53 protein-coding genes, 2 tRNA genes and 2 pseudogenes (1 of these 57 running past the window's edge) are annotated in these 57,110 nt (G+C 59.8%); 41 read left to right on the forward strand and 16 right to left on the reverse strand.

Annotated features, from left to right (window positions below; translation table 11 throughout):
* Positions 1–323, reverse strand: a 323-nt coding sequence (locus AC0L4F_RS22600; RefSeq protein WP_280520741.1) for a Glu/Leu/Phe/Val dehydrogenase dimerization domain-containing protein, incomplete at its 3' end; no start/stop codon positions are given.
* Positions 324–977: 654 nt separating this feature from the next.
* Here AC0L4F_RS22600 and AC0L4F_RS22605 point away from each other — a divergent pair.
* The 4 genes from AC0L4F_RS22605 to AC0L4F_RS22620 are packed head-to-tail and all read left to right on the forward strand — an operon-like array spanning position 978 to position 3,638.
* Positions 978–1,457, forward strand: a complete 480-nt coding sequence (locus AC0L4F_RS22605) for a Tad domain-containing protein (protein WP_348524160.1) — start codon at positions 978–980, stop codon at positions 1,455–1,457.
* 5 nt (positions 1,458–1,462) lie between these two features.
* Entirely contained in the window at positions 1,463–2,527 is a 1,065-nt protein-coding gene (locus tag AC0L4F_RS22610) for a hypothetical protein (protein ID WP_244691650.1), read from the forward strand.
* Positions 2,524–3,063 carry a TadE/TadG family type IV pilus assembly protein gene (locus AC0L4F_RS22615; protein ID WP_244691652.1) on the forward strand — a complete coding sequence of 180 codons (540 nt, stop codon included), beginning with the start codon at positions 2,524–2,526 and terminating at the stop codon, positions 3,061–3,063. The genes AC0L4F_RS22610 and AC0L4F_RS22615 overlap by 4 nt, the downstream gene beginning before the upstream one ends.
* 5 nt (positions 3,064–3,068) lie before the next feature.
* Positions 3,069–3,638 carry a TadE/TadG family type IV pilus assembly protein gene (locus AC0L4F_RS22620; protein WP_244691655.1) on the forward strand — a complete coding sequence of 190 codons (570 nt, stop codon included), beginning with the start codon at positions 3,069–3,071 and terminating at the stop codon, positions 3,636–3,638.
* Between the two features lie 76 nt (positions 3,639–3,714).
* Here the strand turns inward: AC0L4F_RS22620 and AC0L4F_RS22625 are convergent, their stop codons facing one another.
* A complete protein-coding gene (locus tag AC0L4F_RS22625; RefSeq protein ID WP_244691657.1) occupies positions 3,715–4,194 on the reverse strand; it encodes a hypothetical protein in 480 nt (159 codons plus the stop codon).
* Positions 4,195–4,373: 179 nt separating this feature from the next.
* Between AC0L4F_RS22625 and AC0L4F_RS22630 the strand changes: the two genes are divergently transcribed.
* Complete coding sequence (locus tag AC0L4F_RS22630; RefSeq protein WP_244691659.1) at positions 4,374–5,285, forward strand: pirin family protein; 912 nt, start codon at positions 4,374–4,376, stop codon at positions 5,283–5,285.
* A gap of 131 nt (positions 5,286–5,416) precedes the next feature.
* Here the strand turns inward: AC0L4F_RS22630 and gndA are convergent, their stop codons facing one another.
* Positions 5,417–6,814: an NADP-dependent phosphogluconate dehydrogenase gene (gene gndA / locus AC0L4F_RS22635; protein WP_244691661.1), complete on the reverse strand. Its 1,398-nt coding sequence runs from the start codon at positions 6,812–6,814 to the stop codon at positions 5,417–5,419.
* A 146-nt stretch (positions 6,815–6,960) separates the two neighbouring features.
* Here gndA and AC0L4F_RS22640 point away from each other — a divergent pair, with 146 nt between their 5' ends.
* Positions 6,961–7,419, forward strand: a complete 459-nt coding sequence (locus tag AC0L4F_RS22640) for an NUDIX hydrolase (protein WP_473447067.1) — start codon at positions 6,961–6,963, stop codon at positions 7,417–7,419.
* 57 nt (positions 7,420–7,476) lie between these two features.
* On the opposite strand, the pseudogene argF reads toward AC0L4F_RS22640, so the two are convergent.
* The 3 genes and pseudogenes from argF to truA form a co-directional block, all read right to left on the reverse strand.
* A pseudogene (gene argF, locus AC0L4F_RS22645) lies at positions 7,477–8,402 on the reverse strand (ornithine carbamoyltransferase).
* A 76-nt stretch (positions 8,403–8,478) separates the two neighbouring features.
* Positions 8,479–9,654 carry an aspartate aminotransferase family protein gene (locus AC0L4F_RS22650; protein ID WP_244691665.1) on the reverse strand — a complete coding sequence of 392 codons (1,176 nt, stop codon included), beginning with the start codon at positions 9,652–9,654 and terminating at the stop codon, positions 8,479–8,481.
* Between the two features lie 197 nt (positions 9,655–9,851).
* Positions 9,852–10,619, reverse strand: a complete 768-nt coding sequence (truA, locus tag AC0L4F_RS22655) for a tRNA pseudouridine(38-40) synthase TruA (protein ID WP_244691667.1) — start codon at positions 10,617–10,619, stop codon at positions 9,852–9,854.
* A gap of 109 nt (positions 10,620–10,728) precedes the next feature.
* Here truA and AC0L4F_RS22660 point away from each other — a divergent pair, with 109 nt between their 5' ends.
* The 5 genes from AC0L4F_RS22660 to AC0L4F_RS22680 all read left to right on the forward strand — a co-directional run bounded on the left by AC0L4F_RS22660 (position 10,729) and on the right by AC0L4F_RS22680 (position 14,781).
* Positions 10,729–12,144, forward strand: a complete 1,416-nt coding sequence (locus AC0L4F_RS22660) for a YcjX family GTP-binding protein (protein ID WP_244691669.1) — start codon at positions 10,729–10,731, stop codon at positions 12,142–12,144.
* Entirely contained in the window at positions 12,141–12,587 is a 447-nt protein-coding gene (locus tag AC0L4F_RS22665; RefSeq protein ID WP_244691671.1) for a GNAT family N-acetyltransferase, read from the forward strand. The genes AC0L4F_RS22660 and AC0L4F_RS22665 overlap by 4 nt, the downstream gene beginning before the upstream one ends.
* Positions 12,584–13,576 carry a YcjF family protein gene (locus AC0L4F_RS22670; protein WP_244691673.1) on the forward strand — a complete coding sequence of 331 codons (993 nt, stop codon included), beginning with the start codon at positions 12,584–12,586 and terminating at the stop codon, positions 13,574–13,576. The genes AC0L4F_RS22665 and AC0L4F_RS22670 overlap by 4 nt, the downstream gene beginning before the upstream one ends.
* A gap of 66 nt (positions 13,577–13,642) precedes the next feature.
* Positions 13,643–14,047: an HAD family hydrolase gene (locus tag AC0L4F_RS22675; protein WP_348524149.1), complete on the forward strand. Its 405-nt coding sequence runs from the start codon at positions 13,643–13,645 to the stop codon at positions 14,045–14,047.
* A complete protein-coding gene (locus AC0L4F_RS22680) occupies positions 14,044–14,781 on the forward strand; it encodes a glycosyltransferase (RefSeq protein WP_348524150.1) in 738 nt (245 codons plus the stop codon). The genes AC0L4F_RS22675 and AC0L4F_RS22680 overlap by 4 nt, the downstream gene beginning before the upstream one ends.
* An 80-nt stretch (positions 14,782–14,861) precedes the next feature.
* Here the strand turns inward: AC0L4F_RS22680 and AC0L4F_RS22685 are convergent, their stop codons facing one another.
* From AC0L4F_RS22685 to AC0L4F_RS22695, 3 genes are read right to left on the reverse strand one after another with little or no spacing between them, the layout of a single operon-like run.
* Positions 14,862–16,220 (reverse strand): MATE family efflux transporter, encoded by a 1,359-nt coding sequence (locus AC0L4F_RS22685; protein ID WP_244691675.1) that lies wholly within the window; start codon positions 16,218–16,220, stop codon positions 14,862–14,864.
* A 42-nt stretch (positions 16,221–16,262) separates the two neighbouring features.
* Entirely contained in the window at positions 16,263–16,769 is a 507-nt protein-coding gene (locus tag AC0L4F_RS22690; protein ID WP_244691677.1) for a PaaI family thioesterase, read from the reverse strand.
* Positions 16,770–16,794: 25 nt separating this feature from the next.
* Entirely contained in the window at positions 16,795–17,214 is a 420-nt protein-coding gene (locus tag AC0L4F_RS22695) for a PaaI family thioesterase (protein WP_244691679.1), read from the reverse strand.
* A gap of 228 nt (positions 17,215–17,442) precedes the next feature.
* Here AC0L4F_RS22695 and AC0L4F_RS22700 point away from each other — a divergent pair, with 228 nt between their 5' ends.
* The 7 genes from AC0L4F_RS22700 (at position 17,443) to AC0L4F_RS22730 (ending at position 24,901) form a co-directional block, all read left to right on the forward strand.
* The gene (locus AC0L4F_RS22700; RefSeq protein WP_244691681.1) at positions 17,443–17,820 is read left to right on the forward strand and encodes a MerR family transcriptional regulator; all 378 of its coding nucleotides are present in this window, start codon (positions 17,443–17,445) and stop codon (positions 17,818–17,820) included.
* Between the two features lie 186 nt (positions 17,821–18,006).
* Entirely contained in the window at positions 18,007–18,408 is a 402-nt protein-coding gene (locus tag AC0L4F_RS22705) for a MerR family transcriptional regulator (RefSeq protein ID WP_244691683.1), read from the forward strand.
* Positions 18,409–18,438: 30 nt separating this feature from the next.
* Positions 18,439–20,214 carry an acyl-CoA dehydrogenase C-terminal domain-containing protein gene (locus AC0L4F_RS22710; protein ID WP_244691685.1) on the forward strand — a complete coding sequence of 592 codons (1,776 nt, stop codon included), beginning with the start codon at positions 18,439–18,441 and terminating at the stop codon, positions 20,212–20,214.
* A 43-nt stretch (positions 20,215–20,257) separates the two neighbouring features.
* Positions 20,258–20,470, forward strand: coding sequence for a hypothetical protein (locus tag AC0L4F_RS22715; protein WP_244691688.1), 213 nt, complete (start codon positions 20,258–20,260; stop codon positions 20,468–20,470).
* 301 nt (positions 20,471–20,771) lie between these two features.
* A complete protein-coding gene (locus AC0L4F_RS22720; RefSeq protein ID WP_244691690.1) occupies positions 20,772–21,413 on the forward strand; it encodes a glutathione S-transferase family protein in 642 nt (213 codons plus the stop codon).
* Positions 21,414–21,424: 11 nt separating this feature from the next.
* Positions 21,425–22,636 carry an acetyl-CoA C-acetyltransferase gene (locus AC0L4F_RS22725; RefSeq protein ID WP_244691692.1) on the forward strand — a complete coding sequence of 404 codons (1,212 nt, stop codon included), beginning with the start codon at positions 21,425–21,427 and terminating at the stop codon, positions 22,634–22,636.
* A gap of 75 nt (positions 22,637–22,711) precedes the next feature.
* The gene (locus AC0L4F_RS22730) at positions 22,712–24,901 is read left to right on the forward strand and encodes a 3-hydroxyacyl-CoA dehydrogenase NAD-binding domain-containing protein (protein WP_244691694.1); all 2,190 of its coding nucleotides are present in this window, start codon (positions 22,712–22,714) and stop codon (positions 24,899–24,901) included.
* Positions 24,902–24,961: 60 nt separating this feature from the next.
* On the opposite strand, the gene AC0L4F_RS22735 is transcribed toward AC0L4F_RS22730, so the two are convergent.
* Together AC0L4F_RS22735 and acs are read right to left on the reverse strand one after the other, a co-directional pair.
* Positions 24,962–25,627: an adenylate kinase gene (locus AC0L4F_RS22735; protein ID WP_244691696.1), complete on the reverse strand. Its 666-nt coding sequence runs from the start codon at positions 25,625–25,627 to the stop codon at positions 24,962–24,964.
* A 23-nt stretch (positions 25,628–25,650) separates the two neighbouring features.
* Complete coding sequence (acs, locus tag AC0L4F_RS22740) at positions 25,651–27,582, reverse strand: acetate--CoA ligase (protein WP_244691698.1); 1,932 nt, start codon at positions 27,580–27,582, stop codon at positions 25,651–25,653.
* 658 nt (positions 27,583–28,240) lie between these two features.
* Here acs and ileS point away from each other — a divergent pair.
* The 3 genes from ileS to AC0L4F_RS22755 all read left to right on the forward strand — a co-directional run bounded on the left by ileS (position 28,241) and on the right by AC0L4F_RS22755 (position 32,828).
* On the forward strand, positions 28,241–31,162 hold the full coding sequence (ileS, locus tag AC0L4F_RS22745) for an isoleucine--tRNA ligase (RefSeq protein WP_244691700.1): 2,922 nt from the start codon (positions 28,241–28,243) through the stop codon (positions 31,160–31,162).
* Between the two features lie 291 nt (positions 31,163–31,453).
* Entirely contained in the window at positions 31,454–32,320 is an 867-nt protein-coding gene (yghU, locus tag AC0L4F_RS22750) for a glutathione-dependent disulfide-bond oxidoreductase (protein WP_244691702.1), read from the forward strand.
* Positions 32,321–32,375: 55 nt separating this feature from the next.
* Positions 32,376–32,828: a methylated-DNA--[protein]-cysteine S-methyltransferase gene (locus AC0L4F_RS22755; protein WP_244691704.1), complete on the forward strand. Its 453-nt coding sequence runs from the start codon at positions 32,376–32,378 to the stop codon at positions 32,826–32,828.
* A gap of 20 nt (positions 32,829–32,848) precedes the next feature.
* Here the strand turns inward: AC0L4F_RS22755 and AC0L4F_RS22760 are convergent, their stop codons facing one another.
* Positions 32,849–33,682 (reverse strand): prephenate dehydratase, encoded by an 834-nt coding sequence (locus tag AC0L4F_RS22760; protein ID WP_244691706.1) that lies wholly within the window; start codon positions 33,680–33,682, stop codon positions 32,849–32,851.
* Positions 33,683–33,812: 130 nt separating this feature from the next.
* Between AC0L4F_RS22760 and AC0L4F_RS22765 the strand changes: the two genes are divergently transcribed.
* The 11 genes and pseudogenes from AC0L4F_RS22765 (at position 33,813) to AC0L4F_RS22815 (ending at position 43,804) form a co-directional block, all read left to right on the forward strand.
* Entirely contained in the window at positions 33,813–34,328 is a 516-nt protein-coding gene (locus AC0L4F_RS22765; RefSeq protein ID WP_244691708.1) for a c-type cytochrome, read from the forward strand.
* Positions 34,329–34,511: 183 nt separating this feature from the next.
* A pseudogene (locus AC0L4F_RS22770) lies at positions 34,512–36,478 on the forward strand (extracellular solute-binding protein).
* Entirely contained in the window at positions 36,479–37,627 is a 1,149-nt protein-coding gene (locus AC0L4F_RS22775; RefSeq protein WP_244691710.1) for a microcin C ABC transporter permease YejB, read from the forward strand.
* A gap of 3 nt (positions 37,628–37,630) precedes the next feature.
* On the forward strand, positions 37,631–38,737 hold the full coding sequence (locus tag AC0L4F_RS22780; protein ID WP_244691712.1) for an ABC transporter permease: 1,107 nt from the start codon (positions 37,631–37,633) through the stop codon (positions 38,735–38,737).
* On the forward strand, positions 38,734–40,317 hold the full coding sequence (locus AC0L4F_RS22785) for an ABC transporter ATP-binding protein (protein WP_244691714.1): 1,584 nt from the start codon (positions 38,734–38,736) through the stop codon (positions 40,315–40,317). Before AC0L4F_RS22780 ends, AC0L4F_RS22785 begins: the two co-directional genes overlap by 4 nt.
* A 395-nt stretch (positions 40,318–40,712) precedes the next feature.
* Positions 40,713–40,856, forward strand: coding sequence for a hypothetical protein (locus AC0L4F_RS22790; protein WP_244691716.1), 144 nt, complete (start codon positions 40,713–40,715; stop codon positions 40,854–40,856).
* Positions 40,853–41,026: a hemin uptake protein HemP gene (gene hemP, locus AC0L4F_RS22795; protein ID WP_244691718.1), complete on the forward strand. Its 174-nt coding sequence runs from the start codon at positions 40,853–40,855 to the stop codon at positions 41,024–41,026. The genes AC0L4F_RS22790 and hemP overlap by 4 nt, the downstream gene beginning before the upstream one ends.
* Positions 41,027–41,161: 135 nt before the next feature.
* Positions 41,162–41,611 carry a hypothetical protein gene (locus AC0L4F_RS22800; RefSeq protein WP_244691720.1) on the forward strand — a complete coding sequence of 150 codons (450 nt, stop codon included), beginning with the start codon at positions 41,162–41,164 and terminating at the stop codon, positions 41,609–41,611.
* 148 nt (positions 41,612–41,759) lie between these two features.
* The gene (locus tag AC0L4F_RS22805; protein WP_244691721.1) at positions 41,760–42,953 is read left to right on the forward strand and encodes an energy transducer TonB; all 1,194 of its coding nucleotides are present in this window, start codon (positions 41,760–41,762) and stop codon (positions 42,951–42,953) included.
* 69 nt (positions 42,954–43,022) lie between these two features.
* Positions 43,023–43,472 carry a WD40/YVTN/BNR-like repeat-containing protein gene (locus tag AC0L4F_RS22810; RefSeq protein WP_348524153.1) on the forward strand — a complete coding sequence of 150 codons (450 nt, stop codon included), beginning with the start codon at positions 43,023–43,025 and terminating at the stop codon, positions 43,470–43,472.
* Positions 43,469–43,804, forward strand: a complete 336-nt coding sequence (locus AC0L4F_RS22815; protein WP_348524154.1) for a WD40/YVTN/BNR-like repeat-containing protein — start codon at positions 43,469–43,471, stop codon at positions 43,802–43,804. The genes AC0L4F_RS22810 and AC0L4F_RS22815 overlap by 4 nt, the downstream gene beginning before the upstream one ends.
* 146 nt (positions 43,805–43,950) lie before the next feature.
* On the opposite strand, the gene AC0L4F_RS22820 is transcribed toward AC0L4F_RS22815, so the two are convergent.
* A tRNA-Met gene (locus AC0L4F_RS22820) sits at positions 43,951–44,027 on the reverse strand.
* Between the two features lie 258 nt (positions 44,028–44,285).
* Here AC0L4F_RS22820 and AC0L4F_RS22825 point away from each other — a divergent pair.
* Positions 44,286–44,360, forward strand: a tRNA-Gln gene (locus AC0L4F_RS22825).
* Between the two features lie 325 nt (positions 44,361–44,685).
* Here the strand turns inward: AC0L4F_RS22825 and AC0L4F_RS22830 are convergent.
* From AC0L4F_RS22830 to AC0L4F_RS22840, 3 genes are all read right to left on the reverse strand, one after another.
* Positions 44,686–46,341, reverse strand: a complete 1,656-nt coding sequence (locus AC0L4F_RS22830; RefSeq protein ID WP_244691722.1) for a BCCT family transporter — start codon at positions 46,339–46,341, stop codon at positions 44,686–44,688.
* A gap of 176 nt (positions 46,342–46,517) precedes the next feature.
* Positions 46,518–49,025, reverse strand: a complete 2,508-nt coding sequence (locus tag AC0L4F_RS22835; protein WP_244691723.1) for a CoA transferase — start codon at positions 49,023–49,025, stop codon at positions 46,518–46,520.
* A 41-nt stretch (positions 49,026–49,066) separates the two neighbouring features.
* Complete coding sequence (locus AC0L4F_RS22840; protein WP_244691724.1) at positions 49,067–50,734, reverse strand: GMC family oxidoreductase; 1,668 nt, start codon at positions 50,732–50,734, stop codon at positions 49,067–49,069.
* Between the two features lie 204 nt (positions 50,735–50,938).
* Here AC0L4F_RS22840 and AC0L4F_RS22845 point away from each other — a divergent pair, with 204 nt between their 5' ends.
* The 8 genes from AC0L4F_RS22845 to lhpI form a co-directional block, all read left to right on the forward strand.
* Entirely contained in the window at positions 50,939–51,850 is a 912-nt protein-coding gene (locus AC0L4F_RS22845) for a LysR family transcriptional regulator (protein ID WP_244691725.1), read from the forward strand.
* 332 nt (positions 51,851–52,182) lie between these two features.
* Positions 52,183–52,470 carry a TRAP transporter substrate-binding protein DctP gene (gene dctP, locus AC0L4F_RS22850; RefSeq protein WP_348524155.1) on the forward strand — a complete coding sequence of 96 codons (288 nt, stop codon included), beginning with the start codon at positions 52,183–52,185 and terminating at the stop codon, positions 52,468–52,470.
* Positions 52,409–53,086 (forward strand): DctP family TRAP transporter solute-binding subunit, encoded by a 678-nt coding sequence (locus tag AC0L4F_RS22855; RefSeq protein ID WP_280520742.1) that lies wholly within the window; start codon positions 52,409–52,411, stop codon positions 53,084–53,086. The genes dctP and AC0L4F_RS22855 overlap by 62 nt, the downstream gene beginning before the upstream one ends.
* 41 nt (positions 53,087–53,127) lie before the next feature.
* The gene (locus AC0L4F_RS22860) at positions 53,128–53,457 is read left to right on the forward strand and encodes a cupin domain-containing protein (protein WP_244691726.1); all 330 of its coding nucleotides are present in this window, start codon (positions 53,128–53,130) and stop codon (positions 53,455–53,457) included.
* Positions 53,454–53,927 carry a TRAP transporter small permease gene (locus AC0L4F_RS22865; protein ID WP_244691727.1) on the forward strand — a complete coding sequence of 158 codons (474 nt, stop codon included), beginning with the start codon at positions 53,454–53,456 and terminating at the stop codon, positions 53,925–53,927. Before AC0L4F_RS22860 ends, AC0L4F_RS22865 begins: the two co-directional genes overlap by 4 nt.
* Positions 53,924–55,207, forward strand: coding sequence for a TRAP transporter large permease (locus tag AC0L4F_RS22870; protein WP_244691728.1), 1,284 nt, complete (start codon positions 53,924–53,926; stop codon positions 55,205–55,207). Before AC0L4F_RS22865 ends, AC0L4F_RS22870 begins: the two co-directional genes overlap by 4 nt.
* A gap of 31 nt (positions 55,208–55,238) precedes the next feature.
* Positions 55,239–56,483: a Zn-dependent hydrolase gene (locus tag AC0L4F_RS22875; RefSeq protein ID WP_244691729.1), complete on the forward strand. Its 1,245-nt coding sequence runs from the start codon at positions 55,239–55,241 to the stop codon at positions 56,481–56,483.
* Positions 56,480–57,110 carry the 5' portion of a bifunctional Delta(1)-pyrroline-2-carboxylate/Delta(1)-piperideine-2-carboxylate reductase gene (gene lhpI / locus AC0L4F_RS22880; protein ID WP_244691730.1) on the forward strand. The gene runs 317 nt beyond the window's last position, so only the first 631 of its 948 coding nucleotides appear in the window; the start codon lies at positions 56,480–56,482; its stop codon lies off the right edge, out of view. Before AC0L4F_RS22875 ends, lhpI begins: the two co-directional genes overlap by 4 nt.

Consider the following 57,110-nt stretch of genomic DNA (forward strand, 5'->3'; position numbering starts at 1 on the left):
CCCTTGGAGCCGCCAAACGGCGCTTCGACCAGAGAGCATTTATAGGTCATCAAAGCGGCAAGCGCCTCGACCTCGTCCTGATTGACCGCGTTGGAATAGCGAATACCGCCTTTGACCGGTTCCATATGTTCGGAATGCACGGACCGATAGCCGGTAAAGGTCTGGATACGCCCCCGCAGGCGCACGCCAAAACGCACGGTATAAGTGGCGTTGCAGACCCGGATTTTCTCTTCCAGCCCCGGTGGAAGGTCCATCAGCGCCACGGCGCGATTGAACATCAGATCCACGCTTTCGCGAAATGTCGGCTCATTGGCAGGCTGCATAGGGTGTCCTCCGTTAAGTGATGTGTGACTCGCCATCTATTTTGTTTTTGAACCAAGCCTATGACGTCATAGTTAAGAGTTGCGAGTGAATTCTTTTCTGATTGCTTCACACGGTGAAAAAACTTTGTGAAACAGAACTTGCCTGCTCGGGTGCGGCGAGCCAGACCCGCCGGACCGGCACCGCCAGACCAGACCCGCCGGGCCAGTTTCAGCAGACCAGTGCCAGCAAACCAATATCAGCAGACCAGTATCAACAAATCGGGGTCAGCACATCAGGATCAGAAACCGGAATGTGGCACCCCGCCCGGTGGCCGCCACAACAGGGCACAATTTCCGCCAAAAAAGGTTCAATTTGTTTCTATTGCCCGGACAATACCGGAAACCCCCGCCCACTAATGCGCAACAAGAGACAAAAACCCCTTATTTGACAAAGGCTTGCCATATTTCCGCCGCCTTCTTCCCGCACAACAGACTGCAGCGCGAAGTCTGCCCAGCGCCGCAATCTGCACCCGCCCTTTTGGCGACACACTGGTGAAGGCCGGGCAATTGTAATGAGGAATTTCGAATGCAATTGGACACCTGCGGTCCGCTGTCTTCCTGGGGGGAAGGGTCACAGCACGAACAAAAAGCTTTCGTTCCGACGAAACCGGCACCATCACGGTTCTGGCGATGATCATCTTTGTCGGCATCATTGCCATCTGTGGCTTCGGCGTCGATCTGATGATGAACGAAATGAAACGCACAAAGCTTCAGGGCACGCTCGACCGGGCGGTTCTGGCGGCTGCCGACCTGGAACAGGAACTTGATCCGGCTTCGGTGGTGCAAGACTATTTCACCAAATCCGGTGTGGCCGATACATTGACCTCAACCACGGTGGATGATGGCGTCAGCTACCGGACCGTGACCGCCACTGCGTCGCAAACTTCGGATTCCCTGTTTCTGGGGATCATTGGCATCGACGAAATGGTTGCCCCCGCTGCCGGTCAGGCCACAGAGATCATGGCCAATGTGGAAATCTCGCTTGTGTTGGACCGGTCGGGGTCGATGGGATCGAACAACAAGATCCAGAACCTGCGCGCCGCAGCACGTGAATTTGTCGACGCAGTGATCCAGCCCGCAATTCGCCCAGCCTGACCACCGTGAACCTGGTCAGCTATAACGCCACCGTAAATCTGGGCTCCATCGTCTCCCAGTATTTCAACCTCTCGGCGGAACATAACTATTCCAGCTGCGCGGTGTTTCCCGACAGTGCCTTCAACACCCTGGGCATTTCCCGCACGGCGGAACTGGATCGGTTGAGCCACTTCGACATGAACAGTTCCAATGAAAATTCGACCGCGATTACCAATTCCTGGTGCCCGGATGACGATTACGGATCTATGCTGGTGCACAGCAATGATGCGGATGCCCTGAACGCGCATATCGACGCCTTGGGCGCTGGCGGCAACACCGCCATCGACCTGGGGATGAAATGGGGCACGGCGCTGCTGGACCCCAGTGCCCAGGACCTTGTGACCGACATGATCAGCGATGGTCATATCGACCAGGTTGTCTCTGGACGCCCTGTGGCCTTCACAGACATGGATACGCTCAAGATCATCGTGCTGATGACCGACGGGGCCAATACCACCGAATACGACCTGAAGCCCGCCTATCAGACCGGCATGTCGCAAATCTTTATTGATGATCGCGGTGACAACGATGCGTCAAACGATCGGTTTTCCTCGCGGATCATTGACCTGCCGGGCACCGACGCAGACGTCTATTACTGGGACCGCTACGAAAACTCCTACTACAGCTACAAATATCGCACGACCCCCGATGGCGGCAACTCGGCCCGGCAAATGTCGAACGCAGAGGTATTCGCCCGCTGGGGCACCCGTGCGCGCGCCTATAAATTCTTCCGCACGCCCTATCAGAACGGCCAGATCCCTTATGGCGACTATCGTGACGAATATTACGCCTATGAAAGCATTGTCGGCGCGGACCATGCCGACGCTCGCCTGGAGACCATCTGCCAAGGTGCCAGAGATGCAGGGATTGTGGTCTTTGCCATCGGATTTGAAGCGCCACAGCGTGGGTTGGACGCCATGCAGGACTGTGCCTCCTCTCCTTCGCATTACTTTGACGTGCAGGGCGTGGAAATCTCGGATGCCTTTGCATCCATTGCCCGCACCATCTCTCAATTGAGGTTGACCCAATGACCCATCGGATAAACCAATATCTGCGCCGTTTCCGCCGGGACGAGGCCGGTTCGGTCGAAACAGTGGCCTTTGCCATCTGGTTGCCGCTGATCATTTTCACCCTGCTGGCCGCATTGGAGGTCGGGGCCTACACCGCACGGGCCACCATGCTTGAACGTGCATTGGATCAGGTGGTGCGCACCATTCGTCTCAGCACCGGCAGCGCCCCGCAGCATTCCCAGATCAAGGATATGATCTGTGACCGTGCGGTGATCCTGCCAAACTGTGAAGAAAACCTGCGTCTGGAAATGGTGCAACGTGATCTGCGCAATTGGGCCGCCCTTCCCGCCACTGCGGATTGCACCGACAACTCGCTAGAGGTCGCCCCGGTCCGCGCCTTTGAAAACGGTCTGGAAAACCAGCTGATGGTGATGCGGGCCTGCGCCAAGATCTCGCCCATCTTTCCGCTGACCTGGTGGGCAGAGGCCGTGCACAAGGATCAAGCAGGTGACTATGCGCTGCTTGCCGCCACCTCCTTTGTTCAAGAACCGAGGTAACAGGTATGATCGTTAAAATTCTTAACAAACTCTCGCTTCATTTGCGCAAATTTGGCACGGATGCGCGCGGCGGCGTCAATGTCGAGGCCATGATCTTCCTGCCGTTCCTGCTGGCGACCATCGTGGCCACAATGGCCTTCTACGATGCATTCCGCAAAGACAGCCTGGGCGACAAGGCGACCTTTACTATCAGCGACATGCTTTCGCGGGAAACCAACTATATCACCCCGGTTTATGTCGACAGCGCCAAGTCGCTGTTCACCTTTCTGACCGGGTCAAGTGACGCCGAAAGCACGCTGCGGGTTTCCGTGGTGTCCTACAATGGCCGCGACGATCGCTATGAAATCGAATGGAGCCAGGTGCGCGGCGCGCATGCCCAACCGTTGACCGACAGCGATCTGATCAACGCGCAAGCGATGCTGCCCGTGATGGTGAACGCCGAGCAGCTGATCGTTGTGGACAGCTTTCTGAACTACGAATGGCCGATTGACCTGGGGTTTGAAGACCATGTGATGAATTCACGTGTCTTCACACGCCCACGTTTTGCGCCTCAACTTGTCTGGTTGGGGAACTAACCCCCAATCTGCTCTCTTTCCAGACAGGAAGTGGCCAGCGGCAGGCCGGGCAGAAATGCCCGGCCTGTTAAAGTGATTACAACCGCCCTGCGCGTTCGGACAGTTTCATGTTCATCATGTCGGCCATGAATTTCGAATGCGATGCCGCCGTCACGCCGCCGATTCCGATACGCCGCCCCATGATCCAATAGAGCCCCGGACGCCAGCGCCGCGCCTGTGGCGTCTTGGTGCGGATCATGAAACCGTTGGACGGTTTGAATGCCAGCATGCCGCGTTCGACCGCTTCGATATTGTCATATTCGGCAATCAACAGACCGTCGGAATCATACAGCCCCGTGTCGGTCAAACTCAACACCAGCGATGTGGCGCGCTGCATCCGCATGGCGGCAAACATCGCGCCCGCAGCCAAGGCAATCAACAAAACCTGCCACAGCAGATTGGAAAAGGAATTGGCAAGCGCGAGGTAAAGCAACAGCGCCCCAAGCGCGAACATCATCACCACGCCAATCACCCGACGCACTGCGGACGCCCGCAGTTCCGCAACAACCTCTGACATCATTCTCTCCCGACCGCTCTTTCGCTTCGCCCTATAGCCCGGATATCTTCCAGACGCGAGGGGGGCCGATAACAGGCTAACCTGTGAACTGACGCACAGTGACAGTTCAGCGGAAGGATTTGCCGAAATGAATGCGCAGGTCTATCTTTATGCCAACCGCATGAGCAAAGGAGACAGACATGTCCCTCAGACCCACTCTGGAGACCCGCAAAGCCATTCCCACAACCGAAGGGGCAGGCGTGAAGCTGCACCGCGCTTTCGGATTTCAGGATCCATCCGAGCTGGATCCGTTCCTGTTGTTTGATGATTTTCGCGGCGATCGGCCAGAAGATTACACCGCCGGATTTCCCTGGCACCCCCATCGCGGGATTGAAACCATCACCTATGTGCTGAATGGCACGGTGGACCATGGCGACAGTCTTGGCAATTCCGGCACGCTTGGCGCCGGGTCGGTGCAATGGATGACCGCCGGGTCGGGCATCCTGCATCAGGAAATGCCAAAAGGGAACGCCAAAGGCCAGATGCATGGCTTTCAGCTTTGGGCCAACCTGCCCTCTTCGCTGAAGATGACCGCGCCGCGCTATCAGGACATCCAAGGCTCCGACATCCCCGAAGTGGTGGATGACGATGGCACACGCGTCAAGGTGATCACCGGTGCCTTCTGGGGCCAGCGTGGCCCGGTGGATGGCATTGCCGCCGATCCTCAGTACCTTGACATAACGGTGCAGGCCGGGGTGAAAAAAACGTTCAGGATCGACACCTATCGCCGGGCATTTGCCTATGTGTTTGACGGGGCTGGCGCGTTTGCCGATGCCTCTGGTCCCACGGGCGTATTGCTGGAAAAGGAAGTCGCAGGTCAGGAAGTGAACATTCGCGACCTGTCCGGCAACCGCACGCTGATCCGGTTTGGCACCGGGGATAAGGTCACGGTGCAGGCCGGCCCCGAAGGCATCCGGTTTCTGCTGATTTCAGGCGCGCCGATCCAGGAACCTGTGGCCTGGCACGGGCCCATCGTCATGAACACGCGCGAAGAGCTGATGCAGGCGTTTGCAGAATTGCGCAACGACACCTTTATCAAACCGGCCCATTAAACGTTTGCGGGGCGCCTTTGTATCGGACGCCCCGCAACACTTTCTGTCTCTGCCAGAAGTCACAGGCAGAAGTCATGGGCAGAGGTGACGGGCCGCGCACAATGCTCCGCCCCTTCCCCTGTCGAAACGCCTTAGCGCGTCCAACTGCCATGATGCGCACCGTCGGAATCAAACCGCGCAAAACCATGATGGCCAAAGAAATCGCGCTGGGCCTGAATCATCGCCGCAGAGCCGCGCGCCTGACGCATAGCATCATACCAGGTCAAGGCCGCTGACATCACCGGCAACGGGTATCCCGCCGCAACGGCGGCCCCGACCACCCGCCGCAGCGCCGGAAGTGTCTCTGCCAGACGGTCGCGCATCGCCGGGGCCAACATCAATGTTTGCTCCGGCACCGCATCCGCATAGGCCTCGGAAATCACATCCAGAAGCGCCGACCGAATGATACAGCCCGCCCGCCAGATCCGGGCAATTTGCCCCATGTCCAGATCCCAGCCATATTCATCCGACCCGGCCTGCATGACATCAAACCCCTGGGAATGGCCCAGAATACGGGTGGCAAGCAGCGCCTTTTCAAGATCGTCATCCGACAGCGGGGCAAGTGCGCCCGGCCCGTCGAACAGCTCCGCAGCCGCCGCGCGACGGCTCCGCTGCGCGGACCAGATACGCGCGCCCACCGCCGCTTCGATGGTGTTGGCCGATTGCCCAAGCTTCAGCGCCTCGATCACCGTCCAACGGCCGGTGCCTTTTTGGCCGGCGCTGTCGACAATCACATCCACCATCGGTTGCCCGGTCTGGTCATCGGTCGAGGCCAGCGTCTTGGCGGTGATTTCGGTCAGAAAGCTTTGCAGCGGGCCTTCGTTCCAAGTGGCAAAATGTGCGGCAATGGCCGCAGGCTCCTGTCCCGCGCCAAAACGCAGCAGGCCGTACACCTCTGCAATCGCCTGCATGTCGGCATATTCAATGCCATTGTGGACCATTTTCACGAAATGCCCCGCCCCGTCCGGCCCGAGATGCGCAACACAGGGCGCGCCCTCGAATTTGGCTGCAATCGCTTCGGCAACCGGCTGCAACAGCCCCCAGCTATGCACGGTGCCACCGACCATCATCGACGGGCCGACGCGCGCGCCTTCTTCGCCGCCGGACACGCCCATGCCAACAAAATGCAGATCATGTTCCGCCAGCCGTTGGGACCGCGCCCGCGTCGCGTGGAAATCGGCATTGCCTGCGTCAATCACCGTGTCCCCCGCCGACAACAAGGGAATGACATGATCCATCATGTCGTCCATCGGTCCGGTTGACGGTATCATGAACAAAATGGTGCGCGGGCACGGCAATGCCTCGATCATCGCCTCAAGACTGTCATACCCCGCGATGCGGTCCGCCAATTGCCCGGCCTCGGCCAGAAATTCGGGCACCGCCGCAGCAGAGCGGTTCGAGACCGCGATCTGAATGCCTTTGTCCGCCATATTCAACGCCAGGGCGCTGCCCATGGTGCCAAGCCCGTAAATGCCGATCTGGGACGTCATGTCGGTTTCCTATACTCTGTTGATGTCAGCCAAAATCAATCAAATTTCTCGAAAGCACCACCCATTATCGCAACGGTCTGGATTTCCAGGGCAGAAACGTATATACCTTGGAGATACAAGAGACGTAATGAACGAGCAAATTGTGTATGACGAGTTTAATTCAGGCCGGAGATCCAAAGAGGTCGCCTGCTATTCCTGATCGAGAAAACCAACACCAGATCGCAGCGCTATGTTTGCGCGGCTCTGGCAAGAAGCGCCGTGTCTTGTTGATCACCAGCCGCGATACCGGACGTTGGGTGCTGCCCAAAGGCTGGCCGATCGACGGGCTGGACGGCCCGGGCACCGCAGCGCAAGAGGCCTGGGAAGAGGCCGGTGTCAAACCGGTCAAAGTGAAAAAACGGCCCGTCGGCAGTTTTCAGTACCTCAAACGCATGTCAGCAGATCTTGCGGTGATTGTGCAAACTCAGGTCTACAAAATCCGGGTGGCCAGCCTTGCCGAGACATTTCCCGAAGCCGGGGAACGGATCCGCAAATGGGTCACACCCGACAAAGCCGCCATGATGGTCGAGGAACCCGGCCTGCGCGAAATTCTGCGCAACCTCTAAGCCAAAGTGCCCGCCGCGATGCGCCCAGCGGCGGGCAAAGAGCGTTTGTTGCAGGGCTCAGACGCCCAAACACCAGCGCATGACGGCTTTTTGCGCGTGCAGGCGGTTTTCAGCCTCGTCAAACACCACCGAATTCGGGCCATCCATGATTTCAGAGGTCGCCTCTTCTTCGCGATGGCAGGCAGGCAATGCATGAACAGGGCATCCGGTTTGGCCTGCCGCATCAGATCCGCATTCACCTGATAAGGCCGCAGCATGTTGTGACGGCGTTCCTTCGACGATTGGCTGTCATGCATCGACACCCAGGTGTCGGTCACAATCAGATCGGCCCCGGCCACCGCGCGATAGGGATCACGCTCGATGGTTACGCTGACCCCCTGCTGGCGGGCCAGACCGACAAATTCAGCCTCCGGGTCAAGCTGCGCCGGACCGGTAAAGACCATGTCAAACCCGAACTGCCCCGCCGCATGCAGGAAAGAGGCACAGACGTTGTTGCCATCGCCGGTCCAGACGACTTTTTTCCCTTTGATCGGTCCGCGATGTTCCTCGAACGTCAGGATGTCGGCCATGATCTGGCAAGGATGTGTGCGATCGGTCAGCCCGTTGATCACCGGCACATCCGCATATTCCGCCATTTCCATCAGCACCGATTCGTCAAAGGTGCGGATCATGATCAGATCGACATAGCGTGACAGCACCCGCGCGGTATCCGCGATGGTTTCACCATGGCCCAGCTGCATGTCATTGCCCGACAGAACCATGGTTTCCCCGCCCATCTGGCGCACACCGACATCAAAGCTGACACGGGTCCGGGTCGATGGTTTTTCAAAAATCAACGCCACCATATGCCCGGCCAGCGGTTGCGTGTCATCCGCCGCGCCGCGCGGGCGCCCCTGGCGGGCATCTTTCATCGCTCTGGCGTTGGTGATGATCGAACGCAGCTCGTCCGCATCGGTTTTGTGAATATCGAGGAAATGCTTCATGGTGTTTCGCTTTTGATTAATGTCGGAATTGGGGGCCAGCCCCCAAACCCCCGGGATATTTTCAAACAGAAGAAGGTCAGGACGCTTTTAACGCGGTGGCCGCGCTGTCGAGCCGCGAGATCGCCTGGGCGATGTCGTCTTCGGTGATGTTGAGGGGCGGCAGCAGGCGCACGACATTGTCGGCGGCAGGCACGGTGATGACCTCAGACGCATAACCCGCCGCCACGACATCACCCGCAGGCACAACGCATTTCAAACCCAGCATCAGCCCCTGCCCGCGCACCCCGGAAAACACCCCCGGATGGCTGGCCACCAGCGCCTCGAGCTTTTGCCGCAGCAAACTGGCCTTGCGGTTGACGCCATCGAGGAAATCGGGATCGGTGACATGGTCCATCACAACGCCGCCCACGGCACAGGCCAGCGGGTTGCCCCCGTAGGTGGAGCCATGGGTGCCAGCCACCATGCCATTTGCGGCCTGTTCTGTTGCCAGCACAGCGCCAAGCGGGAAGCCGCCGCCGATGCCCTTGGCCACCATCATGATGTCCGGTGTCACACCGGCCCATTCATGGGCAAACAACCGCCCGCTGCGCCCGATGCCGCATTGCACTTCGTCAAAAATCAGCAGGACACCATGCGCGTCGCACAGCGCCCGCAGCTCTTTCAGGAAGCTGTCAGAGGCCACGCGAATGCCGCCTTCGCCCTGGATGGGTTCGATCATGATGGCACAGGTCGTGTCGGTGATTGCCGATTTCACCGCATCCAGGTCGTCCCACGCCAGGTGGACAAACCCGGGCAGGACCGGGCCGAAGCCCTTGATCATCTTTTCCGAGCCAGAGGCGGCAATCGCCGCAGAAGACCGGCCATGGAAACAGCCGTCAAAGGTCAGGATATCGACCCGCTGTGCGGCGCCGTTTTCATAATGGTGCTTGCGCGCCATTTTGACCGCCAGTTCACAGGCCTCTGTGCCGGAATTGGTGAAAAACACCGTATCGGCAAAACTGGCATCGACCAGCTTCTGCGCCAGTGCCTCTTGCTGGGGAATTTCATAGAGGTTGGAGACATGCCAAAGCGCATTGGCCTGGTCGGTCAGGGCCGACACCAGCGCGGGATGGGCATGGCCCAGTACATTGACCGCAATACCGGAGCCAAGGTCGAGAAATCGGCGGCCGCCTTCTTCGATCAGCCAGCTGCCTTCGCCTTTGACGAAATGCAATTTTGCCCGATTATAGGTCGGCAGAACGGAAGCGATCATGGAGGTATCCTCTGAAAGAAGCCCGATTGGTGCCAAGGGCACGCGGTCAAGTCAAGTTGTGATGGGAGATAACAGGCAAGCATATCCGCGCCCAAGGGCGCGAAGCGGAAGAGATCAGATATCTCGTCGGATGTGCTGCATGGCTGTCATGGCGGGTTTCATAGGGCCAATGCCCCCGCACGGCAAGGGGTTTTCCGTCAGGCAAACGGATCTTCGGGGTAGGACACCCCAACCAGGTAGAGCCCCTGCGGCGGGCACACCGGACCACAGGCGGCGCGATCACGCGCCAGCAATGCGGTGCGCACCTGATCCGGCGACCATGACCCGGACCCGACCCGTTCGAGCGAGCCGACGAAGCTGCGCACCTGATTGTGCAGAAAAGAGCGCGCCGCGAGATGAAAATGGAATTCGGAACCCGCCGCGGTTTCGACCTTGGCAATATCCAGACGATCCAGAGTTTTGACCGGTGATTCTGCCTGACAGATCGACGAGCGGAAGGTGGTGAAATCATGTTTGCCCACCAAATGCGCCGCCCCGGCCTGCATCGCGGCAAGATCCAGCGAATTTTTGACCTGCCAGACCTGCCCGGCCTCCATCGTGGCGGGCGCACGACGCGACAACAGGCGAAAGAAGTAGCGCCGCTCGCGGGCTGAAAACCGGGCGTGCCAATCATCCTCCACCCGGGCGCAATCCCGGATCGCCACCGCCACCTTGCGCAGGTGATAGTTCAAGGCTTCGGACAGGCGAAACGGATCCCAATCGCGTTGCAGATCGCAATGGGCCACCTGGCTGCGGGCATGAACCCCGGCATCGGTGCGCCCGGCGGCGGCTATGGTATGTGCGCCCGGCTCCAGCTGGGCCAGCGCCGTTTCAATTGCGCCTTGCACCGACGGCAGGTTGGTCTGGCGCTGCCAGCCGACAAAACCGGCACCGTTATATTCGACTTTCAAGGCATATCTGGGCATGTCTGCGCCTTACCCCGACGCGCCGATGGGAACAATCCCCCAAAGCCCCCTCTGGTAACGCGCGGCGCGGATGCCTATCCTTTGGCCAAGTGATTTGCGAGGGACGGATTTGATCATCAACACACTTGCCGACGGCGTATTGCGCAGCGTCGAGGCCGTGACAGATACGGTCAATTCCACCCTGTTCGAGCCGGTGATACGGCTTGGGGTGACGGGGCTTGCGCGATCCGGCAAGACCGTATTCATCACCTCACTGGTGGCCAATCTGATGGACCGGGGTCGCATGTCCGGTGTGGTGGCCGCCTCTGAGGGGCGGGTGCTGGCGGCCTATCTGCAACCGCAGCCCGACAATACCGTGCCGCGATTTGACTATGAAACCCACCTCGGGGATCTGACATCCCGCAGCCCGAAATGGCCCGACAGCACCCGCGCGGTCAGCGAATTGCGCCTGTCGCTCAAGGTTCAGCCCGGCGGTTTTCTGGCCGGGCTGCAAGGGCCGCGGGTGATCCACCTCGACATTGTCGACTATCCCGGCGAATGGCTGTTGGATCTGGCCTTGCTCGACAAAAGCTTTGCGGAATGGTCGATTGAGACCCTGGAAAGGATCAAGGACCGGCCGGTCGCTGCTGATTTCATGGCGCTGTCGCTTGGCACCGATGGCGCGGACATGATGGCAGAACCTGCGGCAAAGGCGCTGGCCCAAGCGTTTACCACCTATTTGAACGCGGCGCGCGAAGCGGGGTTTTATGACTGCACGCCGGGGCGGTTCATCCTGCCCGGCGATCTGGCGGGGGCGCCGGTGCTGACCTTTGCGCCGCTGGCCAAACCCGACAGCCCGCCGCGCCGGTCGCTATGGCGGGAAATGGAACGGCGGTATGAGGCCTATAAACGCGAGGTGGTGAAACCGTTCTTTCGCGATCATTTCGCCCGGATTGACCGGCAGGTGGTGTTGGTGGATGCGCTGGGCGCGATCAACAAAGGCCCGCAGGCAGTCGAGGATATGCGCCATGCCATGGCGGACATCCTGTCGGCCTTTCGTCCCGGTCGCAATGATTTCCTGACCCGGCTGTTGATGGGCAAACGGGTGGAACGCATTCTGTTTGCCGCGACCAAGGCCGACCATCTGCACCACGGCCAACATGCGCGCCTGACCGCAATCATGGAGGCGCTGACGCGTGACGCGCGCGACCGGGCGCGCTTTGCCGGGGCAGAGACGGCGGCGATGTCCATCGCGGCGCTGCGTGCCACCACTGAACAGACGCTGGAGCATCAGGGCCAGAGCCTTGATTGTGTGCGGGGCATCCTGTTGGACAGCGGCAAACAGGCCGCGCTGTACCCCGGTGAGCTGCCAGAAGATCCCAATGCATTGCTGGGCCCGGCCCGCGACGGGGCGACGCGGTGGCTTGACGGCGACTATCAATCCATGCGCTTTGCCCCGGCACCACTGACCCTGAAACCCGGCGACGGCCCGCCGCACATCCGGCTGGACCGGGCGGCGCAATTCCTGATTGGGGACAAGTTATGAATTTGAAAATACGCCCGGCCCGCAGCACCGACGCAGGCAAGATCGGCGAGATCATGACCGAAGGCAATGCCGCGCCCGACTGGAAGCCGCATTTGCATTCTGCAGCCCAGGACATCGCCTTTTGCGGGCGGATGATCGACCGGGGCTGGGTGCGGGTCGCGGAAAACAATGACGGGCGCATTGTCGGCTTCATTGCCCGCGACGGCGAAGAGATCAACACGCTGTATGTCCGCGCGACCGCCCAGGGCAGAGGCGTCGGCAAACAGCTTCTGCGCGAAGCGATGCGTGATGCGACACGGCTTGAGCTCTGGACCTTCCAGCTCAATACCGGGGCGCGCCGGTTTTATGAGCGCGAGGGATTTGTCGCGGTCAAGGAAACCGATGGCGCCGACAATCAGGAACAGCTGCCCGATGTCCGTTTTGCCTGGGAGCGCCCGAAATGAGCCGCAAACCCGTCCTGATCGAATTGGAAGACGACGCCCCCTCGCCCGCCGAGGCACCACCAGTGCCGGAACTTGGCCCCCCGACGCCACAGGGACAGGCGATGCAGACCGCAGCTGTGCTGGCGGCGCGACGTGGTTCGCGGCTGGCACGTTGGTTCTGGGGATTGCTGGTTGCGGTGATCGGGGCGGCGGTGTCGGTGGCGGCCTGGGATTTTGCCACTGCGATGATTGCACGCCAGCCGATTTTGGGCTGGGCGATTACCGGGGTCATCGGCCTGTTGGTCTTTGTGATGTTGCTTATCGCGATCAAGGAACTTGCGGCCTTTGGCCGCTTGCGGCGGGTCGATCGGTTTCGCCGCGCCGCCGATGATGCTTTGGCCGACAGTGACCTGAAGGCGGCACGCAAGCTGGCGCAGGATCTGATCGGGTTTTATTCCGGGCGCGAAGACACCCGCTGGGGCCGCGAAAAGCTCAAGGATGGCATGGCCGATTCCTTTGATGCCGAAGCGATGCTGGCGGAGGTCGAATTGGATCTTCTGGCCCCATTGGATGCCGCCGCCCGACGAGAGGTCGAGGCCGCCGCACGTCAGGTGGCCACAGTGACGGCCATCGTGCCGCTGGCGCTGGCCGATGTGGCGACCGCGCTGACCGCCAACCTGCGGATGATCCGCCGCATTGCCGAAATCTATGGCGGGCGGTCCGGCACATTGGGCAGCTGGCGGCTGACCCGCGCGGTCATGGCGCATCTGGTGGCCACCGGTGCTGTGGCGGTGGGCGATGACATGCTGGAACCACTGCTCGGCGGGTCGCTGCTGGGCAAACTGTCGCGCCGGTTCGGAGAGGGCATGGTCAATGGTGCCTTGACCGCCCGCGTTGGCGTCGCCGCGATGGATGTCTGTCGCCCGGTGCCCTTCCTGCGCAGCTCGCGGCCTTCGGTGCGGGGCATTATTCAAAGCGCCCTAGGTGGATTGTTCAAAAGCGGCAAATGATGCCGCTGCTTGCCCCGACACAGGGCTGCTGCTAGGCCAAAGCCACAAGTTACGGGACAACAGATCATGCGCACCTGCATCGTGACCGGGGAATACCATCTGCCCGGAGAGACATTCATCAACCGCCATATTCAGCATATTTTTGGCGGGGCGGCGGCGGTGGTCTGTGGGCGCTATCACGGCGAAAACCCCTTTGATGTGGCCTATTTCAACCGGCGTGGTCGCGACATGCCGATGGTGGACCGGGTGGCGATGCCGTTTGTCATGGCCGCCAATCGGATGATCCATGGCACCGGGCGCCTGCCCTTTGGCCAGGCGAAACGCGACCTGGCGGACTTTTTGCGTGCCGAGCGCATTGAGGTCATTTTGGCTGAATTCGGCACCCAGGCGCTGGCGATTGCGCCGCTGGCCAATGCGCTGGGCATCCCTGCTTCAGCTATTTTCGCGGCACTGATGCCTCCAAGGCGTTGAACCAGGGCAATGTCCCGGGCGCCTATGCCAAGATGATGCCGCGTCTGGCGGGGGTGTTTTCGGTGTCGCAATTCCTGCTCGACAATCTGGCGGCACGTGATGTGCGCCACGAAAACGCCCATGTGATCCCCTCTGGTGTGGATGTGCGGCGGTTTCAGCCGGCTGCAAAAGCGCCGCTGTCCTGTCTGGCCGTGGGACGGATGGTCGAAAAGAAAGCGCCGCTGGTGACCCTGCGGGCGTTTCTGTTGGCGGCAAAGGCCAATGCGGGCGCGCATCTGGATTTCATTGGCGACGGCCCGCTCCTCGCGCCCGCAAGGGCGCTTGTCGCGGCGGCAGGGGCCGAGGATCAGGTGACATTCCACGGCGCACAACCCCATGATGTGGTGCGCGCGAAACTGGCCACGACCGAATTCTTTTTGCAGCATTCGATCACCGCCGAGGATGGCAACACCGAAGGTCTGCCCACCGCCATTCAGGAGGCCATGGCCTCTGGCTGTTTGACGGTTTCGACCCGCCACGCCGGCATTCCCGAAGCGGTGGATGAGGGCGAGACCGGTTGGTTGGTCGATGAGCATGACGAAGCCGGATTTGCCTCCGCGATAGCCGCAGCATTTCAGGCACCGGATCGGTCAGGGATGGCAATGGCCGCGCGGGCGGTGGCCGAAGCGCGGTTTGACAACCAACAGCTGTTGCAGAAGCTGGAGCGGATCATCCGCGAGACCCTGGCGGGCTGATCCTCTGGCTTGGGGGCGCTGCCCCCGTCCCGCTGGGACTCCCCCGGGATATTTTTCAACAGAAGAAGGACCGGGTTTGGCTAGCTGGTGCGCGCCTCTGACAGGGCGGCCTTTTCCAGCGCCGGATAGCGCAGCAACAGGGTGACACCACGCGCCACAAAAGAGATATGCAGTGCCAGCCAGAGCCCGGCATAGCCCATCACCGGCATCAATGTGAACACTGCCGCGAAATAGATTGCGGTCGAAATGGCCATCATGTTGCGCATGTCCGCCGACCGGGTTGCACCGATGAAGATCCCGTCGAGCATCCAGGAGGCCACGCCAGTCAGCGGCGCAAGCACCATCCAGGGCAGAAAGGCGATGGCCGTGTCCCGCACGCCGGGATCCTTGGCCATGAGGTGGATGATATCGGGGCCGAAGACCCAGAAAATCGCCATCAGGATCACCACCAGGATCGCCCCCCAAAACCCGGTCAGGAGACAGGCACGCCGCAGCGGTGCCACCGCGCCGGCCCCGAAGGCCCGCCCGACCAATGCCTCGGCCGCGAAGGCAAACCCGTCCAGCGCATAGCCGGTCACCGAGACAAATTGCAAAAGCACCTGATTGGCGGCCAATGTAACATCCCCGAACCGCCCGCCAAACAGCAGAAAGCTGACGAAGATCGCCTGCAGCATCAGCGATCTGATCAGGATATCGGTATTGACCACAGCCATGCGGCGCAGGCGATGGCGGTCGAACACCCGCGCCCAGTCGCGCCAGGACGGGTGGCGGAAGGCGGATCGGCACAGCCACAACCCCATCACAAATCCGCTCCATTCCGCGATGAATGTCGCGATCGCAATCCCGTTCACCCCCCAGTCGAAGCCCAGCACAAACAGCAGGTCGAGGCCGATGTTCACGCCGTTCATCCAAAGTTGCAGCACCAGCACCGCACGGGCGCGTTCCTTGGCAATAAGCCAGCCGGTGACGCCATAGAGGGCGATTGCCGCCGGGGCCGACCAAATGCGGATCTGCATATAGCCACGCGCCAGGCCCTCGACCTCGGCCGAGGCCGGCGACAGCACAAAAGCGGCGCGATAGATCAGCGGTTGCAGCAGAATGATCAGCACCCCGCAGGCCAGTCCGATCATCAGCGCCCGGGTCAACAGCGCGGCCACCTCGGGGGCTTGTCCCTGCCCTTCGGCCTGGGCGGTCAACCCGGTTGTGCCCATGCGCAGAAAACCGAACACCCAATAGATGGCCGACAGAATGATTGCCCCCACCCCCACAGCAGCAATTGGTTCCGCCTGCGGGATCTGGCCCACCACACCGGTGTCCACCACGCCAAGGATGGGCACGGTCACCGTGGCCAGCATGATCGGCAGGGCGATTTTCAGCACACGTTGGTGGCTTAGCGCGGGGGGCTCCTCCGCGCGGGCCGCCGGGGTTTGAGCTGACATGTCGGACCTTTCACAATCAGGGGATCTGAGGCGGGTGTCGCGTCAATCGCGGCGGGGCATCAGGAAATGCCCGGTCGCCTGGGCATGGGGGCGGCTGTGGTTGTCCTGCCACCCCACAACATGCACCGAGGCATAGCGCCGCCCCGACCGGGTGATGCTGGCACGGGCATAGCTGTCGCGCGGCAAACCAGAGCGCAGGAAATCCACGGTGAAATCAATTGTCTTCGGCGGACGTGGCAGATCACCGGTCTGTAGATCCTGTAATGGCAGAGCGCCGCTTTCGACCTCTTCCCAGAGAAAAGACCAGCTGAGACTGATGATCGACGTCACTTCCAGAAATGCCGCTGTGACCCCGCCATGCAGGGCCGGCAGACGTGGGTTGCCAATCAGCTTGTCCGTAAACGGCAGGATCGCTGTCAGCTCATCCCCGCGGCGGTCGAATTTGATGCCCAGATACTGCGCATAGGGCACGCCATTGGCCAGGGCATGCAAAGCAGCATCACGGCGTTGCTTCACCTGCTGCAGGGGTTCATGGCCGTTCTGATGCATCCGGTGTGCCCTCTTGCAGCCCAGTTCAGGATCCTACGGTAAACGCCCCGGTGGCGGTGGCAACCGGTCGTTCAAGGTCAGCGTCAAAAGCCTGGGCGCGTACAAAGGCGACCGACCGGGTCAGTTGATGACATTCGGCGCGGGCCGTGATGGTCTGGCCCGGTGTGGCGGCCCGCATGTAATCGATGCGCAGGTCAAGTGTCGCCGTCGCCCCGGGGCAGTCAGGATGGGTCATGACAGCCGCGCCGCAGCAGGTGTCCATCAACGCCGAAACCGCGCCGCCATGAATGACGCCGGTCTTGGGATCGCCGACAAAACGGGAATCATATGGCATGGTAATTTCCGCGGTGCCGTCGCCGATATCAGTCACCGCCATGGCCAATTCCCGCGCGTGCGGTATGGCCTGAATGAAATCACGGGCAATTTTGAATTTGTCCTGGGCCATGAATGCGTCCTTGGTGAATGGCTATGTTATGCGCTGGCGGCATCCAGGGTTGCAAGGCACCTGCCACATTGCAACGGTTCAGAGCATTGCGTACCCTGTGTGAGCAGCGGCCGGTTCGTGGATCAGTTTTCGACCATGACCGCTGCCGGGTGAGTTTGATCCTTGCCTGATTCCGAAACGGCGAAGGCGTGGACCCGGATAACCCGGACGGATCGAAATGAGGACAAGATGAGCGACAGCAAGCTGAGTTTCAAAGACATGTGTGCCAAGTTCGACGTCACACCACGCACCCTGCGGTATTATGAATATATCGAGCTGCTGGCACCGGAGCGTCAGGGGCGATCACGGTTTTATGGCGCCCGCGAAGTGGCCCGTATGGAACTGGTCATGCGCGGGCGTCGGTTCGGCTTCTCGCTTGAGGAATGTCGCCAGTGGTTGCAGATCTATGACCGCGACGGCACCGAAACCCAGATGCAGGTATTCCTTGGCATGGCGGACCGGCAATTGATTGCCCTGGCCGAGCAACAACAACAGCTGGACGAAGCCGTGCGCGAATTAAAAGAGCTACGCGCGCAAACCGCCGCGCGTTTGGCTCAGTCGGACTGACCTTTTTCGCCGCTCAAACTGCACGCGCGGCAAACTAAAATTTCACACTTGCAGCTTGACGCGCATTGATCTTACGTCAACCTGAATGTGACGTAGCGTTTGAGTTACGTCACCTGTTTTTCCCATTGTAGAGATAGGGAACGATTAATTACTCAGCCGGGATGACAAACGATCTCAGGTGCAGTGATGAATGAAACAACAATGACGATCCGTGAAATGTGTGATGCATTTGATGTGACCCCGCGGACCCTAAGGTTTTATGAAGCAAAGGAGCTGCTTTTTCCAATTCGTGACGGATTGAAACGGCTGTTTACCCGCCGCGACCGTGCCCGGTTGAAACTGATTCTGCGCGGCAAACGGTTTGGTTTCTCACTCGAAGAAATCCGCCAGCTGCTCGATCTGTATGACGTTGGTGACCAACAGAACACGCAATTGCTGAAGACCTATGAAGTGGCCAGCGCCCGGTTGGCCGAACTTGAAAAACAACGCGCCGAACTCGACGCGAATATCGCCGATCTGAAGGGCCAGTTGAAATGGGCCGAAAAGATGATCGGTTCCATGTCTGTCCAGAACAAGGCGGCGGAGTAACCGCCAGCCAGAATTCCAAGGGAGCCCCCGATGCCCAGCTACACACCCCCCACCAAGGATCTGCAATTTGTCCTGCATGAGGTGCTGAATGCATCAACTCAGGATGTGCCAGGCTACGAAGATCTGGACGCCGAATTCACCGGGGCCGTCTTGGAAGAAGCGGGCAAAATCGCCCGCGACGTGCTTGCCCCGCTGAACGTGGTTGGGGATACCGAAGGCTGTGTGTTGGAAAATGGCGTAGTGCGCACGCCAAAAGGGTTCAAAGCTGCTTTCGATCAGATGCGCAACGGCGGCTGGACCGCCTTGGATTGCGACCCGGAATACGGCGGTCAGGGCCTGCCCTATCTGGTGCAAACCGCAGTGGGCGAAATGCTGACCTCGGCCAATATGGCGTTTCAGATGTATCCCGGCCTGACGCATGGGGCCTATTCCGCGATCCACGCCCATGGCACCGACGCGCAAAAGACGATGTATCTGCCAAAGATGGTCACCTGTGACTGGACCGGCACTATGAACCTGACCGAACCGCATTGCGGCACCGATCTGGGCCTGATGCGCACCAAGGCAGAGCCGCAGGATGATGGCAGCTACGCGATCACCGGGCAAAAGATCTTTATCTCGGCTGGCGATCACGACCTGTCGGACAATGTGATCCATCTGGTGCTGGCGAAAATCCCCGGCGGCCCCGAAGGCATCAAAGGCGTGTCACTGTTCATCGTGCCCAAATTCATGGTGAACGAGGATGGCAGCCTTGGCGACCGCAACGGCGTGTCGGTTGGCAAGATCGAAGAGAAAATGGGCATCCACGGCAATTCCACCTGTGTGATGGATTACGACAATGCGCGCGGCTTCCTTCTGGGGACCGAACACAAGGGCATGCGCGCCATGTTCACCATGATGAACGAAGCCCGGATCGCCGTCGGCCTGCAAGGGTTGGGTCAGGCGGTTGTCGCCTATGACAATGCGCTGGCCTATGCCAAGGACCGGCTTCAGGGCCGCGCCGTGACAGACACCGAAAATCCCGATGGTCCCGCCGATCCGCTGATCGTGCACCCCGATATTCGCCGCAACCTGATGGACCAGAAAAGCTTTGTCGAAGGCGCGCGAGCCTTCGGTCTGTGGGGGGCGAACCTGATCGACCAGGCACATCGCAAAGAAGACGCCGCCGCCGAAGGGCTGGTATCGCTGCTGACGCCGGTGATCAAAGGCTTCCTGACCGACAAGGGCTTTGACGGCACGATTGCCGCGCAGCAGGTCTATGGCGGTCATGGCTATATCGAGGAATGGGGCATGTCGCAGTTTGCCCGCGATGCGCGGATAGCCATGATCTACGAAGGCGCAAACGGTGTTCAAGCGCTGGATCTGGTGGGGCGCAAGCTTGCCGCCGACGGTGGCAAACATGTGATGGCCTTCTTCGACATGGTCAAAACCTTCTGCAAGGAAAACGGCGAAGTCGACGGCATGTCGGATTTCGTCACACCGCTGAAAGCCGCGTCCAAGGATCTTCAGGCAGCGGGCATGTATTTCATGCAAAACGGCATGAAGAACCCGAACGAAGCCTTGGCCGGTTCTTATGACTTCATGCATCTGTTTGGCCATGTTTGCCTGGGGCTGATGTGGGGCCGGATGGCCAAGGCCTCGCTGGATGCGCTGGCCAATGGTGCGTCAGACAGCGCCTTCTATCAGGCGAAGCTGACCACCGGGCGGTATTACATGGCACGGCAACTGCCGATGACCGCAACGCATCTTGCGCGCATCCAAAGCGGCGCGGCCCCGGTGATGGAACTGGCAGCCGAGCAATTCTAAGGCCAGAGTGGGTCCAACCCAACTGTGCACAAGGAGACGCAGAATGCCAAAACGCTTTCGCCTGACCCGCCGCTTCAACGCCGCAATGACCGAAGACGGCTATCGCCGCTTACGTCGATTTGCGGACAACGCCGGGTTGGACGAAGGCGAGGCGCTGTCCTTTGTGTTCGAACATTTCGACAGCATCACCGATGACGAGGCGCTGACCCACCGGCTGCGCCTGTTCAATTCGGAACTGGACGCGCGAAAAAGATGATCGGACATGCCACCCGCCACATTCAGGTTCCCCCTGCGGCGGAGGCCCGCGCATTTGCGTATTTGAAAAGAGAAGAAGATGCGCAGAGCGATCCACCCCCATGTCCGGCCCGGTCGTATGACGGACCAACGGCGGGACACAGGGGCTTCTCCTCTTGCGGTCATCGGCTCGCCAGCCTGTACCGCAACTGTGACGCTAGCGAGTTAACCTTAATGGTGTGTTACCGGGCGCCCGGCCCTTCTTCTCTTTCCAAATACGCAAATTCCAGACCCGCAACAGGCGGCTCACAGGAGGTTTTTTCATGACTATGCAACTCTATTGCTTCGGTGAATCCGGAAATGCCTATAAGGCCGCGCTGGCGCTGCAACTCAGCGGGCTGAAATGGGAACCCGTCTATGTGGATTTCTTCAACGGCGCCGCACGAAGCGAGGATTATCGCACAACATTGAACGAAATGGGCGAAGTGCCGGTTTTGGTGGACGGTGACACCCGCCTGACCCAATCCGGCGTGATCCAGATGTATGTGACCGAGAAGACCGGAAAATTCGGCGGCACAACTGCCGAGGAATTGCGCGAAATCATGCGTTGGGTGTTCTGGGACAATCACAAGTTTTCAAGCCAGGCGGGCGTCACCCGGTTTCTGATGAACTTCCTGCCGCCGGACCGCCGCCCCGGTCCGGTGATCGACTTTTTTCAGGGCCGGTTGAAAGCCGCTTATGGCGTGCTCGAGTCCCATTTGCAGGCGCGCGACTGGATTGTCGGCGACGGCCTCACCAACGCCGATCTCAGCTGTTGCAGCTATCTCTATTACCCAGAGCCATTTGGTTTTGACCGGGCAGACTGGCCGAATATCGACGCTTGGTTGACCCGGATTTCCGAAACACCGGGATGGAAACATCCCTATGACCTGATGCCCGGCTCGCCAGCCGACCGGGCGAAATGAGGAGGACAGGCATGACCGACGCCTATATTTACGACGCAATCCGCACTCCGCGCGGCAAGGGCCGCAAAGACGGCTCCCTGCATGAGGTGACCAGCCTGCGGCTGTCGTCGCAGGTGCTGAACGCGGTCAAGGACCGTAATGGACTAGAAGGCCATGCGGTCGAAGACGTGATCTGGGGCAATGTCACCCAGGTCGGCGAACAGGGCGGTTGTCTTGCGCGGTCCGCTGTTCTGGCCTCTGATCTGGACGAACGTATTCCCGGGCTGGCGATCAACCGGTTCTGTGCCTCGGGCATGGAGGCGGTCAACCTGGCCGCCAATCAAGTGCGCGGCGGGGCCGGATCGGCCTATATCGCGGGCGGCGTTGAAATGATGGGCCGTGTGGCCATGGGCAGTGACGGTGCCGCAATTGCCGTCGACCCCAGCCTGGCGATGGAGAGCTATTTTGTCCCGCAGGGCATTTCAGCCGACATCATTGCCACCGAATATGGATTTTCCCGTGACGACGCGGATCGGTTGGCCGTGGCCAGTCAGGAACGCGCCGCCGCAGCCTGGGCCGACAAACGGTTCGACAAATCGCTGATCACCGTGCGCGACATCAACGGTCTCGCCATTCTGGATCATGACGAATACATGCGCCCCGGCACCGATATGCAAAGCCTCGGCGCGTTGAAACCCGCCTTCAAGGACATGGGCGAGGTCATGCCCGGTTTCGACAAGGTCGCCCTGATGAAATACCCGCATCTGGAGCGGATCAACCACATCCACCATGCCGGCAATTCCAGCGGCATCGTCGATGGCGCCGCCGCCGTCCTGATCGGCAACAAGGCATTTGGCGAGGCCAATGGATTGAAACCGCGTGCGCGCATCCGCGCCACGGCCAAGATCGGCACAGATCCCACCATCATGCTGACCGGCCCGGTGCCGGTGACGCAAAAGATCCTGGCAGACAATGGCATGGCCATTTCCGACATCGACCTGTTCGAGGTCAACGAAGCCTTTGCCAGCGTCGTGCTGCGTTTCATGCAGGCGTTTGATGTCGATCACGACAAGGTCAATGTGAACGGCGGCTCTATTGCCATGGGGCACCCGCTGGGCGCGACCGGCGCGATCATCATCGGCACCCTGCTGGATGAGCTGGAGCGCAGCGGCAAAGGCGTCGGCCTTGCCACGCTTTGCATCGCCTCCGGCATGGGCGCGGCCACGATCATCGAACGGGTCTGATCCGCGACGACGCCAACAATCGAGACATCCGCCGGCAACGGCAGGACCAGGAATATCTGTGACAGGAGTTACAAGATGAGTGATTTCACCATGACCACGGGCGACGACGGCGTCGCCACGATCACATGGGATGTGACCGACAAAAGCATGAACGTGCTGTCGCTGGAAGGTTTGGCCGAACTTGACAGCCATATCGAGGCCGCGCTGGGCGATGATGCAATCAAGGGGGTGATCATCACCTCGGCCAAGGCCGATTTTGCCGGCGGCATGGATCTGAACGTGATTGCCAAGATGAAGGAAAGCGCGGGCGACGATCCGGCGCGCGGGCTTTTTGACGGGATCATGCAGATGCATGGTTTGTTGCGCAAAATCGAACGGGCCGGCATGGACGCCAAGACCAACAAGGGCGGCAAACCGATTGCCGCCGCCCTGCCCGGCACTGCGCTGGGCATCGGGCTGGAAATCCCGCTGGCCTGCCACCGGATCTTTGCCGCCGACAATCCCAAGGCCAAGATCGGCCTGCCGGAAATCATGGTTGGCATCTTTCCCGGTGCCGGCGGCACCACCCGATTGGTGCGCAAGATGGGGGCGATGGCGGCCTCGCCCTTCCTGCTGGAGGGCAAGTTGTCGGACCCGAAAAAGGCCAAGATGGCTGGGATCATTGACGAAGTCGCCGAAGACCCGGTTGCGGCCGCCCGTGAATGGATCTTGTCGGGGCCAAAGATCGTCAAACCCTGGGACGAAAAAGGCTATAAAATCCCCGGTGGCGCGCCCTATCACCCGGCGGGTTTCATGACGTTTGTGGGTGCATCCGCGATGGTCAACGGCAAGACCAAGGGCGTCTATCCGGCGGCCAAGGCATTGCTTTCGGCGGTCTATGAAGGCGCATTGGTGCCGTTTGACACCGCGTTGAAAATCGAAGCCCGCTGGTTCACCAATGTGCTGATGAATCCGTCGTCCAGTGCAATGATCCGGTCGCTGTTCATCAACAAGGAAGCGCTGGAAAAAGGCGCAAACCGCCCCGAGGCACCCGACCAACGGGTGAAGAAGGTTGGTGTTCTGGGGGCCGGCATGATGGGGGCCGGCATCACATTGGTCTCGGCTCTGGCGGGGATCAAGGTTGTGTTGATCGACCAGAAACAGGAAGCGGCGGACAAGGGCAAAGCCTATGCCGCCGAATACATGGATCAGGGCATCAAGCGCAAAAAGGCGACCGAAGAGAAAAAGACCGCCCTGTTGGGGCTGATCGAGGCGACCACAGATTACGCGGCGCTGGCCGATTGTGATCTGATCATCGAGGCCGTGTTCGAAGACCCCAAGATCAAGGCCGAAGTGACCGCCGCGGTCGAAGCGGTTGTTGGCGCGGATTGCATCTTTGCCTCCAATACCTCGACCCTGCCGATCACCGAACTGGCCAAGGCCAGCAAACGGCCCGAGCAGTTCATCGGCATTCACTTCTTCTCGCCGGTCGAGAAAATGATGCTGGTCGAGATCATCAAAGGCAAGGCAACCGGTGATCGCGCGGTGGCCAAGGCGCTGGATTACGTGCGCCAGATCCGCAAGACGCCGATCGTGGTCAATGACGCGCGCTTCTTCTATGCCAACCGCTGCATCATTCCCTACATCAACGAAGGCCTGCGCATGGTGGCCGAAGGGGTTGCCCCGGCGTTGATCGAAAATGCCGCCAAAATGGTGGGCATGCCGCTGGGACCGTTGCAATTGGTCGACGAAACCTCGGTCGATCTGGGCGCAAAGATCGCCCGCGCGACCAAGGCGGCGATGGGCGATGCCTATCCCGATGGCGCGGTGGACGAGGTGATCTTCTGGATGGAGGCGCAGGGCCGGTTGGGTCGCAAGACCGCTGCGGGCTTCTATGACTATGATGAAAAGGGCAAGCGCACCGGCCTCAGCGAAGCCGTCAAAGCGCAATACCCGGCATCCGATGACCAGCCTGACCTGATCGAGGTGCAGCATCGTCTGCTGTTCGCACAGGTGCTGGAGGCGGTGCGCGCGCTGGAAGAAGGCGTGCTTGAGGACATCCGCGAAGGCGACGTCGGTGCGATCCTTGGCTGGGGCTTTGCGCCCTGGTCCGGCGGCCCGTTCAGCTGGCTCGACATGTTGGGCGCGCCTTATGCGGCAGACCGCTGTGACCAACTGACCGCGACGTATGGCGACCGGTTTGCCTGTCCTGATCTGCTGCGCGACATGGCGGCAAAAAATCAGGACTTCTACACCCGGTTCGCCAAGGCCCAAACCGCCGCATAAAAAAGTCGGCCAGTGGAAGCGCTCCACTGGCCGACCGCTGTTTGCCGGGCAATTTCCAACCTACTTTACGTTGGTCACAATCGCCCCAAGCTCTGCCGCAACATCACCAATCTGCCCCATGGCATCCACGCGCTGCAACACGCCTTTGCCTTGGTAATAGTCGATCAGCGGGGCGGTTTGCGCGTGATAGGCCTCTAGCCGCGAGGCGACGGTTTCCGCATTGTCATCGGCGCGGCGTTTGAAATCGCTGCCGCCGCAATTGTCACAGACATCCGCCACCGCAAGAGGTTTGAAACTGTCGTGATACCCTTCACCGCAGCTGGCACAGGTAAACCGCCCGGAAATCCGGGTGACCATGGCGGCATCTTCGACATCCAGTGAGATCGCGGCATTGATGCCGGTGCCGGTCTCGCTCAGCAGTGTATCCAGCGCCTCGGCCTGCACAATCGTGCGCGGGAACCCGTCGAGGATCACACCCTTGGCGGTGTCCCCCTCGGCCAGACGATCGCGCAGGATGGCAATCACGATCTCGTCCGAAACAAGGCCGCCGGCCTCCATCACGGCTTTGGCGGATTTGCCGGCCTCGGTGCCCGCAGCCACCGCAGCCCGCAGCAGATCTCCGGTCGAGAGCTGGGCAAGGCCGAACTTCTCTTCCAGCATCCGGGCCTGGGTGCCTTTGCCTGCGCCGGGCGGCCCAAGCAGAATGAGGATGACGTCGGGGGTCATTCGGGGTGTTCCATCCATCACGTTCAGGCCCTGTTCATGCGGTTTTCAATCAGATCATCCACCACCGACGGATCTGCCAGTGTCGATGTATCGCCCAGCGCGCCAAAATCGTTTTCGGCGATTTTGCGCAGGATACGGCGCATGATCTTGCCCGAGCGGGTTTTTGGCAGGCCGGGGGCCCATTGCACCAGATCGGGGCTGGCAATCGGGCCGATTTCCGTGCGGACCCAGGTCCGCAGCTCTTTCATCAGCTCGTCTGACGGCTCGATCCCGTTCATCAGGGTGACATAGCAATAAATGCCCTGCCCCTTGATCGCATGCGGATAGCCAACCACCGCGGCCTCGGCCACCTTGGCATGGGCGACAAGCGCGCTTTCGACTTCGGCGGTGCCCATCCGGTGGCCAGACACGTTGATCACATCATCAACCCGACCCGTGATCCAATAATCCCCATCTTCGTCGCGACGGCAGCCATCACCAGAGAAATAATAGCCTTTGTAATCGCTGAAATAGGTCTTCTCGAACCGCTCATGATCGCCCCAGACAGTGCGCATCTGTGCAGGCCAGCTGTCGGCGATGACCAGCACGCCCTCGACACCGTTGCCTTCGATCACCTCGCCGGTTGTCGGCTCCAGCACCAGGGGTTTCACCCCAAAGAAAGGCCGCTGGGCCGATCCGGGCTTCAACTCATGCGCGCCGGGCAGTGGCGTCATCATGTGGCCGCCGGTTTCGGTCTGCCACCATGTATCGACGATCGGGCAATTGCCCTTGCCGACCACATCATTGTACCAATTCCAGGCTTCGGGGTTGATCGGCTCGCCCACGGTGCCCAGCAGGGTCAGCGACGACAGATCGCATTTTTCAACAAACTCCGGCCCCTGCCCCATCAGCGCACGAATGGCGGTGGGGGCGGTGTAGAACTGGTTCACCTTGTGCTTTTCACAGACCTGCCAGAAACGCGACGCATCCGGATAGGTTGGCACGCCTTCGAACATCAGCGTGGTCGCGCCATTGGCCAGCGGGCCATAGACGATATAGCTGTGGCCGGTGACCCAGCCGACATCGGCCGTACACCAATAAACATCGCCGTCGTGATAATCGAACGTGATTTCATGCGTCATCGCCGCATAGACCAGATAGCCGCCGGAACAATGCACCACGCCCTTTGGCTGGCCGGTGGAGCCAGAGGTATAAAGCACGAACAACGGATCTTCTGCATTCACCTCAACCGGGGAAAAGCTGCTGTCCGCCTCTGCTGACAGCGCATTGTAATCATAGTCACGCCCATCGACCCAGGTGGTCTGGCCGCCGGTGCGTTTGACCACCAGACATTTGACCGTGTCCTTGGTGTGCAACAGCGCCTTGTCAGCGTTCGATTTCAACGCGGTCTTGCGTCCGCCGCGCGGGGCCTCGTCCGCGGTGATCAGAACCTTGGCATCACAGCCATTGATCCGCGCGCCCAGCGCATCGGGCGAAAACCCGGCAAAGACGATGGAATGAATCGCGCCAATCCGCGCACAGGCCAGCATGGCATAAGCCGCTTCGGGGATCATCGGCAGATAGATCACCACCCGGTCGCCCTTGGTCACGCCCATATCCGTCAGGACATTGGCCATCTTGCAGGTTTTGTCGTGCAATTCCTGATAGGTGATGTGCTGGGCGGCCTCGCCTGGATCATCCGGTTCAAAAATGATCGCAGTCTGCGCGCCACGGGTCGCCAGATGCCGGTCAATGCAATTGGCCGATACGTTCAGCGTGCCGTCGTGATACCATTTGATGCGAATATCACCGGGGGCAAAGCTGACATCCTTGATCTGAGTATAAGGTTTGATCCAGTTAATGCGCTTGCCCTGTTCGGCCCAGAATGCATCGGGATCAGCGATGGATGCGGCATACATTTCGTCATATTTCGCGGCATCGACATGGTACTGGCGTGCGGAATCAGTGTTGGGCATATGCTCCCCCCTCGTATTTTCAGGATCCGGGGCGATCAATGGCTCCTCCATCTGCTCCGGACATCCTCGTTGGCGCGAGTTTACAGAGGAATGCGGGAATTGCCTCTAGGTCACGGCAACCAGAGACTTTTTCTGTAAATAAATCCACAATACCATCTGAAAACCTGTAAAGCTTCGAACAACCTAGGCCTGTATTTCATCCTTATGTCAAACGGTTACAAGTTCATTTGCAGAGCAGGCCGTGCTGTAAACTTTCGGTGATCAGCGCGACTTTGGCCGCTAACTTTCTTGCGTTTGACCTGCGACAAATGCGCATATCTTGCCACGGCGACACCATCGGCGGTGTTTTCATTGCCCGTTACCCCGGCCTGTTTCCCGCAACTTGACCGGGGCCACGGTCCAGACCCGGCAGGCAATCGCCAACTGGATCTCGCGGCTGTCGGGCATCGACGCCACCCGCCGAAATGCGCCACTGGACGCCCGATCTTGCCAGGCCTATAAGCGAGACAAGATGGCTTATTTCGCGATCATCATTCGAATTACATGCCCGGCGCTCTGATACATCGAGCCGCCGGGACAAGGCGTATGGGCAACCGCGCCGCCAGACCCCCACATAGTTGAAGACCCTGATAGAACAATCCGACGAAGGACGCCCAAAATGTGCGCCGATACGCCAGAAACACCCCAAGCCGACTATAAAGACACCCTGAACCTGCCGAAGACCGATTTCCCGATGCGCGCAGGCCTGCCCAAACGCGAGCCGACATGGCTCGACCGGTGGGAAAAGATCGGTGTCTATGACCGCCTGCGGGCCAAGTCAGAGGGCCGCCAGCCCTTTACCCTGCACGACGGCCCGCCCTATGCCAACGGCCATCTGCACATCGGCCATGCGCTGAACAAGACGATCAAGGACATGATCGTCCGCTCGCATCAGATGATGGGATATGAGGCGCGTTATATCCCGGGTTGGGATTGCCACGGTCTGCCGATCGAATGGAAGATCGAAGAGCAATACCGCAAGAAGGGCAAGAACAAGGACGAAATCGACGTCATTGATTTCCGTCAGGAATGCCGGAAGTTTGCCGAAGGTTGGGTCGATGTACAGCGGGAAGAGTTCAAGCGCCTCGGCATCACCGGCAATTGGCCCAAGCCCTATCTGACAATGGATTTCCACGCCGAACGCGTGATCGCCGCCGAGTTCCAGAAATTCCTGATGAACGGCACGCTGTATCAGGGTTCCAAACCGGTGATGTGGTCGCCGGTCGAAAAAACCGCCCTGGCCGAGGCCGAGGTGGAATACCACGACAAGGAAAGCTTCACCATCTGGGTGAAATTCCGCGTACAAACCGCCGGTGATTTGCAGGACGCCAAGGTTGTGATCTGGACGACAACCCCCTGGACCATCCCGTCAAACAAGGCCGTGGTTTACGGTGCCGACTATTCTTATGGTCTTTATGAGGTCACAAGCACGCCGGACGAATGCTGGGCCGAGGTCGGCGAACGCTTCATCCTCGCGGACAAGCTGGCCGCAGCCACCTTTGCCCGGGCCCGTCTTGAAGATGGCATGTGGACCCGCGTGCGCGATGTGCCCTCGGATGAATTGGCGGACCTGTCGCTGTCCCACCCGCTGGCGGGTGCCGAAGGCAGCAATGGCGAATGGGATGACCCCCGCGATTTCCGCGCCGCCGATTTCGTCACCGACGAAGAAGGCACCGGATTCGTGCATTGCGCGCCCAGCCACGGGATGGAGGAATATGAACTCTATCGCGATCTCGGCATGCTTGAACAGGTCATCACCTACAATGTGATGGATGACGGCGGCTTCCGCGCCGACCTGCCGTTCTTTGGTGGCAAATACATCCTGAACCGCAAGGGCGGCGAAGGCGATGCCAACAAGACCGTGATCGACAAACTGGTCGAGGTCGGCGGCCTGTTGGCGCGTGGCAAGATCAAACACTCCTACCCGCACAGCTGGCGCTCCAAGGCGCCGGTGATCTATCGCAACACGCCGCAATGGTTTGCTGCGGTCGACAAAGCGGTGGGCGATGGCCAGGACACCTATGGCACCACCATCCGTGAACGCGCCCTGACATCCATCGACCAATTGGTGAACTGGACGCCCAAAACCGGGCGCAACCGGCTCTATTCGATGATCGAAACCCGCCCAGATTGGGTTCTGTCGCGCCAGCGCGCCTGGGGCGTGCCGCTGACCTGTTTCACCCGCAAGGGCGCGTTGCCGACCGACGATGATTACCTCTTGCGCGACGAAGCGGTGAATGCCCGCATCCTTGAGGCGTTCGAAGCCGAAGGCGCCGATGCCTGGTACAAGGATGGCGCCAAGGAACGTTTCCTCGGCGATGCCTACAACGCCGACGACTGGGATCAGGTGTTCGACATCCTCGATGTCTGGTTCGACAGCGGCTCGACCCATGCCTTTGTGCTGCGCGACCGCGAAGACGGCACCGAAGACGGCATCGCAGACGTCTATATGGAAGGCACCGACCAACACCGCGGCTGGTTCCATTCCTCGATGTTGCAGGCCTGCGGCACCAAGGGCCGCGCGCCCTATCGCAATGTGGTGACCCACGGCATGACCCTGGACGAAAAAGGGTTCAAGATGTCGAAGTCCATCGGCAACACCATCGCGCCCGATCAGGTCGTGAAACAATATGGCGCAGACATCCTGCGGCTTTGGGTGTCGCAGACCGACTATACTGCGGATCAACGGATCGGGCCGGAAATCCTCAAAGGTGTGGCCGACAGCTATCGCCGCCTGCGCAATACCATGCGGTTCATGTTGGGGGCGCTGGCGCATTTCGAGGAAAGCGACCGGATGGACCCGGCCGATATGCCAGAGCTTGAACGCTATGTGCTGCACCGGCTGGCCGAATTGGATCATGCCGTGCGCAAGGGCTATGGCGCCTTTGATTTCCAGGGCGTGTTCCAGCAATTGTTCAACTTCGCCACGCTTGAGCTCAGCGCCTTCTACTTCGACATCCGCAAGGATGCGCTGTACTGCGATGGCGACACCGCTCGCCGCCGCGCGGCACGCACGGTGATGGACATCCTGTTCCAGCGTTTGACCACCTGGTTGGCCCCGGTGCTGGTCTTCACCATGGAAGAGGTCTGGCTGGAACGGTTCCCCGGCGAGGACAGCTCGGTCCACCTGGCCGATTTCCCCGATACCCCCGCCGATTGGCTGGACGAGCCGCTGGCGGCGAAATGGGCCCAGGTCCGTCGCGCACGGCGCTCCGTCACCGCCGCGCTCGAGGTGCAGCGCACAAACAAGGTCATCGGCGCCTCGCTTGAGGCGGCACCGGTGGTGCATGTGCGTGACCCGGACATGCTGGCGGCGTTGAAATCGGTCGACTTCGACGACATCTGCATCACCTCCGGCATGTCGCTGACCGGCGACCCGCAACCAAGCGAGGCCTTCCGCCTGCCGGAAATCGACGGTGTGGGCGTGGTGTTCGAAAGCGCCGAGGGCGACAAATGCCAACGCTGCTGGAAAATCCTGCCCGACGTTGGCAGCCACAGCCACCCCGCCACCTGCAAACGCTGCAACGACGCGCTGAGCTAAAGCCGCCCAAAATCTGGCCTTCCCCGGCTTCTTCTGTTCAAAAATATCCTGGGGGAGGCCAAAGGCCGGGGGCGAAGCCCCCTAAACTTTCAAAACTGAGGCGAAGCCCCCTATTTTTCTCTACTGGGGCCACTTTCTTCAACTGGGGCCACGGCCTCGGCATTTTCAAACCAAAACAATGCCACCGCCCCCCCCAGCCCCACATTAATGCACACTCGATGTGCACCCCTTGGGATCGGTGGGCATGCGCCTTACGTCCCATCCCAACTGGATGCAGCCAAGGATAGATCAATGACCGATACCTACACCCCCCCCGAAGTCTGGACATGGGAAGCCCAAAACGGCGGTACTTTTGCCTCGACTAACCGGCCCATTGCCGGGGCGACCCATGACAAGGAGCTGCCGGTCGGCGAGCATCCCTTTCAGCTACACTCCCTGGCGACGCCCAATGGGGTCAAAGTGAACATCATGTTCGAAGAGTTGCTGGAGGCCGGATATGCCGCCGAATACGATGCCTGGCCAATCCGCATTGGCGACGGCGATCAATTCGGGTCCGGCTTTGTCGAAATCAACCCGAACTCCAAAATCCCGGCCCTGATCGACCGCTCGGGCGACAAACCGGTGCGCGTGTTCGAAAGCGCCGCAATCCTGATGCATCTGTCGGAAAAATTCGACAACGCGTTTCAGGTCAAGGATCCCGGCGATCGCGCCGAAATGCTATCCTGGCTGTTCTGGCAGATGGGCAGCGCGCCATATCTGGGCGGCGGGTTCGGCCATTTCTACGCCTATGCGCCGGAAAAATGGCAATATCCGATTGATCGCTTCGCAATGGAGGTCAAGCGCCAGCTGGACGTATTGGACCGGCATCTCGCGGACAAGGATTGGATGGCGGGCGACACCTATACCATCGCCGATATCGCGATCTGGCCCTGGTACGGCAATCTTGTGCTGGGGCGCCAGTACAATGCCGGCAAATTCCTGGACGTCGACAGCTACACCAATGTTGTGGACTGGGCCAAACGGATCGACGCGCGCCCCGCGGTACAGCGCGGGCGCAAGGTGAACCGCCTGTTTGGCGAGCCTGAGACGCAACTGCACGAACGTCACGCGGCATCGGATTTCGACACCAAGACGCAGGACAAGCTCGAAAGCGCCTAAGTGAAACAGCAGGAATCGGATTGTGCCTTGCCCCGGCAAAGGCCAATCTGATCCCATGCCAGAACGCGCGATAAAAACACCGGTCGGATATCTGACCTTGATCGAGACCGACGGCGCGATTTCGTCGGTCTCGTGGCGCGGCGGTGACAGGAATGCTTCGGATCTGTTGGACCGGGCCGAAATCCAAGTGAACGCCTATTTTTCAAACGAAATCACCGAATTCGACCTGCCGTTTGCGCCCCAAGGTTCGGATCTTGTCAAACGCACCTGCGCTGCGATGACGCGCATTCCCTTTGGCGAAACCCGCACCTATGGCGATTTGGCCCGCGAGCTTGGCGCACCCGCCCAGGCAATTGGTCAGGCCTGCGGCGCCAACCCCATTCCGGTGCTGATCCCCTGCCACCGCATACTTGCGGCAAACGGGCTTGGCGGTTTTTCCGGCGCGGGTGGTGTGGAAACCAAGGTCTGGTTACTTCGCCACGAAGGCGCGGCCGGATTGCTGATCTGAACCGCGCCGCACGCCGCGTTTCAATCCCGGCGCGGGTCGCGCGGATAGGTGCCGAGGATTTCCAGCATATCGGTGAAATAATCCAATTCTTCCAACGCCCGTGCCACGGCCGGATCTTCGGGATGCCCCTCGATGTCGGCATAAAACTGCGTCGCGGTGAACGATCCGCCCACCATATAGCTTTCCAGTTTGGTCATGTTGACGCCATTGGTGGCAAAACCGCCCATCGCCTTGTACAGCGCCGCCGGGATGTTGCGCACCTGAAACACAAATGTCGTCAGCATGCCGTGATCGCCGCGCCGCGCCATATTGGCCTCGCGTCCCATCAACAGAAACCGGGTGGTGTTATGGGCGTGATCTTCGATATGGCGGGCCAGAATCTCCAGCCCGTGAATTTCCGCCGCCATGTCCGAGGCCAGCACGCCCGATGTGCGGTCCCCGCTGACCGCCAATTCCGCCGCAGCGCCGGCGCTGTCGGCGGCTGATTCCCCGTGAATGCCGTGCTGTTTCAAAAACGATGCACATTGCGGCAACAACACCAGATGGGCGCGCACTTTTTGAATGTCTTCGATTATCACACCGGGATGCGCCATCAGGCTGACATGCACCCGCACAAAAGCCTCATCAACGATATGCAGACCGCTTTCCGGCAACAGGCGGTGAATGTCGGCCACCCGGCCATACGTGGTGTTTTCCACCGGCAACATCGCCAGATCCGCCGCACCCGATGTCACCGCCGCAATCACATCGTCAAAACTGGCACAGGGCAGCGCCTCCATGTCGGGACGTGCATCACGACAGGCCTCATGACTGTAGGCCCCCGGTTCGCCCTGAAAGGCAATACGTCCGTTCATGGTATTTTTCCGTCTTTTTGGCCCGGTTTCAGCATGAGATGGGCGTTTCGTCGCGGCTTCTATACCTTGCCACCGGCAAGGGGAAGACGTAAGACCCGAAGCAAGGATCGGACGTAAGGACGCGCGTGTTATGGATACAATGACCTCGACCAAGATTCTGGGTGGCTTCTGCGGAGCATTCCTGATCTTCCTCTTGGGCAAATGGGCCGCTGAAGAGCTTTATCATACCGGTGGTGGCCACGGCGACCACGCTGAACAGGCATATGTGATCGACACCGGCGAAGAGTCCGGCGGTGGCGATGTGGCCGAAGGCCCGACATTCGCCGAATTGCTGGCCAGCGCCGACATCGCCAAGGGCGAAAAAGTGTACGGCAAATGCCGGGCTTGTCACAAAATCGAAGACGGTGTGAACAGCACCGGACCATCGCTTTATGACATTGTTGGCCGCACGGTCGGCAGCGAAGAAGGTTTCGGCTATTCCGGCTCGCTTGTTGCGGTGGCCGATGTCTGGACCCCCGAGGCGCTTGACGGTTTCCTGGCCAATCCCAAGGGATTTGCACCGGGCACCAAAATGTCCTTTGCTGGTTTGAAAAAACCTGAGGACCGCGCCAATATCGTGGCTTGGCTGGACAGTCTCGACAACTGATCACTGCCAAAAACACAAGCTATTCGGCCGCTGCACCCCGGTGCAGCGGCTTTTTCTTTGCCAATTGGCCGTGATCACCGTCGATCACGGAATATCAACTTGAATAAGGTCTCTCTGGCCATCTACCGTAATAACAACAGAGTATTGGCCACATCTTTGGCATGTCCAGCTTCGGAGGATTCCATGATCAAGCCCCGCCAGCCCCTTCAAACCCCAAAGGCACAGGCCGCAGCCCGCCCCCGGCCCGTGGCCCTGCCCAGAGCGGTGACTGCGCTGAGCGGATTGATACTTGTGGCGGGTCTGGCCGCCGGTCTTGCCACCTCTGCCTTTGGTCAGGATGCGGCATCCGACGACACCACGATCATCAAAAGCCACGGCTATTCCTATTTTGGCAATCTCGACTATCCGCCAGACTATGCGCATTTCGACTTTGTGAACCCGGATGCGCCCAAGGGCGGGGAAATCACCCTGGCCGCGACCGGCACATTCGACAGCCTCAATCCCTATTCCCGCAAGGGGCGTTCGGGGGCTCTGACCTCGATCCAATACGATCAGCTGATTGAATCGGTCGAAGATTCGGTGGGGCAATACTATGGGATTCTCGCCCACAGCCTTGAATACCCCGAAAGCAAGGATTGGGTGATCTTCCACCTGCGCCCTGAAGCGACGTTTTGGGATGGCACGCCCGTGACCGCAGAGGATGTGGTCTATTCCCACAAATTATTCATCACCCAGGGCTTGCCGTCGTATGCACAGGCCGTCAGCCGCATGGTAACAAGCGCCGAGGCGCTGGATGATCACACGGTGAAATTCACCTTCAACCCGGAAACATCCAAACGGTCGCGGATTGAAACTGTGGGCTCGACGCCTGCGTTTTCCAAAGCCTGGTTCGAGGCGGACGAAACCCGCCGTCTGGATGAACCCCGGCTGGAAGTGGCAGTTGGATCAGGGCCTTACAAGCTCGACAATTACGACATCAACCGCCGAATCGTCTACAAACGCCGCGACGATTACTGGGGCAAGGATCTGCCGTTCAACAAGGGTCGCTACAATTACGATTCGATCCGGCTGGAATATTTCTCTGATCAAACCGCCAGCTTCGAGGCCTTCAAAGCCGGCGAATATACCATCCGCGTCGAAAGCGACCCCAAGGTCTGGGCCTCGGGCTATGACTTTCCCAAGGTGGATGAAGGTTCGGTCGTGAAAATGGAACTGCCCGACGGCAATCCGCCCAACCCGACGGGATTCGTTTTCAACCTGGGCAAGCCCAACCTGCAGGACAAAACCGTGCGCGAGGCAATTGCCCTGGCGTTCAACTTTGAATGGACCAATGAATCGCTGCTTTACGGCCTGTATTCGCAGCGCTCCTCCTTTATCGAGGGCACCCCGCTGGAGGCCAAGGATATTCCCGAAGGCGAAGAACTCGCCTTCTTGCAGGGGTTGGGCGATGTGGTGCCGCCGGAATTGCTGAGCGAGCCTGTGCGCGTGTCGCATTCCTCGGGTGCTTCGCGGCTGAACGATCGCGGCAATCTGCGTCAGGCCTCCAAACTTCTGGAAGCGGCCGGTTGGGTTGTCGGTGATGACGGTGTGCGCCGCAATGCACAGGGTCAGACCCTGAAATTGACCATGCTCTATCCGTCCAACATCCAGGATTGGTGGATGCGATGCATGACACCTATGCCCAGAACCTGACGCAGATCGGTGTTGATGTGAAATTGGACAAGGTCGATCCGGCGCAATACACCGACCGCCGCCGCGAACGTGACTTCGACATGCTCTATTCCACGACCTACGATCCTTTCCTGTCCACCGGGGGCGGGCTCAGCCAGATGTATGGCTCTCAGGAGGCTGAATTCAGCCTGTTCAACCCCGCCGGACTGGCCAGCCCGCTGGTCGATGCGATCATCGAAGCCTCCTTTGTCACTGACAATCAGGCCGATCAGGATGTTGCGTTGCGCGCGTTGGATCGGGCATTGCGCTATGAGTTCTTTGTCGTGCCCACCGGCTATATCGCCGATTACTGGGTGGCGGCCTATGACATGTACCGCCATCCCGAAACGCTGCCGCCTTATGCGCTGGGTTATCTTGATTTCTGGTGGATTGACCCCGACCGCGAAGCGGATCTGAAATCGAAAGGCATCCTGAAGTAAATGGGCGCCTATATCCTACGACGGCTGTTGCTGATCATTCCGACCCTTTTGGGCATCATGATCATCAATTTCGCTCTGATTCAGTTTGTGCCCGGTGGCCCGATTGAACAATATATCGCCCAGTTCGAAGGCGAAGGTGACGTGTTTGGCGGGTTTGCCGGTGGCGAATCCGGCGCCGGGCCGGAAACCGAAGACAACGATTATGTGGGCGGTCGTGGGCTGCCCAAGGAGTTCCTGGAAAAGCTGGAAATCGAATTCGGCTTTGCCCGTATCGTCTGTGAAGAAGGGTTCACCGGCACGCCTTCGCTGACCGATCCCGCCTGCGTCAAAGAAGCGATCGGCATGGGCGAACGGTTCCTCATCATGATGGGCAATTACATGCGGCTCGACTTCGGCGAGAGTTATTTCCGCTCGATCGGCGTGCTGGAACTGGTGGTGGAAAAACTGCCGGTGTCGATCACGCTGGGCCTTTGGTCGACGTTGATCGCCTATATGGTGTCGATCCCGCTGGGCATTCGCAAGGCGGTGCATGACGGATCGGCCTTTGATACCTGGACATCGGGCGTGATCATCGTGGCCTATGCCATTCCCGGCTTCTTGTTTGCCATTCTGTTGCTGGTGCTGTTCGCCGGCGGGTCGTATTGGCAGATCTTTCCCTTGCGCGGGCTGACATCGGAAAATTTTGACAGCCTCAGCTTGTTTGGCAAGATCGGCGATTACATCTGGCATATCGCGCTGCCGGTGATTGCCTCGACAATCTCGGCCTTTGCCACATTGACGCTTTTGACCAAGAACAGCTTCATGGACGAGATCAAGAAACAATATGTCATCACCGCCCGCGCCAAGGGACTGAGCGAGAGCCGGGTTCTTTACGGCCATATCTTCCGCAATGCCATGCTGATCGTGATTGCCGGTTTTCCGGCGGTGTTCATCGGTGTGTTCTTTGGCGGTTCGATCATCATCGAAACCATCTTTTCGCTCGACGGTTTGGGCCGGTTGGGGTTCGAGGCCACGGTCGCCCGTGACTATCCGGTGATCTTTGGCACGCTGTTTGTCTTTGGCCTGCTTGGGCTTGTGGTCGGCATTCTGTCGGACCTGATGTATGTCTTTGTCGATCCGCGCATCGACTTTGAAAAGCGTGAGGGCTAGACCATGGCGCTTTCCCCGATCAACCAGCGCCGCTGGCGCAATTTCAAGAAAAACCGCCGCGCGTTGTGGTCGTTGATCATCTTTCTGTTTGTCTTTGGTCTGACGCTCTTTGCCGAGTTTCTGGCCAACGACAAACCGATCATGGTCAAATATCGCGGCGAGATCTTCACGCCGGTGTTCAATTTCTATCCCGAAACCGCCTTTGGTGGTGATTTCAAGACCGAAGCGATCTATCGCGATATCGAGGTCAAATGCCTGATCCGCACCGGCGGGCTTGAGGCCTGCTGGGACGACCCCGAAGGCATGATCGAAACCGTCGATGCCGGTGGCACGCCAGAGGGCGATTTCGTCAAGGGCTGGGCGCTTTGGCCGCCCATCCCGTACAGCTTTGACACGCCCGTGGATCGCCCCGGCGCGGCCCCCCTGCCCCCGAACGGGCAGAACTGGCTGGGCACCGATGACACCAAACGCGACGTGCTGGCCCGGATCATCTATGGTTTCCGGCTGTCGATCCTGTTCACGTTGATTGTCACGACGCTGGCCTCGGTGATCGGTATCATTGCCGGTGCCTTGCAGGGTTATTTCGGTGGCTGGCTTGACCTTATCTTCCAGCGGGTGATCGAAATCTGGGGCGCGACCCCCAGTCTTTATATCATCATCATCCTGTTCGCGATTCTGGGGCGTGGTTTCTGGCTTCTGGTGTTCCTGATGGTGCTCTTTGGCTGGACCTCGCTGGTGGGTGTGGTGCGGGCCGAATTCCTGCGCGCCCGCAATCTGGAATATGTTCGCGCGGCCAAGGCATTGGGCGTGTCCAACATCACCATCATGTTCCGCCACATGCTGCCCAATGCGATGGTGGCCACCGTCACCTTCCTGCCGTTCATCGTGACCGGCACCATTGGTGCGCTGGCTTCTCTCGACTTCCTCGGCTTTGGATTGCCATCGTCGTCGCCCTCGCTGGGCGAGCTGACATTGCAGGCGAAACAGAACCTTCAGGCCCCCTGGCTGGCCTTCACCTCTTTCTTTGTCTTTGCCTTCATGTTGTCGCTTCTGGTCTTCATCTTCGAAGGTGTACGCGACGCATTCGACCCAAGGAAAACATTCGCATGACGGCGCTGCTTACGGTCAAAAATCTTGAGGTCGGCTTTCGTCAGGACGGCAAGCGTACGGCCGCCGTCAAAGGCGTATCGTTCGAAGTCGCGCGTGGCGAAACCGTGGCGCTGGTTGGGGAATCCGGCTCTGGCAAATCGGTGACCGCGCTGTCGACCGTGTCGCTTTTGGGTGGGTCATCGGATGTTTCGGGGTCTGTGACCTATGATGGTCGCGAAATGGTCGGCGCGGATGAACGCACCCTGCGCCAGATCCGCGGCAACGACATTTCGTTCATCTTTCAGGAACCGATGACATCGCTCAATCCGCTGCACACGCTGGAAAAACAGCTGCGTGAAAGCATGGAGTTGCACCAGAATGTCACCGGGGCGGAGGCGCGTTCGCGCATCATCGACCTGCTGCACAAGGTTGGCATTCGCAATCCAGAGGACCGGTTGGGCGCTTACCCGCATCAGCTGTCTGGCGGGCAACGCCAGCGGGTGATGATCGCCATGGCGCTGGCAAACGGCCCGCATCTCTTGATCGCGGATGAACCGACCACCGCGCTGGATGTGACCATTCAGGCGCAGATCCTCGACCTGCTGGCGGACCTCAAGACCAAAGAAAACCTCAGCATGTTGTTCATCACCCATGATCTGGGCATCGTGCGCCGCATCGCTGATCGGGTCTGTGTGATGAAGGATGGCGAAATCGTCGAAACCGGGCCGACGGATGAAATTTTCACCAATCCCAATCATCCCTACACCCAGAAATTGCTGGCCGCCGAAAGCACGGGCCACCCCGATCCGGTTGCTCCAGATGCGCCCGTGGTGGCCGAAGCCCGGAACCTGAAGATCTGGTTCCCGATCCAGAAGGGGCTGCTGAAACGCACGGTCGGCCATGTGAAGGCGGTGAACGACGCCACATTTTCGGTACGTGCCGGGGAAACCATCGGCATCGTTGGCGAAAGCGGCTCTGGCAAGACAACTCTGGCGCTTGCGATGATGCGATTGATTGCCTCCGAAGGTGGGATGACCTTTGACGGTCAGGATCTGCGGCAATTCTCGACCCGCAATCTGCGCCGATTGCGGTCTGAAATGCAGATCGTGTTTCAGGATCCCTTTGGCTCGCTCTCGCCGCGCATGTCCGCCGGTCAGATCATCGCCGAAGGGCTGGGCGTGCATGGCACCGACGGCGACACCCGCCCAGAGCGGGACATCGTGGCAGAGGTGATGGCAGAGGTCGGGCTGGACCCCGCCATGATGGATCGCTACCCGCATGAGTTTTCCGGCGGTCAGCGTCAGCGGATCGCAATTGCCCGCGCCATGATCCTGCGCCCGAAACTGGTGGTTCTGGACGAACCGACCTCGGCATTGGATATGACGGTACAGGTGCAGATCGTCGAACTGCTGCGCGACCTGCAACGCAAATACGGGCTGGCCTATCTGTTCATCAGTCACGACCTCAAGGTCGTCCGCGCCATGTCACATTACGTCATGGTGATGAAGCAGGGCGACGTGGTCGAGGCCGGTCCGGCGGATCAGGTGTTTTCCAACCCCCAAACCGATTACGCGCGCATTTTGCTGGAGGCGGTGGCCTAGGGCCTTTGCCCGGTCCCGCCCCTATCCGCGGCATTGGACCAATGGCTGTCGCGCCTCGCGCGACGGTGCTCTGCAAAAGCGGGTGGTCTCGGGGCGGGCGCGCCCTTTGGCGCTTTCCATCGAAGACTGCCGCAGGCTGCTGACGCTGTGGGCGGACAAGGCCCGGATCTCTGGCGATATGACCCGTATCGCCAGCGTTACCCAATAGCTGACCGCGCGTTTGACCGGGGCACCGCAATGGGGCCCGGGGCCCCATTTGTATGCGCCCAAATGTATGCGCCCAAAGTCGCAAAACGGCTCGGCTTGACAATCCTTATCTTTTCAGTCAACTTTATACGCAAGACCCAGCCATCCTGCACGGACAGCCCGGTTCCCTTTGTAACTGGAGACTGAACATGGCCCAACCGCGCCCGAAAACCCGTGGCATCACCTTGCCTATCCCACCCTGGCACGATCTTTTGCAAAACGCGCTCAGCGGATCTTTCCCGACGGAATTGCGACTGGAAGACATGCTTGACCGGTTGGAGGCAGACCGATGAACGCGATTGCCCGTCCCATCGACCTGATTCAAAACACCACGGACGACGCCGGCCCGGCCTATGACGCACGGATGCTTGTGGGGCACAATGCCACCGCGCGTATCGTGCTGGACGGCAAGGTTTATACCCTGCGCATCACCAAAGCCGGGAAATTGATCCTGACCAAGTAAATGATCCGCGTTCCGGTGCCAATTCGGGCCTGTCCGATCAAAGCGGTGACTGAATTCGGAATCGAAATTGCCGCCTATTCCGGGTAAGAGATCCGGCAAACGCCCGTTCCGGGCCTTGCTGACAGGATCTTTGCCATGCGTGTTGCCGATGTTATCCGTTGTGCCATCTGTGCCGCTCTGTCTATTGCCGCGCCGGTGGCGCAGGCACAGGCACAGGCGCAGGATGCTATCGGCCCGCGCGTTCAGGTCGAGCTGAACACCGCCCAAAGCCAGACGGACAATTGCACGCTGACCTTTCTGATCCAGAATGGCCATGCGGCGGATATTGACCGTGCGGTATATGAGGCGGTGGTGTTTGACACCTCGGGTCAGGTCGAGCGATTGACGCTGTTTGATTTCGGCCCCCTGCCCGCCGCACGCCCCCGCGTCCGCCAGTTCGTGATTTCCGGGCTGTCCTGTGACGGCATCAGCCAGATCCTGATCAACGGCGCACAGACCTGTGATGCGCCGGATCTGGACGCCACCGCCTGCGAAGACGGCTTGGCGGTCAGCAGCCGCAGCGCCACGCTCGGTCTGATCGGATGAGCGCCCCTTCGGTCCTCTTGCGCCCAATCCCCGGATTGCACAGAGGTTGTGCATCCCCGTTTGCGCGGCGAACCCGTGTCGGTTCATCCACCGATCAACACATGCCAGAGGCCGGTCGCCTTGTCGCCATGACCCCAAAGGACATGCGATGGTCCTGACCTCCGGGTTTGTCAAAATCGGCGCAGCGCTCTCTGCCGTGGCGCTGCACGGGTTTTTGATCTGGGCGTTTCTGCCATCCTCGCAGCCCGTGGAAATCGCGGGGGGCGGGGCCAATGTGGCGGTCCAATTGGGCAACAGCTTTGCCGATCTGTCCGAAGGGACACTGACCGCCACCCCGACCAAGGCGCAGGCCGATCGCCCCGACGTGGCCCAGGCCGCCCCGCCCCTGCCGCCCCTGAATGCGGCACAACATCCGCCCGTCGCGATGGACACATTTGCCCCGCCCCCCGCTCTGGCCAAAACGAACACCGCTCCCGTGACCCAAAGCGTCACACCCGACAGGGTGACCGCGGCCCCCGCGCCGGAAAGGGCGGAGCTGGCACCGCTGGCACCCGCCCCCCAGCCGCAAGCGGCACGCACAGGCGCCACCGCGCCCGCCCCGGCGACAGCTCCCATGGTCACTGCCCCAGAGCCGCAGGTGGCACAGGCAGCACCACCCGCCGTTTCTGCGGCCATGGCACCCGCGCGCGCAATGGCCCCTGCACCCGCGCCGATGGCCGGTTCGATCACGGCCAATCAATCTGGCGATCCCCAAAAAGCCGAACGGCCAAGCCCCCCGGTGGCCACAGAACCGCCTGTCAGCACAGAGCCAGCTGTCAGCCCCAAAGGCTCTGAACTCATCACTGCGCAAACGCCCGAAACCGCCGACCCCCATGCCTCCCTGCGGCCGAAAATCCGCCCGCCCGGATTGGAAAAGGTCGCGCCACCCGCGCCCAACCGCCCGAAAAAGACCACCACGACGCAAACGCCGCGCGGCACGGCCAAAACCACCACCCGCGCCGGTGCGACCAAGGCCACCGGCACAAACCGCGCCGCCAGCGCAGCCACTCCGGCGCGAAAACAGGCGGTGAAGCCGGGCAATGCGGCGGCGGCAAATTACCCCGGCAAGGTGATGGCCCGCTTGCGCCGGGCCGGAACGCTAAAGGCCGGTGTCAAAGGCAAAGTGCGCGTGCAATTCACGATTGCCGCCAATGGCCGGTTGGCCGCCGCACGCGTGACCCGCAGCTCTGGATCGGGCAAGCTGGACAATGCCGCGCTGCGCGTGATCCGCCGCGCCGCGCCCTTTCCCAAGCCACCTGCGGGGGCACAACGCACCTTTTCCCTGACACTGCAGGGCGTCTGAACACCCGCCCGTAGGTTGCAAGACCGCGCTGTGATAGTCTGGTGGCAATTGGCGTGGACGGAGGCCCCCATGGCTGAGACAACCCTGTTGATCGGCACCAACAAAGGCGCGTTCCTGTTGAACGGCAATGCGGACCGCCAGCAATGGTCTGTCACCGGCCCATTCTGTGACGGCTGGCGCATCAACCACATGACCAGCGATCCTGAAACCGGCACCATTTGGGCGGCCGGTGGCGGCGAATTCTTTGGCGCAGGTGTCTGGCGGACCGACGATGGTGGGCAAACCTGGACCCTTAGCAAACTTGCCGATGGTCAGCTGGACGAAAGGGTGCGCAACGATCCCGAAGCGGCCCGGCTTTTTGACCTGTCCCCCGCCCCGCCCGCGCCCTTCAGTGGCCAGATCGACGCGCTTTGGTCCGTGCACCACACGCCGAATGCCATCTACGTCGGGGCAAAACCGGCCCAATTGTTCGCCAGCAAAGATGGCGGCACCACTTGGGAAAAACTGACAGCCGCATGATCTGGACATTGCCGTTGAACGGCGATTCCCAAGGGCGCTTTCCGCCCGGGGCCTCGGCCGCGATATGGAAATCGACCGACGGCGGCGACACATGGACAAAGAAGCAAACCGGCATGCCGGTGGAAAACTGCTATTTCACCGTGCTGCGCCAGGCCATGGCCACCGACGGATCCTCGCCTGCCGGGGTATATTTCGGCACCAAGTCCGGGTCGATCTTTGCCAATTTTTCCGCCGGTGATTCCTGGTCCGAAATTGCCCGGCATCTGCCAACTGTTTTATGTGTCGAGGTCTTGGAGCGCAGGTCACGCGAGTTGCCCATGCCACCGCCCTGACCTGCAATTGGCCCACGCCAGCACATCGGTCGTGGATGTGTCAGAACACGAAGCCCGGCAAAATGGCCCAAACCCCAAGCCCGATTGGCCACAGGTCAAAGGGGGCTTTTCAGCCGGTTCAATGTCACGATCTTTGAGGGAAATAATGGTAGCGGAGGAGGGACTTGAACCCCCGACACGCGGATTATGATTCCGCTGCTCTAACCAACTGAGCTACTCCGCCACAGGCCCGGCGGAATTAAGACAGCAGCCGGGGCGCGTCAAGGCAAAATCATTGTGCAACCGGGCTTTTTTCGACTTCGGCCTATAAGAAGCGAAAATACAGCTGCAACCGGGGCTTGGTTCGCCGCAAAAGCCCGGCTTGTGGTGGTGCGGGATTTCGGTCGAAATTCGCCGTAAAACAAATCCTGCAAAAAGCATCGTTTTTCGTACAACAGGGCTTGAACCCCTTTGGCGATTTGCTTAATGAGACCCGCACAGTTGGGATGTAGCCAAGTGGTAAGGCAACTGTTTTTGGTACAGTGTACCGTAGGTTCGAATCCTACCATCCCAGCCATTTACCGAATTCAACAGACACGCCCCGATGGGGCAATCGCGCCCCACAGACGGGGAACGCGGGCTTGGCCCAGCTGTCACGGCGTCTGGCACGCCAGCGTGATTGCAGCGCCCTCGATGGAATCATGTGACTGGTCAGCCGTCAGGTCATGGTCGCATTGATTGCGCGCGACCTGAGCGTGCCCCCTGTATGTCCGAGCGATGTTTGACCGTGCGATGTGTGACCTTGCGATCTGCACCCGATGGGCCAGCCCCACCTGCCCGCCCCAGGACCCGCAGGCAATTGGCCGATAAAAAAAGGGGGCTCTAAAGCCCCCCTTCAAAGATCAGTCTTCGGAATGAACTGCCTGCACTCCGTTTCTCTCGCGGATGCCGTCTTTCCAGATCGCTTTGACAAGGGAAACGCACATCAACCCCATCACCAGCGAAAATGGCAACGCGCCGATCACCATGGCGGATTGGATCGCCCCGACACCGCCCGCGATCAGCAACCCGCCCACAACCAGGGACAGGGCCACCCCCCAGAAGATGATGTGCGGTCGGCCAGAGGGCTTCTCTGCACCGGCGGCGTTGATGGTGTTGACGATCAGGATCGCGGAATCCGCGGTTGTCACCAGATAGGTCAGCAACAAGACAACAACGATCACCGCCATCACCCAGGCCGCCCCGGACCCAAGGATGAAATCAAGCATCGCAAACAGCTGGTTCTGTTGCCCCGCGCCGGAAATTGCATCGCCTGCGCCGCCGTTCAGGGTCAGATCAATCGCTGTGCCCCCCACAATGGTGAACCAGACGAAACACATGATGGAGGGAATAATGATCGCACCCAGAATGTATTCACGAAGCGTACGACCCCGCGAGATCCGGGCAAGGAACACCCCGACAAACGGCGCAAATGCGATCCACCATGCCCAATAGAAAACAGACCACCCGCCCTGCCAGCTTGCCAGCTGCGCGGCTTCGCTGCCCTCGACGCCATCAGATGTCCAAACGGTGAACAGCAATTTTGGCAATTGGATGATGTAGGTGAACAGCCCCTCTACGAGCGCGGTCAAACCAAAGAATGTGGACCCGAACACCAAGAAGAACGCGAGCAAGAAGAAGCTCAGCCCCATGTTGATGTTGGAAAGCCATTTGATGCCTTTGCCAACGCCCGACAACGCCGACAAGGTAGATGCACCCATGATGATCAAAAGCGCGGTGATCACACCGGCCGTGGACGGCGCGCCGGTGTCCGCAACAATAAGCCAGTCACCAAAACCGATCCGGTGCAGACCGGATACGAATTGCTCGACCCCGAAACCAAGCGTCTGTGCCACGCCCAGAATGGTGGCCACCACGGCGACAACATCCACGACATGGCCCAGGATACCAGAGAGCTTCTCGCCGAACAGCGGCGTCAGCGCAGAGCGGATGGTCAGAGGCAAGTTGCGACGATAGGAAAAATACGCCAGCGACAGCCCAACGATGGCGTAACATGCCCAGGCGGAAAACCCCCAATGCAGGAATGACCAAAGATAGGCGTTGTTGACATTATCGGCGGCCGAGGCCCCGGTTTCGCCCATGATCACATTGGGGTTTGTGGCAAAATGATACATCGGTTCGGCGGTTGCAAAGGTCAGCATGCCAATGCCGATGCCCGCGCCGAACATCATCGAAAACCAGGAGAAACTGGAAAATTCCGGTGTATCCCCATCCAGCCCAAGTTTCAGACGGCCCGTGCTGGGGATCAGCGCCAGAACGATACACACAATCAGGAAAAGCGCGACGACGTAGATATACCAGCTTGAAAATGTCCCAAGCAAAGACCCGTTGAGATCGCCAAGGATTGTTGCTGCTTTCTCTGGCACCGCAATGGCCCAGACGATCAGAGCCGCAATCAGAATTTTGGATGTGATCGCGACATCTTTGCTGAAACCAGCGTAAAATCCGCGCTCCGCGGTTCGGATAGGTAATTCCATCAATGGGGGTTTATTGGCCATGTTTCCTCCTGAATGGCTGGTGAACGCCAGGCGCAATCGGCCCTCCCACGTGATGTGTCATCACGTGACCGATCAATTCATGCGGCTGGCTGGGAATTCGGGCATTGGCGTTGGTCAATGCCCGTCGCTGTGCGTCACTGGTGCTTGCCCGGATGTGCGGCAAACACATGATCCGATCAACTTGGCAGGTATTCTTCGCTCCAGGAATTGGTCAGATTTCCGGATTTGAGTATCGCCTCTATCGCGCTTTCGGCGTAGCCGAGTTCCGAAAGGATTGCGCGGGTCGACGCGCCGAATTTCTCGGCTGGGGCCACGGCAACCACTTTTGCACGCGTGGATCGCACGGCATAGGGATCAAGCTGGATAACCTCATGGCCGCTTGGGTGATCGGGGTATCTTGAGAACGAATAGCTGCCGTTTTCGGTTCCCGCTGTGCCATCCGCATCGCGCAGGTTTTGCGCCCGAAGCGAATTGAGGTTTTCACAGATCACCGCACCGACATCTGCGGCTTGCAAACGTGCGACCCATTCCGTTGCGGGCTGTAATTGAAAGGCATTTGCCAAAAACGCGGCGCGCTCTTCCTCTGGCAAATCCGGCAGCTGTTCCAGCCCCTCGACATTGCGGAACAACGGCAGATCGCCCTCATAGGCGCTGAGCAGGATGTATTGCGACGCCGTGCTATAGAACCTTGCAAGCGCGTTATAGCCGCTTGCCTCCGGGCCGGAAGGTTCATCAAAAAGCCCCCTGCCCCGATAGTCATAGGCAAACGGCACCTGCAACAATCCGCTGTTGGCGGTCAGCGACGTGCGCCCGCGACCAATGCGGCCATGGCGGTGTTTCTGATAAAGCGCCGCCGCAACAGCCAGGGCGCCACCGAAACCGCACATCACGTCGATCGTGCCGACATGGGCGTGTTCCTCGGGGCGGTCCATCGCGCCGCCAAAGCGCAGCATGATGCCCGTTGCCGCCTGAACCAGATCGTCATAGCCGATGTAATCCGTTCGGGCACCGCGCCGCACACCGCTGAAACAATCCAGCTTGCAGAACAGCGCATCAGGATTGAGCTTGCGCAGATTGTCGGCGTCCAGCCCCATCTTCTTGATCTGGTTGTCGGGGGCATTCCAGACAATGATATCAACGGATTTCACCAGATCTTCAAACACCTGCCGCCCGTGGCGGGATGTGATGTCCGCCAGGATGGACCGTTTGCCGCGCATTTGCGACATGCCATAGATGACGGTGTTCCAGCTGTCATACATCGGCTCTGCCGGTTCCAGTTTGATCACCTCGGCCCCGAAACGCGCCAGATAGCTGGCCGAATGTGGCCCCGCGATCACGTTGCACAGATCCAGAATACGCACCCCCGACAACCATCCGTCCGGCACCGCGTCCTCTGTCACTTCGGGGATTTCGGTGCGTATCTTCCTTAAAATCTTCAGCGCCTCGTCATATTCCACCCAGCGACGCGGTTCGGGTTTCAGCGCCTCTTCGCCGCTTTCCTCCATCCATACGACGGGACCGGGTTGGGTCATTTCCCCATAAACAGGATCCCATACGTCGATCATCAAACCAGAGGCTTCGGCATATTCGTCGTGAATCCACTCTTGCAGCCACCGTTGCGGCGCGCCCGGAATAAGCCCGCGACCAAACATCTTTTTCCACTCGTGCGAGGTGCGGGTCATAAAGACCTCTTTCATCCGCTCCGAGATCTTGTCGGCCCAGTCCTTTGGCATCGGATACACCCCGAGCGAGGTTTTATGCTCCCACTCCGACCACGGCCGATAGGTGTTTTCCTCGGATGTCAGCCCCTCTTCCAGCAGCTCATCATAGATGCCCAGCACCTCAAGACAGCGGCGCGCATGGTTCTTGTGGCTGGGGCAGACCACATAGAACATGCGCCCGTCCTTGCACATGTAGCTGCGGAAAAACGGGTCCATCAGCTCTTGCAGCTCTTCATAGCTGACATTCATCGGAAGACCTTCGATGCGGCGGCGCTCTATCTCCATCTCGCGCTGGGTCAGATAGCGTTCGGGCATCCCGTCAACCTTGATCGAGTTATAGCACAGCCCCTCCATCACGGCGGCGGCAAGCGGCACCTCGATCTGATCGCCAAGGCCGGTGACCTGACGTGATTGCAGCGCCAGCACCGTGGCCGAAGCGGCGATCTGTGACGCATAGGCCGAGGCCAGCGGCAGCGGCGAAAACGACGGGTTCAACCCCATCAGAACCCGGTTCAGCCCCATGTCGGTAAAGACGCCCGAACTGGCCGCGACAATGCTTTCATAGGCACGCAATTCGCGGCGCTCGGCATCATTCGAGGCAAACCCCGGCACCGAAATGGTGATCAGCTCTGGCCGCTCCGCGCGCATGGCGGCGAAATCAATGCCCAGCTTGGCCAGCTTGCCGGGGCGGAAATTCTCAACAATGATGTCGGCCTCGGCACAGAGCGCCAGCGCCTGTTCCAACCCGTCTTCGGTTTTCAGATCCAGATTTACGATGACCTTGTTCCGGTTCAACGTGGCATTGGCCGGGCTGTCCCATATCGCGCCCGCGGGCGGATCAATATGCACGACCGTGGCCCCCAGATCGCCAAGAAGCATCGCAACAGCGGGGCCCGCAATATACTGGCCAAAATCCACGACTTTCACACCGGTAAGCGGCAGTTTGGAAAACGAATTTCGCATGTGACCTCCAGAAAGGCTTCTCATGTTTTTGATGATCGGGGTTATTGACCCGCCAAAATCCAGCCTGCCGCTTTTTCCGCGATCATGATGGTGGGGGAATTGGTGTTTCCGCTGGTAATCTCTGGCATGACAGAGGCATCAACGACGCGCAGCCCCGCGACACCCTTGAGCCGCAGATGCGGGTCCAGAACAGCGGTGTTGTCGTCCGCGCGGCCCATTTTGACGGTGCCGACGGGGTGGAAAATCGTGCTGGCAATATCGCCGGCAAGCCGGGCCAGATCCGCGTCGCTTTGGTATTGAATGCCGGGTTTGTATTCCTCGGGCTCATAAGGCTGCATCGCCGATTGCGCCATGATTTCACGCACCTGACGCAGGCTGTCTGCCGCCACCTTTCGATCATCTTCCGTGTCGAGATAGTTGGGCGAGATTTTCGGCGCATCCCGGAAATCGGCAGAGGCAATGCGCACATGGCCGCGGCTGGTGGGGTTCAGGTTGCAGACGCTGACGGTCATCGCCGGAAAATCATGCAGATCATCACCAAAAGCCTCAAGGCTGAGCGGTTGCACGTGATATTCCAGATTGGCATGAGAGCGCGAGGGATCAGACCGGGTGAAGGCGCCCAGCTGGCTGGGTGACATGCTCATCGGGCCCGACCGTTTGAACAGATATTCCAACCCGATCTTGGCCTTTCCGATCATGGAATTGGCCAGGGTGTTCATGGTGCTTGTGCCCTTGACCTTGAACACCGCCCGGATTTGCAAATGGTCTTGCAGGTTCTCACCGACAAAGGGCTGGTCCATGACCACGTCGATGCCATGTGCCTTCAGCAATTCAGCCGGACCAATCCCCGAAAGCTGAAGGATCTGCGGCGAATTCACTGCCCCGGCAGACAAAACCACCTCGCGCGCGGCTTTGACGACGGTGGATGTGCCCGCACGCTGAACCTTGGCCCCGACACAGCGCAGTTTGCCGTCGTCCGTCTTGTCAAAGACAAGCTTTTCGACCTGTGCTTCGGTCCAGATGGTCAAGTTGGGGCGTTGTTTGGCCGGGCGCAGGAACGCCTTGGATGTGTTCCAGCGCCAGCCGGACCGCTGGTTCACATCGAAATAGCCGACACCGGCATTGTCGCCACTGTTGAAGTCGTCGGTTTTCTGGATGCCGGTTTCCACCGCAGCATCGGCAAAGCTGTCCAGAACGTCCCAGCGCAGGCGCTGCTTTTCGATCCGCCATTCGCCGCCGTGGCCATGCATATCGGAAAACCGGCTGTTGTCACCGGTGACCGGATCGGCGCCATCATCCAGCTTGTAATGGTCTTCATGCGCTTTGAAATTGACCAGCGAATTTTCCCAGTTCCAGGCCTCCTCACCGGTCAACGCAGCCCAATTGTCGTAATCGCGCGCCTGACCGCGCATATAGATCATGCCGTTGATCGACGAACATCCACCCAGCGTTTTTCCGCGCGGATACAAAAAACTCCGCCCGTTCAAACCTTTGTCCGGCTCGGTCTTGTACATCCAATCGGCCCGTGGGTTGCCGATGCAGTAGAGATAGCCGACGGGAATGTAAATCCACGGATAGGTGTCCGGCTTGCCAGCCTCCAGAAGCAGCACCCGGTTCGCTGGATCCGCGCTCAACCGATTGGCCATCAAACACCCGGCAGAGCCGCCACCAATTACGATAAAGTCAAACCCGTTTGAAGCTTCGGACATAACGCCCCCCATCCATAAGTCATAGCATTGTCGACCGCGCAGACAGGGGGAGTTGATGAACCAGAAACCGCGTTTTGCCGCGTCGGCAAAAGCAGTTCGATCCGGTCACGTCCCCTCCCCGAACGCGAATTTCGATAAGCTTTGGGCGAGGGCCGCAAAAAAACCTAATGACAAATGCCACACAGTAATATTAGGAATTTTAATATGGATCGTTTCTCGAATATTAACAGCATCTTGGCCTTTGTGACCGTGGCACGAGAAGGGAGCGTTTCGCGCGCCGCCGAGGTTTTGAACCTGACGCAACCCGCGATCAGCCATCAGATAAAGCGGCTGGCCGAAGAGACCGGAATCGTCTTGTTCAACCGCACCGCCACCGGGCTCCGGCTAAGTCATGATGGTGCCGCGGTGCTGGCCAAGGCGGAACATGTTCTTGAATCAATGAACGATTTCCACCGCAGCGCACGGCGGCGTTCCGGTCGCATCAGCGGAAAGCTCAAGATCGGGACAATTGTCGATCCCGAATTCATCCGCCTGGGTCGGATGCTGGCACGCCTGCGCACGGAACACCCTGACATCGAAACCGAGCTGACCCATGGTGTCAGCGGCGATATTCTGGTCTGGCTGAAGCGCAACCAAATTGACGCCGGATTCTATCTGTGTGGTCCCACGGATCTGGCGCAGATGGGATCAGAAGTCGAAGATCCAATACATGCGATCAAGCTTGCAGACTTCAGCTATCGCATCATCGGTCCGGTCGGTTGGCAGAACAAGATCGAGAACGCCGACTGGACCTCGCTGGCGACGTTGCCCTGGATCGGCACACCGGACAGATCGGTGCATCACCGGCTTTTGGCCAAGGTGTATCAGGATCTCGATGAACGTCTGAACGTCGTTGCCCGTGTCGACCAAGAGGCCTCGATGCTGGAAATGGTGCGGTCTGGTATCGGGCTGAGCCTGTGCCGTGAATCCATTGCCCTGCACCAAAAACAATCCTTTGGCCTTGCGGTCTGCAACTCTGTTTCGGTGCCGGCCTGTCTGTGTTTCGTCGCATTGGACCGCCGCAAGGACAGCCCGGTGCTTACCGAGCTGTTCAATTTGCTGCAAAGCCTGTGGTAACGAGAAGTCCACTCAAGCCCCTGAAATAAAATCGCTTTCACCACTTGGCCGTCGAATTTCCGCAGCCAAATCAATCAATTTCCCGGCGCGCGCCTTTTGCGCAACCAGTGGTTTACCTCAGACCCGGGACACATCGCAGACCCTACATTCACAAAAGTTCTCACTGCCATAGCCGGGCGCTATTTGCGTGAAAACCGGGTTCGGTATTCCATGGACAAAATTGTTGTGTCCACAGGAGAGAAAAAATAAATCACTCAATCAAACGACTGAAAACCGGTGTTCTGGCGGCCTGCCTTGCGGCGCTTTCATCCACGACGGCGCTTGCCGCCGACGTGTCGGTGCGGCTGGGTCACGTCCTGCCGGAAAGCCACAGCTGGCATATCGCGGCGACCGGCTTTGCCGACGAAGTGACCGCCAAAACCGACGGCCGCGTCAAGATCGAGGTCTTTGCCTCGGGCCAGCTGGGCAGCGAAAAAGAGGTGATCGAAGGTCTGCAATTCGGCTCGGTTCAGGCCTGGCCTGATTGGATCGGGGTCGTTTCAGGCGATCGAGCCGCGCATGGGCATCATCGAAATGCCTTATGCCTGGGGCGCGCGGGATCAGGCCTTTGCCGCGCTTGACGGCGATCTTGGTGACGCGCTGGAAGAGATGCTGGATGCCAAGGGCATCAAGGTTCTGGGCTGGTGGGAAAACGGCTTCCGCAACATCACCAACAGCGTGCGCCCGATTGAAAAACCTGCCGATCTGGACGGTATCAAAATCCGCGTAACCCCGGACAAAGTGCGCCTCGCCACGTTTGAGGGCCTTGGGGCCGAACCCGCGCCGCTGTCGTTTGGCGAGCTGTATTCGGCGCTGCAACAGGGGGTATTTGACGCTCAGGAAAACCCGCTGGCGATCATCTATTCCTCGTCCTTCTTTGAGGTTCAGAAATACGTTTCGATGTCCGAACACATCTGGGGTGCGGCGACATTGACCATGTCCAACGCCACATGGAACAAGATTTCGCCAGAAGATCAGGCCATCGTGACCGAGGCCGCCACCAGCTGGGGCGCGCAACAGCGTGATATGGTTGCCGCCGCCAATGCCGAATTGGTCGCGCAACTGGAAGCCAAGGGCATGATCTTCAACGAGGTCGATAAAGCCGCATTCATCGAAGCGGTTGCGCCGATCTGGGAAGATCAAAAAGACGTCTACGGCGAAGATCTCCTGGCCATTTTGAATACCTACCGCAAATGAGCCTGCGTCCGGAAATAACAGAAGTTGCATCGGTGGAGCCGGTGCAACTTTATGACTTCAGCCAAAAGGTGCTGTTTTCCCCGGCAGCGCGCGGCGAAGGATTTATCAAACTCTCCGTCACCACCGGCAAAAAGGGCGCGAAATCCACCGCCCACAGCCATCCGCGCGACGAGGTGACCCTGACGCTCAAGGGCGAGGCGATCCTGCGCGCGGGCGGCGAAGAATACCACATGACCGAAGGCACGGCGGTGCGCCTGCCCCCCGGGCTCGATCATACGGTCGAGGTGATTTCCGATGAATGGGTCGTTGTCGCCGCCTATTGCGACGAATGCATGCTGTGCCGCGGCCCCGAAGGGATTTTGAAACCATGAAGCTTTCTACAGCGTCGCTTCGCGCGGCACATGTGATTGACCGCGTTGTACGCTGGATGGGTGCGGGGCTGGTTGGCGGATTTGCGGTGATGGTGGTCTACGTCGTGGCGTCGCGCTATCTGTTTTCCTCCACCCCGCGCTGGGCCGAAGAATTGCCGCGCCTGTTTCTGGTCTGGTTGACCTTTGTCGGTGCGGTGTCGGGATTTGTGCGCAGCACCCATTTCCGCGCCGGATTGCTGGATTTGATCGCCATGCCACCCGCGCTGCGCCGGGTGTTTGGCCTGTTGGCCGGGCTGGCCAGTGTGACGTTTCTGATCGTGTTGATGATCACCGGCGCACGGCTGACCGGGATCACATGGTCACATCAAACCACCGCTTTGTCGCTGCCCGTTGGGCTGTTCTACCTGTCTTTGCCGGTCTGCTGCGGTTTGGCGCTGGTCGGATTTCTGTTGAAAGGAGGCCGGGAATGAGCCTCGCCCTTGGCCTTCTTATTCTTGTATTCGTGCTGTTGGTGCTGATTGATGCGCCCATTGCCGTGGCGCTTGGCCTGTCGTCGATGTTTTACCTGTTGATTGCTGATACCGCGCCGATGATCGTGGTGGCCCAGCGGGCTGTGGCCGGCATCAACAGTTTCACTTTGCTGGCTATCCCACTGTTTTTGCTGGCGGGCCTGCTGATGGTGCATGGGGGCCTTGCGCCACGGATCATTGCGCTGTGTTCGGCGCTGATTGGGCGGCGCACCGGCGGTCTGGCCATGGTGATGATCATCGCCTGCATGTTGTTCGGCTCGCTCTCGGGCTCTGGTGTGGCGGATGTGGTGGCGATTGGCACAATGATGCTGCCCGCAATGCGCGATCAGGGCTATGCGCCGGGGTTCAGCGCCTCGGCCCTTGGCTGTGCTGGCTCACTTGGCACCGTCATTCCGCCGTCGATCGTGTTGATCGTTTATGGCACTGCCACCAACAGCTCAATCGGGCAGCTTTTCGTTGCCGCCATCATCCCCGGTATCCTGTTGGGGCTTGGTCTGATCCTCGTCGCATGGTGGATTTCGCGCAAAAATGGCTGGCAGGGTGGCGACCCTTTCACATGGGGCGAGCTTGGCCGCGCCGCCAAGGGCTCCATCCTGGCGATGCTGGCGCCGCTGATCATTGTTGGCGGCATCCGGCTTGGCTTTTTCACCCCGACCGAGGCGGCCGGCATCGGCGTGGCCTATGCGCTGTTCATCGGCGTCTTTGTGTACCGCGTGCTGACCCTGACGCTGTTGCTGCGGCTTCTGCGCGAAACCACCGAGATGACCGGCGTGATCCTGTTGGTGATTGCCTCGGCCTCCGTCTTTGGCTGGATTCTCGCCGCCGAACAGGTGCCTCAACTGGCGGTGTCCGGCATCACCCAGGCCACCGAAAGCGGCACCGTTGCACTGCTGTTGATGATGGCCATCCTGTTGATCCTTGGCACCTTCATGGAATCGATTGCGATCATCCTGATCCTTGCGCCGGTGTTCCTGCCGATCCTGCATCACTATGGCATTGATCCGGTCTATTTCGGCATCCTGCTGACCATCAACCTTGCCATCGGGGCCAATACGCCGCCGCTGGGCATTGATCTTATGGCCGCTTGCCGCGTCGGGCAAATCCCGCTCAGCGCCTCGTTCCGTTACCTCGTGCCGTTCCTTGGCGTGATGGTTGGCGTGCTGCTGTTGCTGGTGCTGTTCCCGGCGCTGATCACCGACCTTCCCTCCATTCTGTTCTGATCCGAACATCCAAGATGAAAGAGCATACACCATGCCGATGACCCCTGACGCCCGTGTGAACCTTGACCGGTTTTGGTCAACCATCGAAGCCTCTGCCGAAATCGGCGTGGGCCGTCCCGGTGGGCTGTCGCGGCTGACCTTGGGCGATGATGACAAGACCATGCGCGATCTGTTTCGCGAATGGTGTCTTGCGGCCGGCCTGTCGGTCGAGGTTGACGCCGCCGGCAATATCTTTGGCCGCCGCGATGGCACCGACAATGACCTGCCCCCAATCCTGATCGGCAGCCATCTGGACACCCAGATCAACGGCGGGCGCTTTGATGGTATCGCCGGGGTTTTGGCCGGGCTTGAGGTGATCCGCAGCCTGAACGACCTGGGCCATGTCACCAAGCGCCCCATTGTCGTGGTCGATTGGACCAACGAGGAAGGCGCGCGGTTTTCGCCGCCGATGGTCGCCTCGGGCTGTTTCATCGGCAAGTATGACATCGACTGGGTGCATGACCTGATCGGCGACGATGGCGCGCGGTTTGGCGATGAGTTGGAGCGGATCGGCTACAAGGGCGCGCGCGCCTGCAAAGCGGGTGAGATCGACGCCTATTTCGAACTGCACATCGAACAGGGGCCGATTTTGGACGCGGAAAACCGCCAGGTTGGCATTGTCACCGGCGGCTATCCGGTGCGCGGCATGCGCGCCTCTTTCAAGGGGCAGACATCGCACACCGGCCCCACCCCGATGGACCTGCGCAAAAATGCGCTGGCGGCGGGGGCGCGTTGGCTGACCGCTGTCGATGACATCGGCTGGGATTTCGCGGTGCTGGATGGCAAGGCCACAGCGGCGCGGTTGACCGCCTGGCCCAACAAACCCGGCATCCTGTCCGACACAGCCGAAGCGGTCTGTGACGTGCGCCACCCCGATCCAATCACCACCCGCGCCATGGCCGAAAAGATGCGCCGTGCTCTGTATGAATCCGCAGCCCGCTGTGGCTGTGAGGCGGTGATCGAAGACGAATGGGAATGGGGCGGCGACATTTTCGACCACGAGATGATCGACGGCATCCGGCAACAGGCGGTGCGCATGGACTATAACTGGCGCGATATTCAAAGCCAGGCGGGCCATGACGCCTATTTCCTGGCCACGCATTGCCCGACGGCGATGATCTTTGCGCCGTGCAAGAACGGCATCACCCACAACAACGAAGAAAGCTGCGATCCGGCGGATTTCGTGGCCGGGTTGAACATCCTTCTGCACGCCGTCGTGACGCGGGCCGATCGATGACCGCCCTGATCGGACATGCGGCGCTGGAATCGGCGCTGGACTGGCCGGCCCTGATCGCGGAATTGCGCGCGTGGTACAGGGCCGACACGGTCGAAGCGCCCGAGCGGCAGGTGTTGAGCATCCAACAACCGGACGGCAGCGAAGCGTCGCTGTTGATCATGCCCGCCTGGGTTCCGGGGCAAAACATCGGGGTCAAGGTTGTCACCTTCTTTCCCCAGAACGCGGACCAAGGCCGCCCCACCATCAACGCAGGCTATTTGCTGTTTGATGGCGCAACCGGCCAGATGCAGGCCGCGCTGGATGGGGACACGCTGACCGCGCGGCGCACGCCTGCGGCCTCGGCGCTGGCGGCGGATTACCTCGCCCGTGCTGATGCCAGCCGTCTTTTGGTGGTGGGCACCGGGCAATTGGCGGTGTCCTCGGCCGCCGCCCATTGCGCGGTCCGGTCCTATCGCGATGTCACGATCTGGGGCCGCACACCGGCAAAAGCCGCAAATATTGCCGCGACACTGCGCGATCTGGGGATCAATGCCACCGTTTCGGATGATCTTGAAACCGCATGTGGCGCTGCGGATGTGATCACCACACTCACCGCCGCCACCCAGCCGATCATTTTCGGCGACTGGC

The organism is Marinovum sp. J2-8 (assembly GCF_055808435.1).

Excerpts from the sequence above, each read along its gene's own strand:
- AC0L4F_RS22695 (WP_244691679.1), bottom strand. The coding sequence starts at position 17,214 with ATGGCCCAGGACAAATTCAAAATTGCCCGTGATTTCATTCAGGCCATA.
- AC0L4F_RS22805 (WP_244691721.1), top strand. The coding sequence starts at position 41,760 with ATGGTCCTGACCTCCGGGTTTGTCAAAATCGGCGCAGCGCTCTCTGCC.
- hemP (WP_244691718.1), top strand. The coding sequence starts at position 40,853 with ATGAACGCGATTGCCCGTCCCATCGACCTGATTCAAAACACCACGGAC.
- AC0L4F_RS22735 (WP_244691696.1), bottom strand. The coding sequence starts at position 25,627 with ATGACCCCCGACGTCATCCTCATTCTGCTTGGGCCGCCCGGCGCAGGC.
- AC0L4F_RS22705 (WP_244691683.1), top strand. The coding sequence starts at position 18,007 with ATGAATGAAACAACAATGACGATCCGTGAAATGTGTGATGCATTTGAT.
- AC0L4F_RS22615 (WP_244691652.1), top strand. The coding sequence starts at position 2,524 with ATGACCCATCGGATAAACCAATATCTGCGCCGTTTCCGCCGGGACGAG.
- AC0L4F_RS22640 (WP_473447067.1), top strand. The coding sequence starts at position 6,961 with ATGACGAGTTTAATTCAGGCCGGAGATCCAAAGAGGTCGCCTGCTATT.
- AC0L4F_RS22730 (WP_244691694.1), top strand. The coding sequence starts at position 22,712 with ATGAGTGATTTCACCATGACCACGGGCGACGACGGCGTCGCCACGATC.
- AC0L4F_RS22840 (WP_244691724.1), bottom strand. The coding sequence starts at position 50,734 with ATGTCCGAAGCTTCAAACGGGTTTGACTTTATCGTAATTGGTGGCGGC.
- AC0L4F_RS22815 (WP_348524154.1), top strand. The coding sequence starts at position 43,469 with ATGATCTGGACATTGCCGTTGAACGGCGATTCCCAAGGGCGCTTTCCG.
- AC0L4F_RS22670 (WP_244691673.1), top strand. The coding sequence starts at position 12,584 with ATGAGCCGCAAACCCGTCCTGATCGAATTGGAAGACGACGCCCCCTCG.
- AC0L4F_RS22765 (WP_244691708.1), top strand. The coding sequence starts at position 33,813 with ATGGATACAATGACCTCGACCAAGATTCTGGGTGGCTTCTGCGGAGCA.
- AC0L4F_RS22785 (WP_244691714.1), top strand. The coding sequence starts at position 38,734 with ATGACGGCGCTGCTTACGGTCAAAAATCTTGAGGTCGGCTTTCGTCAG.
- AC0L4F_RS22650 (WP_244691665.1), bottom strand. The coding sequence starts at position 9,654 with ATGATCGCTTCCGTTCTGCCGACCTATAATCGGGCAAAATTGCATTTC.
- AC0L4F_RS22710 (WP_244691685.1), top strand. The coding sequence starts at position 18,439 with ATGCCCAGCTACACACCCCCCACCAAGGATCTGCAATTTGTCCTGCAT.
- AC0L4F_RS22630 (WP_244691659.1), top strand. The coding sequence starts at position 4,374 with ATGTCCCTCAGACCCACTCTGGAGACCCGCAAAGCCATTCCCACAACC.
- AC0L4F_RS22690 (WP_244691677.1), bottom strand. The coding sequence starts at position 16,769 with ATGCATCAGAACGGCCATGAACCCCTGCAGCAGGTGAAGCAACGCCGT.
- AC0L4F_RS22625 (WP_244691657.1), bottom strand. The coding sequence starts at position 4,194 with ATGTCAGAGGTTGTTGCGGAACTGCGGGCGTCCGCAGTGCGTCGGGTG.
- AC0L4F_RS22875 (WP_244691729.1), top strand. The coding sequence starts at position 55,239 with ATGCCGATGACCCCTGACGCCCGTGTGAACCTTGACCGGTTTTGGTCA.
- AC0L4F_RS22865 (WP_244691727.1), top strand. The coding sequence starts at position 53,454 with ATGAAGCTTTCTACAGCGTCGCTTCGCGCGGCACATGTGATTGACCGC.
- AC0L4F_RS22700 (WP_244691681.1), top strand. The coding sequence starts at position 17,443 with ATGAGCGACAGCAAGCTGAGTTTCAAAGACATGTGTGCCAAGTTCGAC.
- acs (WP_244691698.1), bottom strand. The coding sequence starts at position 27,582 with ATGCCCAACACTGATTCCGCACGCCAGTACCATGTCGATGCCGCGAAA.
- AC0L4F_RS22675 (WP_348524149.1), top strand. The coding sequence starts at position 13,643 with ATGCGCACCTGCATCGTGACCGGGGAATACCATCTGCCCGGAGAGACA.
- AC0L4F_RS22800 (WP_244691720.1), top strand. The coding sequence starts at position 41,162 with ATGCGTGTTGCCGATGTTATCCGTTGTGCCATCTGTGCCGCTCTGTCT.
- gndA (WP_244691661.1), bottom strand. The coding sequence starts at position 6,814 with ATGACGTCCCAGATCGGCATTTACGGGCTTGGCACCATGGGCAGCGCC.
- AC0L4F_RS22810 (WP_348524153.1), top strand. The coding sequence starts at position 43,023 with ATGGCTGAGACAACCCTGTTGATCGGCACCAACAAAGGCGCGTTCCTG.
- AC0L4F_RS22830 (WP_244691722.1), bottom strand. The coding sequence starts at position 46,341 with ATGGCCAATAAACCCCCATTGATGGAATTACCTATCCGAACCGCGGAG.
- yghU (WP_244691702.1), top strand. The coding sequence starts at position 31,454 with ATGACCGATACCTACACCCCCCCCGAAGTCTGGACATGGGAAGCCCAA.
- AC0L4F_RS22755 (WP_244691704.1), top strand. The coding sequence starts at position 32,376 with ATGCCAGAACGCGCGATAAAAACACCGGTCGGATATCTGACCTTGATC.
- AC0L4F_RS22620 (WP_244691655.1), top strand. The coding sequence starts at position 3,069 with ATGATCGTTAAAATTCTTAACAAACTCTCGCTTCATTTGCGCAAATTT.
- truA (WP_244691667.1), bottom strand. The coding sequence starts at position 10,619 with ATGCCCAGATATGCCTTGAAAGTCGAATATAACGGTGCCGGTTTTGTC.
- AC0L4F_RS22835 (WP_244691723.1), bottom strand. The coding sequence starts at position 49,025 with ATGCGAAATTCGTTTTCCAAACTGCCGCTTACCGGTGTGAAAGTCGTG.
- AC0L4F_RS22855 (WP_280520742.1), top strand. The coding sequence starts at position 52,409 with ATGGGCATCATCGAAATGCCTTATGCCTGGGGCGCGCGGGATCAGGCC.
- AC0L4F_RS22665 (WP_244691671.1), top strand. The coding sequence starts at position 12,141 with ATGAATTTGAAAATACGCCCGGCCCGCAGCACCGACGCAGGCAAGATC.
- AC0L4F_RS22715 (WP_244691688.1), top strand. The coding sequence starts at position 20,258 with ATGCCAAAACGCTTTCGCCTGACCCGCCGCTTCAACGCCGCAATGACC.
- ileS (WP_244691700.1), top strand. The coding sequence starts at position 28,241 with ATGTGCGCCGATACGCCAGAAACACCCCAAGCCGACTATAAAGACACC.
- AC0L4F_RS22725 (WP_244691692.1), top strand. The coding sequence starts at position 21,425 with ATGACCGACGCCTATATTTACGACGCAATCCGCACTCCGCGCGGCAAG.
- AC0L4F_RS22760 (WP_244691706.1), bottom strand. The coding sequence starts at position 33,682 with ATGAACGGACGTATTGCCTTTCAGGGCGAACCGGGGGCCTACAGTCAT.
- AC0L4F_RS22790 (WP_244691716.1), top strand. The coding sequence starts at position 40,713 with ATGGCCCAACCGCGCCCGAAAACCCGTGGCATCACCTTGCCTATCCCA.
- AC0L4F_RS22845 (WP_244691725.1), top strand. The coding sequence starts at position 50,939 with ATGGATCGTTTCTCGAATATTAACAGCATCTTGGCCTTTGTGACCGTG.
- AC0L4F_RS22870 (WP_244691728.1), top strand. The coding sequence starts at position 53,924 with ATGAGCCTCGCCCTTGGCCTTCTTATTCTTGTATTCGTGCTGTTGGTG.
- AC0L4F_RS22720 (WP_244691690.1), top strand. The coding sequence starts at position 20,772 with ATGACTATGCAACTCTATTGCTTCGGTGAATCCGGAAATGCCTATAAG.
- AC0L4F_RS22775 (WP_244691710.1), top strand. The coding sequence starts at position 36,479 with ATGGGCGCCTATATCCTACGACGGCTGTTGCTGATCATTCCGACCCTT.
- AC0L4F_RS22780 (WP_244691712.1), top strand. The coding sequence starts at position 37,631 with ATGGCGCTTTCCCCGATCAACCAGCGCCGCTGGCGCAATTTCAAGAAA.
- AC0L4F_RS22685 (WP_244691675.1), bottom strand. The coding sequence starts at position 16,220 with ATGTCAGCTCAAACCCCGGCGGCCCGCGCGGAGGAGCCCCCCGCGCTA.